This is a genomic window from Flavobacterium ponti (genome assembly GCF_042652765.1).
GTDB lineage: Bacteria > Bacteroidota > Bacteroidia > Flavobacteriales > Flavobacteriaceae > Flavobacterium > Flavobacterium ponti.
Genome location: NZ_JBHSGW010000001.1, coordinates 1 through 57,671, shown reverse-complemented (window position 1 = coordinate 57,671; position 57,671 = coordinate 1). Strand labels below are relative to the sequence as shown.

Here is a 57,671-nt window from a genome sequence, read left to right as displayed (position 1 = left end):
TTTTAGTAAATTCGTATTTATTAACAATTAGTAGCTAATCACTAATTACTAATCACTAATTACTAAATATTTGCATTTACACGACATACTTACTGCAATTCCTTGGGGACTTTTATTGGCATTTTCAATTGGTCCAGGTTTTTTTGTGTTGTTGGAAACTTCCATAACTAAAGGATTTAGAGCTGCTTTTACATTGGATTTAGGAATTGTTTTTGGAGATATTATTTTTATTTTAATAGCTTATTTAAGTACCAATAAACTTTTAGAACAATTAAAAGATAATCCAACTTTGTTTATTATTGGTGGATTAATTATGTTGGCTTATGGATTGATTTCTTTTATTTTATTGAAAAAGAAATATGTGAAGCAACAAGATCAAGAAGTAGATAATGATAACATTCCAAAGAATAATTATTTTGCTTTATTCTTCAAAGGTTTTTTGTTGAATTTCATCAATATTGGAGTATTAGGTTTTTGGTTGATGATTATCATAACTTATGGACCACAAATGGAAATGCAAACCGAAAGAATTTCATGGTTTTTTGCAGCTATTTTAGTTTTTTATTTATTGTTTGATGTAGCTAAAATTATTTTAGCTAAACAATTAAAAAACAGATTAACACCACAAAATATTTATAAAATAAAACGCGTTATTAGTATAGTAATTTTGATATTTGGTTTGTTTTTTATGTTGCAAGGTTTTTTTCCAAAAGAAAAAGAAATTTTAAAAGAAAGATTCTTACCAAAAACAGAAATTGAGTATAAATAATCTTAAAGTTATGACTAAATTAATTGTCTATTTCACACTTTTATTTTCAATTAATTTAATTGCTCAAGATACGATTACAAAACCTCATCATAGTGTTATTTCACTAGATAAAGTAAAAGTAGTTTATAGAGGAATTGATAATTTAATAACATTAGCTGTTCCTAATGCGAAAGAATATTGGGTTTCTGGTACAGGAGTTTCTAAATTAGATGAACCAGGTAAATATTTAATTAGACCAGGAAGTGGAACTGAATTAAAAATTGTTGTCGTTATCAAATTACAAGATGATTCAATTGTTAATGAAGAGCATGTTTATCAAATAAAAAGAATTCCTATTTTATCTTCAAAATTAAATGGAAGTAATTGTAATAATTGTATTGTTCAGTTAAATAGAAAAGATATTGAATCAGCTGTTATTTCTGGAGAATTTGACGATGTTAGTTTAGATTGGAATGTAGAAATTTTAAGTTTTGATTTAATAATTTCAGATAAAAAAGTAATTCAAAACGATGGAAATAAATTTAATAAAGATTCCATACAAGCCTTAAAAAAATCTAAAAATGAAACTGATTTTATAATAGCTAATATTAGATTTATAGTTAAAGGTTTTAATGGAATGGTATGTAAAATAAATTCTATTTCTGGGGAAATTGTAGATTAAAATAAAAAAATAAAAAACCTCCAAGTTTCCTTGAAGGTTTTAGAGGCATTGTCCGGATTCGAACCGGAGTAAACGGTTTTGCAGACCGGTGCCTAGCCGCTCGGCCACAACGCCAATTTTGAATTGCAAATTTACATATATTTTGGACTAACACAAGAAAATTTAGCAAATTTTAATTTTTAAAAAAATCTCATTTCGTTTTTTAATTTACTTTTGTGGCTTAATTTATTGATTAAGAACAACAATGAAAAAACTAAACTACCTAAAACCTCTTTTTAACTTCTTCTTTATTGGATTGATAATTACAACTTTAAGTAGAATTATTTTATTTTTTGTATTCAAAGATAGAGTAACATTAATTGAAGATTATTGGAGAATTTTTACCATTGGTCTTCGTTTTGATTTGATAATGTTGAGTTATTTAGCATTTTTACCTGCTGTTTTAATTAGTCTTTTACCAGATTCTGTATTAAAATATTTTAATGGTTTTCTAAATATTTACTTCATTTTATTTTTGTTTTTATTCTTTTTTATGGAATTATCAACACTTAATTTTATTAATGAATATGATACAAGACCTAATCGTTTATTTTTAGATTACTTAATTTATCCAAAAGAGGTTTTAGGTACTTTAGTTAAGAGCTATTTGCCTTCGATGATAGTTACAATAATTTTAGTAATTGTGGCTTTATTTTTTGCGTTTAAATTCGGAAAAAAATTATTTTACACGGTTGCAGCTTCTTATAAAACAAAGCTTATAGTATTTCCTGTTTTAGTTTTTTTACTTTTTTTTGGAGCTCGTTCTAGCTTAACTACTCTTCGTCCTATTAATGCTAGTAATGCTATCTTTTCTTCTGATCAAATGACTAATTCACTTGGGTTAAATTCACTTTATACAGTTGCTTTTGCGGCTTATTCTTTAAAAAATGAAGGAAATACAGATAAGTATGGTACAATGGACGAGTTTGAAGCTTATAATAGAGTAAAAAAATACATGGATGTAACCGAATTTATTGATGAAGAGATTCCGTTTTTACACATTCAAAAACCAGATTCTATTGCTAAAAAATATAATGTTGTTATTTTTCTTCAAGAAAGTTTAGGAGCTGAATTTGTAGGTTGTTTAGGTGGTTTACCTTTAACTCCAGAATTTGATAAATTGTCTAAAGAAGGATTGTTGTTTACCAAATTATATAGTTCAGGAACAAGAAGTATTAGAGGAATTGAATCGGTTGTTACGGGTTTTTTACCAAATCCAGCTGAAAGTGTGGTTAAATTAAGTAACTCGCAACAAGGTTTTTTTACGTTAGCTGAGGCTTTTGGAAAACAAAACTATGATACAAGTTTCATTTATGGAGGTTTATCTAATTTTGATAATATGGCTTCTTTTTTTAACGGAAATGGTTTCAATAATATCATTGACGAAACTGATTTAGATGGTGATGGAAATAAATATGCTTTTAAAGGAGTTTGGGGTTATTCAGATGAAGATTTAGCTGTGAAAGCGAATGAATATTTTACTTCTTTAGGTGATAAACCTTTCTTTTCATTGATGTTTTCAACATCTAATCACAAACCTTATGAATTTCCTGATGGAAGAATTGAATTGTATGATAAAAAGAAAAACACAGTAAATAATGCCATGAAATATGCTGATTATTCCATTGGAAAATTCTTTGAATTAGCTAAAAAAGAAGCGTATTTTAAAAACACTATTTTTGTTGTTATTGCGGATCATAATACAAGAACTTTTGGTAAAGCTTTAGTTCCGATTCATAAATTTCATATTCCAGCTTTGATTATTGCTCCAAATATTAAAAACGGAATGACTTATGATAAAATGGCAAGTCAAATTGATATTCCATCAACAGTTTTAGCTTTATCAGGAATTACTACGCAATCTCCAATGCCTGGAAGAAATTTAATGACTTTACCCGAAAACACAAAAGGTAGAACCATAATGATGTTTAATGAAACTTATGCTTTTAAAGTAGCTAATGATGTAATTATTATCAACCCAAATGCTGAACCATTGCAGTTTAAAGTGGAAAAAGATTCTATTTTTACACCAGTAACATTAGATAATGAATTGGCAAAAGATGCTTTGGCACATATAGTTGCTTCAAAGAATTTATATGAAAAGAGAAAATTTAAAATGAAGTAAAAAGTTTAAAAGATTTTACTAAAATTTAATTCACATGGTTAGAACTAATTTCTAAATTCTTCCATTTCAATAGTTACTTTAGATACATCACCACCAATTGGAGGATTAATTTTAGAAACAGCAATCTTTATTCTAGAAATAGATGGAATTTCTTTAAAAGTTCTTACAATAACTCTGTGTGCTACATGTTCGAGCAATTTAGAACGAATAGCCATTTCCTCAACAACTATTTTGTTTAAATGAACATAATCCACAGTATCGTCTAAATCGTCGCTTAGAGCTGATTTTCTGAGGTCAGTTTTAACTTCTAAATCTACAACGTAGTCACTACCTATTTTACCTTCTTCAACTAAACAACCGTGATAAGAAAATGTTCGGATGTTTTTTAATTTAATAGTTCCCATTTTAGTCTATTTCATTACTTGTACAAGGACAATTACTTAATCCTTGGAAAATATCATAGCCCAAAGTTACCATATGTGTTCCAGAATTGAAAGAAGAAAGTGCATTAGTTGTATATTGATACGAATAAGCAAAGTAAAAGTTATTCTTTTTTAATCCACCCATGGGACCAATATTTAAAGGTTGGAATAATTGATCATTTAAAAAACGATATGATATTCCTGCCCAATAATAATCTTCATAATCCATAAAACGAATTTTCAGATTCACATCTGTGCTAGAACGTTTATCACTTTGGTAAAATTGATAAAAAACAGATGGTTCATATTCAATGTCACTGTTATTATTAGATTTTATTTTATAACCTGTGTAAGCAGAAAAGTTTCTTAAAATATTAGGTTCTTTAATCAGGAATTTATCGGTGTCTTTGTCTAATAAATTAGCAACATTGGCAGCAAAATAAAAACCTTGTTGTCTGTATAGAAACCCTAAATCTATGTTGTAATTGTTTAAATCTCTGTTGTTTGTAACAATTGGGTCATAAGACGGATCAAATTGTGTAGCATCAATATAAAACTGGTTCATTACAAATGACATTCCAAAAGAAACATATCTGTTTTCATAATAATCCAATATCAAGTGATGTGCAAAAGATACTTTTCCTCCTTTTTGAAAGGTGTTTCCGTTTTTATCATTGTATATAAAACCACCTATTCCAGAGCGTTGACCTAAACGACCATCAACAGCTAAAGATTGATTATCTGGAGCATTTTTTAGTCCAACCCATTGCGTTAAACCATTAATCCTAATTTTAATATTATCACCAATTCCAGCATAAGCAGGAGAAATAACATATGGATTATCCCCTAAATATTGTGTGTAAGTTGGTATGGTTAACTCTTGTGCATAAGTATTAACCATTACTAAACTAACTATAATTTTAAAAATATTTTTCATTTTATATTATCTATAAAGGGTGAAGTTTCCAGTAAATGTTCTTCCAGTTCCATCATTAATAGTTACTAAATACCAATAATCTCCAGAAGGTAAATCAGTTGAATCGTATGTTCCGTTCCATGTTTCTCCTAATTTTAATCGGATAATTTCTCTACCATATCTATCAAAAATTAAACTTTCAATATTAGGATAATTATCCACATTTTTAGGTGACCAATAATCATTAAATCCATTTCCATCTGGAGTAAAGAAGTTAGGAATTTCTATTGGATAGAAAACTGTAGGAATTACAAAATTAGCTTCACAACCATTTGAATCATAAACAGATACATATTGATTTCCTGATTGATTAAATATAAATACATTGTTTGAACCTGTGTTTGTTCCATTGAATACATAAGTATAAGGAGGAACACCACCAGAAGCTACAGCTGTTATTTGGTTTAATCCTGTTTCTGTAACTATTAAAGCTACAGCATCTATTTGATCTACTGTGAATTGATCTGTTGTGGCTACACAACCGTTAATGTGTTCTAAAGTAACTGTATATGTTCCAGGAGCTACATCTATGAATGTATTACTTAATTGATAATTATTTCCACCATCAATTGAATATGAAACATCATTTTGATAGATTGCATTAACAGTTATTGTTACAGTATTTGTTGATTGGTTGTTTAAACAATCATATACTACAGCAACACTCGGATTTAAATCAACAGCAGGATCTAAAGTTTGTTCAATTGAAGTCTCACAACCATTAGCATCTTTAATATAAACTGTATAAGTTGTTCCACCAGTTAAATTGAAATAATCTACAATGTTACTTGAATCAACAGCTTGATAATTTGTTATGTTGTTTAAACTAGCCATATATGGACCAACTCCACCACTAACCGATACTTGAACATACCCAACATTATCACCTAAACAAATATCTTGACCAAAATCAGAAATTATTGCATTTAGAGCAGTTGGTTCTGTAATTGTAATTATTGGTGTTTCAATTTCACAATTGTTACCATCTTTTATTTTTACAGTATATGTACCAGCTGCTAAATTGTTGAATGTATTAGAAGCTCCATAAGTAAATGCTGGAGAAATCGCATATTGATATGTTCCGTTTCCACCATTTCCATTTACTGTTATACTTCCGGTTGTTGCAGCATTACATAATACATCAACATGAGTATGAGTTTCCGTTACTGGAATCCAGTTTGTAATAGTTACATCAATTGTTTTAATACAACCGTTATTATGTTTTACATATATTGTATGTGTTCCATTGATTAAGTTAGTATATACATTGTTAGTTTGATAACTAGTTTGATTGTCTAATGAGTATTCAACTTGACCCACATTTGCAGCTTCAACACTAACTGTTACTGTATTATTTTGAAGGGCTGTTGGTATTGTACAATCATAATCAACACTTGCAGTTGGAGTTAATGTTACAGGGTTTCCTGCAGGAATATCAACCTGTGTTCTACAACCATTATCATCTTTGATATAAACTGTATGAGCAATAGTGCTATCTAAGTTATTAAATGCTAATTGATTTAGCACATAGGTTGCGTTTTGAGTATCATCATCTAAAACTGTATAATATGGTGCAGTTCCACCAACTATAACAATTGTTGCGCTTCCATTATCACTTCCTTCACACAATTCAGGTAAATTAATATCCAATGTTGCTACTAAAGGATCTGGTTCTGTCATTGTAACATTTATTGTTTCAAAACAACCATTTGCATCTTGAACCACCACTGTATAAGTACCAACAGCTAAATTAGTAAATGTATTGGTATTAAAGAATTGATCTAATTGATTTGTAATTGCATATTGATATGGAGGAGTACCTCCAGTTGGATTAAATGTTATACTTCCATTAGAGTCTCCATTACAAAGAGGAGGATTAATAATTGGATTATTAATAGTCAATGAATTTGTAGGTTGGGTAATTATTACAGTATTTGATTGTTGAGAGCATCCACCATCACTATTCACTGTTACTATATAACTTCCTGCACCCAATTGATTAAATACATTACTAGTTTGAGGTCCAGTAATAACTGCCATTGTTGTAGCATTTAACAATGTGTATGTATAATTTCCTAAACCTCCAGTGGCATTTGCTGTGATAGAAGCATTAGTATCACCATTACATTGAATAGCAGTATTTGATGCATTTATTGTTATCGTTAATGGAGAAATAGGAGCTATAGTTACTGAATTTGTAATTATTGATGTACAATTGTTGGCATCTGTAACATAATATTGATAAGTTCCTGGTCCAACAGTAAATGTATTTGTTGAGTTAAAAGTTGTTCCATTTGAACTATACATATATGGAGGTGTTCCACCAGAAGCATTAACAACTAATACTGCATTATTTGGATTATTAACATCACAATATAATGTACTTTGAACACTTAAAGTTGCCTCAATTTGAGTAGGTTCAGTTATTGTAAACGGCAAAGTTGTAAAACTACAATCCCAACCATCATCAATTGTTACAGTATATGTTCCAGCTCCTAAATTATCAAAAACATTTCCTATTTGTGGACCTGAAGTTATACCGTTTGCATCAGTCAGAGTATATTGATAACTACCTTGCCCACCAGTTGCCGTTATTGTTACACTTGCATTTGTATCATTATAGCATAATAAATTTGTATTTGTAACTATATAAGTTCCATCAATTGGTGTTGGAGCATCAAGAATTATAGTTTGTGATAATTCACATAAGTTTAAATCTCTTACAGTTACTTCATATGTTCCGGCATCCAAGTTTGTAAATGTGTTATTGGCTCCAAAAGGTTGAATTGTTGAACTTGTAGTTATATTTACTAATTGATATTCAAAAACTCCATTACCACCATTAGCTTGTGCAGTGATAGTTCCTAAACCTGGAATGTTACAAGTAACGTCAGATGTTTGTTGAACATTTAAAGTTAATGGATTTGGAGGAGAATATATATTTATTACATTAGAAAAAGTTTCACAGAAAGGTGCATCAGTTGCTATAATTTGGACAGAATAGTTTCCACCACCAAGACCTGTTAATGTCAATGGATTAGCTGAGGTATTACTATTTCCTGAAGATATTAATGCATTTGTATCATCATAGATGTTGTATTGATAATTTCCAGTATAACCAGTTACAGTTATATCAAATTCACCATTGGTTCCTCCATAACAAGTAACAGCATTTGAATTATCTGCTACAACTGTCAATACTCCTAAAGGATCAATAACATATGGTGCACTTAGTGTACTACAACCAGTTACTGTATCAACTATTTCAAAAGTATAAGAACCTGATGTCATAAGAGAAAAAGTAGCTGTATTACTCGATGTTGGTCCAACAATGGCTCCGTTTGGTAATAGTTGATAAGTAAATGTTCCAGAACCACCAGTAACAGTAATTAAAACTTCTTCTTCATTTCCACAAGTTAATGCCAAATTTTGTGTTACTGCAACATTCGTTATTGTTGGTAAAGGGTTGATTGTTATTGATTCATTAGTATTACAACCATTATAATCTTGAACTGTTATTGTTATGTTTTGAACAGTTCCATTATCTACAATATCAAAGGTATTATTAGTTTGATAATTTATTCCGTCAATACTGTATAAGTATGGAGCCGTTCCTGTTCCAAGTCCTACATTTGCAATAATTGTAACAACACTAGCATTATTATTGCTATTACAAACAAAATTGCCACCCGTTAGCGTTAGAGTTAGTGCATTTGGTTCAGTGATATTTATTATCTGTGAACTTTCACAGTTTTTAGAAGAAGTTACGGTTACTGTATAGTTTCCAGCAGCTAAATTTGTAAAAACAGGAGTGTTTTGCGTAATAGTTGTTGTACCATCAAATAAACTATATGTATAAGGTGTGTCAATATTTGTAGAGTCTAAAGTAATAGAAATTGTTCCATCTGAAGCACCATTACAACTTACATTTTCATGAGTTGTAGTAAATGAAACAGCAGTAGGTTGTTCTAATGTTAAAGGAATAGTAATATCACAACCTAAAGTTGTGTCAGTAATAATTACATTATAATCACCAAAACCTAAACCATTAAATAGCCCAGTTGTAGTTGGTCCAGCTACATTTGTTCCTGCTGTTGTTTGTAATTCAAAAGAATAATTTCCACTACCATTTGTTGCAGTAGCTTGAATTTCTCCATCATCATTATCACAACTTGGTTGAACGGTTACAATAGCATTTCCATTTATGATTTGGTCAATTGTAATGCTTTGTGAATCAGTACATCCATTAGCATCAGTAATGATTACTGTATGAGTTCCTGATAATAAGTTAGAAACAGTAAAGTTAGTTGCATTTTCAGTATATGAAGATCCTCCGTCAACTGAGACTGTATAAGGTGCAATACCATTGGTTCTTACTACATTTATTGCAAAACTTCCTTCATTAGCGCAAGCATCATCAACAGATAATGATATAGTTGGATCTAAATCTACTGCAACAGTAACAGTGTTTGTTGCTACAATACAGTTATTAGCATCTTTTATATAAACAATATATGTACCTGGAGTTAAAATCTGAATTGTATTTGCAATAGTTCCAGCGAATGTTGTAATAGTTGGTGCAGGATCACTACTTAATAGAGCTTGGTATTGATAAGGTTGTGTTCCAAATTGACCACTCGCTGTTATTAAACCTGCATTGTTACAATTGATATTACTAATAAAAGTAGCCGTTCCTGCTAATTGATTAGTAGATTGTGTTATTGTGAAGTTTGGAGTTGCTGAAGTACATCCATTTGCACTTCCTGTTCCATTTTCTGTTAATAGAATATAATAAGTACCTGGAACTAATACTCCAAAATTTTGAACAAATACAGCTCCACCAGTTGTAGGACTATTTCCAACTATTCCTGTACTAACATTTGATTGCGCATTAAATATTTCATAAGATACTGAAGTTGTGTTGACATCATAATTATCAAAAGTGAATGATAAAGTACCATTTCCACTTCCAGTACATGTAACATTTTGTACAACATTTATAACTGTTGTAAGATTTGAAGGACTTGGAATTGGACCATTAGCAGTTTCAAAATAGTAACAATCCGTAATTAAATCATGAACTACAAATGTGTAAGTTACACCTGGTACCAATCCAGTAAAAGTTGCTGTTTCTGGTGTTCCTGCATCAGCTGATTGGTAATTAGTAGTATATGGAAGAGTATTAGTTTCTAAAATACCAAATTCATAAGAACCACTACTTACTAGTGAAGAAACTGTTACCATGGCTGTTCCTCCAAGAGTACAATCTGCTGTTGCTGTAGAAATATCAATATCTAAATCATCTGGTGGTGAAGCAATAATGATATTACTTTGAGAAACAGAACATCCATTTGAATCAATTACCTCAGCTGTATAAATACCAAAACTTAATACAATAAATGTATGATCTTCATTTGATGTTGTTGAATAATTATCTGCATATCCAAAATTACTACTTAAATAATAAGTATATGGCTGTGTTCCACCTGTTACATTTTCAAAAATTACTTCTCCATAAGATGTTCCACCTGGATTATTACATGTAATTTCTGTTATAGAAATATCAAAAGTTATTGGGTCTGGTTCTGTTAATGTAATTGTGGCTGCAGCAGTACATTGTTTACTATCAATAACTATTACATTGTATATACCAGCAGTCAAACCAGTAAATGTATTTGAATATTGAAATGTTCCACCATTAATATTATATTGAAAAGGAGGTGTTCCTTGACTTGGATTAATATTAACAACAAAAGCTCCGTTTGTATCTCCATTACATAAATTTTGTTGTGTTTGAGCAACATTAATAATTTGTGGTGGAGTAATTGGATTTATTGTTATTGTGTTAGTAGTATAAGTACAACCAGCAGCATCTGTTATTAAAAACTGATAAGTTCCTGCAGTTGAAGTAGAAATTGTAAATGAAGTACCAACAACAGAAGTTGAAGTACCAAATCCACCGTTATTAAAGTTTACCTGATATTGATAAGGAGTGGTTCCACCATTTAAATTAACAGTAATTTCTGCATTTGGACTTGTACTACAATCTAGGTTTTTTGTTAAAATTGCTTGAGCTAATAAAGCTGGAGTTATTGTTTGAGTAACAGTTGAAGTACAACCATAACTATCTCTAACTATAAAAGTATAGGTTCCAGGTGTTAAACCATCAAAAGTGTTATTTGATTGAAATGCACCACCATTTACATTATATTGATATGGAGGGTTACCACTAGTTGCTGTTAAAATAACTGTTGAACTAGCAGTTGCATTATAGCAAATAGTAGATGTTGGACTAATAGATAAATTAGGTGTTAGAGGTGTGGTTAATGTAGCTGTATTTGTTACACTACAACCATTTCCATCAGTAACTGTAATCGTATAATTTCCAGTTTGTGTTAAGTTACTGAAAACACCGTTGTTTTGTGGACCAACAGTTGTTGCATTTGGTTGAGTTAAAGTATATGAATATGAACCCCAACCACCTGAAGCTGATGCATTAATTGTTCCGTTTGCTATACAAGTAATAGGGTTTATAGTTGTATTTAATGCTAAAGCACTACTTGGACCAGCTACTGCCACACTAACTGTAGATTCACAATTTGTATTTGTATCTGTAACTGTGATAGAATAGTTTCCTGCTCCTAAATTGTTTAAAGCAATTGTATTATTTGTTTGATTTGTTATTGGTGTTCCTCCATTTATAGTATATGAATAAGAAGTATTAAAACCACTTACATTATATAAAATTGAGCCATTTGTATCACCAAAACACGCAACATTATTTACTAAATTTCCAGTTACATTGATGAAGCTAATTGGATTAATCGTGAAATTTTCTTGATATAAACATCCATTAGAATCTGTTACATTAAAGGTATAAGTACCAACTGGTAGATTGTCAAAAACTGCCGTATTTCCAGTAGTTGATGTTGAAGGAATTGTTGATGGAGATGTTATTTGAACTACAAAAGGAGCTGTTCCTCCAATTATAGTTGCAGTTGTATTACTTGTTAGATTTGGACATGTTACAGCAGAAGAAGTAAAACTAATATCTGTTGGTGGTGTTGGTTGTGTAAACGTAATTGGAGAAGTAGCATATATGCAATTATTAGCATCTCTAATTGTAATAACATATGTTCCAGCATTTAAATTACTGAAGACATTTGAATTTTGAAAAGTAACTCCGTTGATGCTATATTGATAAGGAGCTGTTCCACCAGAAACATTTATGGCCTGAATTGTTCCAGTATTTACACAAGTTAATTGTTGAACTAAATCTGATTGACCTATCAAAGGAGTAGGTTCGATTATTGTTACATTAATTGTATATTCACATAGTCTATTTCCTTTTGTAAATTGTACTAAAATTGTATAAGTACCTGGAGCTAAATTATTAAAGACATTTGAGGATTGAAATGTTGTACCATTATCAATACTAAAACTAACATTATATCCATTTGTAGGACCTGTTTGAACAGTAATAGTTCCATTATTTAAACCGTTACATGTTACATTTGTATGTGTTTCACTTAATGTTACTGGAGGTTCTAAGTTTATCGTTACTATATTTGATAAAGAAGTACAGTTATTGCTATCAATAACCAAAAATTGATAATCTCCTTGTTCACCATTTTGAACATCAAAAATTACACTTGTTTGATATTGATAATTGGCTGGGTTAACCAAAACACCATTATAGCTATATATAGCATAGTTATATGGTGGTTGTCCTCCATTCGGATTAACCTGAATATTACCTTGATTACAACCTATATGTTGTGAAACAGTAGCAACTAATTCTAAATCTGATAAATCTTCAATGGTTACTTGTTCAGTATAAATACAACCATCATCTGTAGTTGCAGTAACTGTATACGTTCCAGGATTTAAATTATAAAATGTATAGTCATTATCTATTGATGGACCATAAGTTGATATAATTGTTGCACCCTGTGATATTTTATAATAATATTGAGGATCCACTCCATTAATTTGAACTCTTATGCTACCAAAACCATCATTACATATTTTATCAGTAACTATTACATCAACATCTAATATTTGATTTAAGATATTGATATTTGGATATTCAAAAAGACAACCTCCATTTACTCCTGTTTGTTGTGCGTAAACCGTATAAACCCCAGCAGTTGTTATGTTAAAAGTATTTGAACTCTGAAAAGGTCCAGTTGGTGATAAACTGAATTCGTAAGTAGAAGGTATATTATTAATGGTGATAGAACCTTGTGTAGTACAGATGATGTTTGAAGTTACTATATCTGGATTTAAAACATTTTGAAATACATCAAAATAAAATTGTCTAAAACATCCATTTTGATAAGTAAATATAACCTGGTATTCACCTGCTGTTGTAACATTAAAATCTGGACCTGTTCCAACAGTATTCCAAGTACAACCTGGATTTGTATTAGCACAATTGTTGATTCCAATAGGTGGGCAACTTCCAGGAACTAATAATTGCCATTCAATACTTACTGCATCATTTACACCAGATTGAATGAATACATTATCATTAGCACCACATAAAAATATTTTTGGTAATTCTGATCCATCGTTTGGACATATTTCTACAACATTTGCATAAGGAGTTACAGGATTTGTATTAATAGCATTATTAAAATCTACAACAGTAATTGTTTGATATATAGATACACATGGTGGAGGAATAGATAAATAAACAGTATAAACTCCTGTTGCGTTTACAGTTATTGTTTGCGTATTTCCTATATTATTTCCATTGGAATCTTCCCATTGATATGTATCATAACCATCAGCGGCAGTTAAAGTAACAGTATTTCCACACAAAATTTCTGTAGCTGTGAAAACACAATCATCAATGTTTGCAATAAAGTTTGTAGTTCCAGGTGTCGGATAATTACAATTATCATATCCATTAAAACTTGGATTATCTGTAATAACTTGTGTATTAAGTTGACCATTATAAGATACAAATGCTTGATTATTAATCATATTTGTACAAGCATCTTTGAAATCCTCACAATTGGAAGGAATTTTTACTTTAATTCTTATTGTATATGAAGGGTCACCTATTTCAACAAGATTATTGGGTATTGTAAAAGTAAATTGATTAGTTACTGGGTTAAAAACGTAAGTAACTCCTGGAGGCAAGATTACATCTCCAGGTTGAATTGTTCCGTTAGGAGGAAACATTGCATTTGTCGGTAATACATCTGTAATAATAAAGTTTTGTGCATTATCATTTCCAGTATTTTGAAATGTTAAGGTATAAAAAATCTCTTGACCTAAAACTAAAGCTTGATTGTTAACATTATTTCCAGCAGTATCTTCAACCTCTTTTAATAAAGGAATTTGTGGCTCAATAATTTCAACATCAAAAGAAGCAAAAAACACATCATACTTATCTCCTGTAGTTACAGCTCTTAGGGTGACACCATTTTCATTATTAGGTATCACAGAGTTTGCAGGGTTATTTATTCTATTTAAGTGTGCATCCCAGCCTAAAGTATTTAAACTATTAGGGTTTCTGGCATTATTGATTGCTCCATTTAATGTTATGGATGAATTAAAAAAATTATCATATATTGGAGCTGCTGGTGGAGGATTATTAAAAAGATTTGTGTATCCAGCAACAGAATTTGCTTTAATTTGTAACCTATCTCCTGTAATTCTATTGTCTCCTTCTAAAGTTGAAATTCCAAGTTTTGCTCTTACTGGAAAAGGAGGTGGTAATGTAGAAAATCCTGAAACAGGAATATCTAAATTTCCCGCATTTGAGGCTACAACAGCATATCCATCGAAAGTTGATATTTTTTTACCAGGAAGATTAATATTTTCGTAGACTATTACTAGTGTCCAACCTCCAGCAATTCCCCCAGGAATAGGAAAGGATGTTGAGTTACTACCATTTTGACTTACTCTAATATTTCCAACAAAATAGGTTCCATTAGGATTAGCTAAAGATGATACTAAAGTTGTTACATCTGCAAAACATCCATAAGGTCCATGTGTAACATTTGTTTGATCTGGATCTGAAAAGCCATCATACAAAACTTCATCAGCTGTAATATTCACATAATTTCCTCCGGGTACTCTAAATTTAACTTGATTCCAATCAGTTGCTCTTCCAGAAGAAGGATCATTTCCGGTATTATATCTATAGGTTGCAGACCAATATAATCCAGCATGTACAATGTTAGAACAAGTAGCGTCTGGAATAGTTAAAGTAGCACTACTTGAATTGAATGTTTGATTAGAACCATCAATATCAATATATTGCATGTTTGCATCGTCATTATAAGTAGATGAACTACCTGTAGTGTTGTATGCAGTATTTGGAGTATTACTAGTTGTACTTCTATTAACAATATTATTAGAAATCATTGTTAAGTCTCCTCTTACAGTAGTTTGAAATCTAACATCAAAAGGATTTTTAATTTGAGCGGATGAAGTTATTGTTCCTAAAAGTAGGATCAGAACAACAACAATTTTGTTGAGTAAATTAGTATTTCTCATAGGTTATAGTATTGGTAAAATCCACATAGTTTCGGGGTACTTATTGTTGAATTTTGTTTGATATGCTTTTTTGGCTGCATCATAGCTATCAAATCGTTCTATGTAAACATAGTTCCATTGATTTCCAGATGTTTTAAATGAACCACTTTTAGTAAGTCCTTTTTTCTTAAGATCACTAATGTATTTTGTGGCTTTATTTTTTTCTTTATAAATAGTAGCAATGACATAATATCCTTTTTTAATTCCAGTGTTTTTTTCTGGAAGCAATAGGTAATTTATATTGTCATTTTCTGCATTTAGTACAAATTCTTCTAATTTTTTAACTGTAGTTGAATTTGTTTCTACAATTGTTTGATTGTAAATATTTTGTTTAAATCTGTCAATTTCTTCTTGCTCAAGGGTTTGATTTTTTAATCGTTCTGCTTCAGCTTGTTTATCTACTTTAGGTTTTTTTGAATAAGCCGTAAATTCTTCATTGCTATCTAAAGTAAGAGCTAAAAATAATTCATGTGTTGCTCCTAGATTGGTAATTTCTTTTCCTAATCCTTTTTCATAATTATATCCAATGGCAATTTTTTGTGAAATATTAATTCCTAATCCACCTGAAACACCATAATAATCACTATATGAAGCTTGTGCCCAACCAGCTCGTGGGACATTGTATAATAATCCAGCCGAATATTCTAAATCTTCCATAGCAATATATTTTCCTCTTGCTAAAAATGTTAAACTGCTGTTTTCAAATAAGTTGCTAGCATTTTCCAAAGAGTACATGTACGACAAATGACTTGATATAGTTTTTTCTCCAAATTTTGTTTGCATTTCGCTAGATTTAAAATTGTAATCCACTAAATTATCTCCATAAACACCAAAATTTAATTTTCCTATTTGAATAGATAACCCTGGATTTAACATCAACACACTTGTATTGTCATATTGTTCTAAGTATGGATCAGCTTCACCTGTAATAATTTTTCCACGGTTTAATCCTGAATTAAAAAAAACTACATTAAAACCTAGAGACAGTATTGTTTCATCATTTAAACGAACTCCTTTTGCATAATTGGCAATTCCACCAAAACTCTTCCAAACACCTACTTCTTGTTGATAGAGACTTAATCCATATCCACTATTTTCATAGTTATTTCCTGCATAACTTACCATATAGGTTTTTGGTGACTCATCATAATCAAACCATTGATTTCTATGATAGGCAACATACTCAGATTTATAACTATTAAATATTGAAAGTGTTGGATTAACCAAGTTTCTATTAAAACGCATAAATGTCTGTGATGGAATCACAAACTCATCACTGGTATCAGTTTGAGCATTTGTAATTACACAGCTAAAGACAAGCCCTATAATAAAAAGAAGTTGGTGTCTATTCATTCTTATTGTATTACTGATATCGTACCCTTATGTACAGTTGAATTATTTTTTAAAATTTTATAATAAAAAATCTTATTGTTCTTTGCTATAGGTTCAAATGGCCAATTGTTTTGATAATCATTTGTTCTAAAAACGATTTGCTGGTTAGAAGAAAAAATTACAATTTCTACATCGTTTTGATAAGCATATTCTTCCGTTATTATCCATGTATCGTTTTTCCCATCGTTGTTTGGAGTTATTGTATTTGGAATGTTTGCACTAAAAGTTTTTGGTTGTAATAAAACAGTAAAATCTCTTGTAATTTCACATCCATCAATTTGTGCAATTAATTGAATACTAGTTTCTTGGTTGATGTTTATTTCGTTAGTTGAACTTTCTAAAGTATTATCAATGTACCATTCATAAGAATCTGATCCTGAAGCAGTTATAGTTATTTCTTCGTCTTCATTGATAAATATTTCTTCATCATAATTTGTAACTAAAATACTTTCATCAATAGTTTCAACACCTATTAAACTTGAACTTAATTCACACCCAAAAAAAGATATTTTTAAATAATAATTTCCTTCTTCAATAGCATCATATGTTGTATTTGTTCCTAAAATAGTTGCTTGATCTTCTTTAAACCATTGATAAGTAAAAATTGGATTTGTAATAGACGAAGTAATAGTGACTTCTGTATTTGTATTACAAAGAATACCATCAGTTGTTAAGTCAATAGTTTCATCAATTTTTAATTTAACATCTAAATTGTTTGATGAAATAGTTTGTCCGTCAATAAACTTTGCTTCTGCATAATAAGTATTGTTTTCAAGATAGTTTGATATTGTTAAACTACTAGAATTAGCACCAATTATTTCAACATTATTTTTAAACCATTTGTAAGTAACACCTATATTTGAAGGAACTGTTGTTGTTCCCAAACTTGAAATTGCATTGAAAGAATCAATAGTTAAAGTTTCTGAAGCATTTTCACAATCAACATAACCATTACTATGAATAATAGTCAAATTATAAGATGTTGGAGCTGAAACCAAAGTTGAAACTTCTTTTTCAAAAATACAGCCTGAATTTTGTTTTACAATTACTTTATAAGTTCCTGTTTGATTTATTGATAATGTACTAGCTGTTTGTCCAGCAAGTAAAATATTATTTCTGTACCATTTGTAGGTTGGACTTACAGCATTTGTTGTACAAGTTATAGTTTTGGTCTGACCTGGTAACAAATTAATTTCTGCACCAGAATCTAAAGAAAGAGTAAATGAATTTTCAGTTAATACTAATGTATTTGATGTTATATTACAAGCAGTATTTGATGCTATTAATGTATAACTTCCTTCTTGAGTTGCTGTATAAGTTGGGTTAGTTGCTCCACCAATTAAAACACTATTTCTATACCATTGATACGTATAACCAGAACCCGCAATCATACTAGAGAGTAATAAACCACTAGAAGGACATATTGAAGTGGAGTTTCCTTGAGAACTTATAGTTAAAGTTTCAGATTGAATTATAGAAATGCTAACAGTATTTGATTTTGAAAGATTTGAAGGAACAAATGAGCATGAACCATAATCCACTCTAACATAATAATTCCCTGGTTGAGTTATTGGTAAGCTTGATGAGTTTTGACCATTTATTAAGGTGTTATTTCTAAACCATAAATAAGTTAATTGTGAAAAATTTAATGGACTATTTGAACCACTATCAATTGATAAACTAAAGTTTGAAGTACTACAAATAGCTTGAGAAGAAACATTATTATTAATGGTAAAAGGTTGATTGTAAACAGCATAATTAGCATCAAATGAAACACTTGAGGGACTTGTACTTACTGGTGCAGAGCTTTTAATACGTATTCTGTAACCTGTTCCGTTTACATTTGTAGGAAAAGAAAAAGAAACATTCACTGGTGAGGTACTCAGCGTTGTTGTTGTTAAAACAGTTGGAGAAGCAAAACTTCCAGAAGCATTTGATAACTCAACAGTAAAAACATTTCCTGAACCTAAATTAGAGGCTGGAGAAAATGAAAAACTAAGGTTGAAATTGTTAAAAGTTGTTGAAGCACATACTTGAGAAAACCCTAAAGTAGGTGTGTTTATTGTAATTTGTGCTGATGCAAAAATACAACTTATTAACAAGGCTGTTGTTAAAAAAACTCTTTTGTTCAACAAAGCTAACGGGGCTATTAACTTTTGTAACATATTGATTTTTAATTTAATATAAGTTTCCTAATATTGTATCTACAAATATATAAATTTTTGTTAACAAACAAATCCTTTTTATCAACAAAAGGTGTTAATAACCGTTAAAATCGATTAAAACACCCATTTATGCGGTGAAACCACACTTTCTAAGATGAAAAACCGTAACAAACTGAGATTATCTCTAATTTCAATTTTTAGCCTTGATAATTTTAGCTATTTTTGCTAAAAATATACTGAAAATGTCAGAACAAAAATCATTAAATTTCATAGAACAAATTATAAACGAAGATTTAAAAAACGGTTTATCAAATGATAAATTACGTTTTCGTTTTCCACCAGAACCAAATGGATATTTACACATTGGTCACGCTAGTTCTATTTGCTTAAACTTTGGACTTGGATTAGATTATAAAGCTCCTGTAAACCTTCGTTTTGATGATACAAACCCTGCAAAAGAGGAGCAAGAATTTGTTGACGCTATCAAAAGAGATGTGGAATGGCTTGGTTATCAATGGGATAAAGAATGTTATGCTTCTGATTATTTTCAACAATTATATGATTGGACAATACAAATAATTAAAAACGGAAAAGCTTATGTTGATAGTCAATCTTCTGAAGATATGGCTAAACAAAAAGGAACTCCAACTCAATTTGGAACAGATTCTCCTTATAGAAATCGATCGGTTGAAGAAAATTTAGACTTATTTGAACGTATGAAAAACGGTGAATTTCCTGAAGGAACTCATGTTTTACGGGCAAAAATTAGCATGAATGCAACAAATATGTTGATGCGTGATCCAATTATTTATAGAATTTTACACAAAAATCATCACAGAACAGGAAATAAATGGTGTATTTATCCAATGTATGATTGGGCTCATGGTGAAAGTGATTATATCGAACAAGTTTCACATTCGTTCTGTACCTTAGAATTTTTACCTCACAGAGAATTATATGACTGGTTCTTAAATCAGATTTATGATGAATCTAAAGTAAGGCCAAAACAACGTGAATTTGCTAGAAGAAATTTATCGCACACAGTTGTTAGTAAACGTAAACTTGCTCAATTAGTAAATGAAGGTCATGTTAAAGGTTGGGATGATCCAAGAATGTCAACTATTTCTGGAATGAGAAGACGTGGTTATACAGCTGCTGCCATAAGAAATTTTGCAAATGCAATTGGAATTGCTAAACGTGATAACCTTATAGATGTTTCATTATTAGAGTTTTATGTTCGTGAAGATTTGAATAAAATTGCTCCAAGAGTAATGGCTGTTTTGAACCCTGTGAAGTTGGTAATAACCAATTATCCAGATGATAAAGAAGAATGGTTAGAAGCAGAAAATAATCCGGAAGAAGAAGTTTTAACTTATAGAAAGGTTCCATTTTCAAAAGAATTATACATTGAAAGAGAAGACTTTCAAGAGGAAGCTCATAAGAAGTTTTTCCGTTTAACTTTAGGAACAGAAGTTCGTCTTAAAAACGCATATATCATTAAAGGTGAATCAGTTGTAAAAGATGCAGACGGAAATATTACTGAAATTCACTGTACCTATGATGAAGATTCCAAATCAGGAAGTGGAACAGAAGCAAGCCAAAGAAAAGTAAAAGGAACCATTCATTGGGTTTCTACAAATCATGCAGTTGAAGCAGAAGTTAGAGTGTACGATAGATTATTTACACATGAAAATCCTGATGGAGACAAAGAAGTTGATTTTAAAGAGTTTATCAATCCAAATTCATTAGAAATTATTACAGGTTATGTTGAGCCATCATTAGTAAATGCCAAAGAATTAGAACATTACCAATTTCAACGTTTAGGATATTTCTGTGTAGATAGAGATTCTTCAGCTGAAAAATTAGTTTTCAACAAAACAGTTGGATTAAGAGATACTTGGGCAAAAATTAGTAATCAGTAACATTTTCGCGAAAGCGGAAATCTTTTCATTCTTAAACTATTTTTCTGTTATTCTGAACTTAATTCAGAATCTTACAAAATTCAAAACCATAAATAATTCCAAATTCTTGTCATTCTGAATTTATTTCAGAATCTTGAGTTTGGAATTTTTATTTATAAGATTTTATTATTTTGAATTACTGTTTTAATAGTTTTTAACAATAATAATTTAAATCTATTAATTTTTGATTTTTAATAGTTAAAATTTTTTAAAAATGACTTTCATAATTTGGTTTTAAGCGGTTTTAAAAAGTTATTAATATACTTTTATAGTTGTTGAAGAAATGTTTTAACAGTGCTTTTTATTTACGTTTTCACACTAAAAATCACTCAAATTTTGAATTCTAGTTAAATTCTTATCATTTTAAAGAAATTTACGTTTTCAAAATAAAAAAAGACCACTTTTTTTAAAAAGCAGCCTTTTTTATAATTTTATAATTTAAGATTAGAATTTCTAAAATTTATTCCTCTCCTTCAGAAGTTTCATCTTTCTGATTTTTTCTTTTTGTTGAATTTGCTTTTTTCATGGCTTCACCAACTTGATTACTTGCCGTAAAACTTGCAACCATGTTATTCAACATTTCACTTCCTGCTTGTGGTGAATTTGGTAATAAGATTAAATTACTATTGGTATCAGCACCAATTGCTTGTAAAGTGTCATAATGTTGAGTTACAACAATCAATGCAGAAGCTTCTTGCGAATTAATTCCAACTCTGTTTAATACATCTACAGATTCAACTAATCCACGCGCAATCTCTCTACGTTGGTCAGCAATACCTTGTCCTTGAAGTCTTTTACTTTCCGCTTCAGCTTTTGCTTTAGCTACAATTCTAATTCTTCCTGCTTCCGCTTCATATTCTGCAGCAGTTTTTTCACGGTCAGCAGCATTAATTCTGTTCATCGCATTCTTAACTTGAATATCTGGATCAATATCAGTAATTAAAGTATTGATAATATCGTAACCATAAGTACTCATGGCATCATTCAATTCACGTTTTACGGCAATCGCAACATCATCTTTTCTTTCAAAAACGTCATCTAAAATTAATTTAGGAACTTCAGCACGCACCACATCAAATACATAAGAAGTAATTTGATCGTGAGGATATTCTAATTTGTAAAAAGCTTCATACACTTTTTCTTGTAACACTTTAAATTGCACAGAAACTTTTAGTTTTACGAATACGTTGTCTTTAGTCTTCGTTTCAATAATAACATCTAATTGTTGAATACGAAGATTAACTCTTCCGGCAACTCTATCAATAATTGGAATTTTTAATTGTAATCCTGAATTTCTAATGCTATTAAAACGACCGAAACGTTCAATAATCGCAGAAGTTTGTTGTTTTACAGTAAAAAAAGAAGAAAACAAGACGATTAATCCTAAAAATAGGAAAATGTAAATAAATGGCATAGTTTGTTTTTTAAATTGGTTATGTTAATTATACGCTTAATGTTGTGAAAAGTTACAAAAAAAAATCCCGATAATTTCGGGATTTACTTTTTTATAATGTTTCTATCGCTTTTTCAATACGTTTGATACTTTCTTCTTTTCCAATCATCTCAATGATATCAAACAAATGTGGTCCTTTTAAGGCTCCAACCAAACTCAATCGCAAAGGTTGCATCACTTTTCCCATTCCAATTTCGTTGGTTGTCATCCATTCTTTTAATAAAGTTTCAATGTTTTGAGAAGTAAAGTCTTCAATGTTATTCAACTCAACAATCACTTTTTGCATTAATTCTGGAGTTTCTTCTTTCCAATTTTTTGATGCTTTTTCATCATAAGATGTTGGTGCTTCAAAGAAATAATCCGATAAATCCCAAAGTTCATTCACGAAATTCGCTCTTTCTTTTACTAATCCAACAACTCGTTCCAAATCTAAATCTGTGTTAACTCCACGTTCTTCAAGGTCTTTTGAAAAACTTATCGCTAATGCCTTATCACTTTTACCTATTAAATATTGATGATTAAACCATTTATTTTTCTCTGGATCAAACTTCGCACCTGCTTTGTGAATTCTATTCAAATCAAAGGCTTCAACCAATTCTTCCAATGAAAATAATTCTTTATCTGTTCCATCATTCCAACCTAATAAGGCCAAAAAGTTAATTACAGCTTCTGGAAAAAACCCTTGTTCTCTATAACCCATTGAAGTTCCTTCTGCCGTTTTCCAAGCTAATGGAAATACTGGAAATCCTAATTTGTCACCATCACGTTTGCTTAATTTTCCGTTTCCAACGGGTTTTAAAATCAAAGGTAAATGTGCAAATTCTGGTGTTTCCCAACCAAAAGCTCTATACAATAAACTATGTAAAGGCAAACTTGGTAACCATTCTTCACCACGAATTACATGAGAAGTTTCCATCAAATGATCATCCACAATATTGGCTAAATGATACGTTGGCATTCCATCACTTTTGAATAAAACTTTATCATCTAGTAAATTCGTATCAAACTTAATATCACCACGAATAATATCTTTTAATTCTAAAATTTCATTCACTGGAGTTTTAAAACGAATTACAAAAGCTTCTCCATTCGCAATTCTTTGAACTGTTTCTTCTTTTGAAATTACTAATGAAGTATCTAATTTTTCACGATTATGCCAATTGTAAATAAATGTTTTTCCTTCAGCTTCATGTTGTTTTCTATGTGCATCTAATGATTCAGCAGTGTCAAAAGCATAATAAGCCCAACCGTTTTCAACTAATTCATCAGCATATTTTTTATAAATATCCTTGCGTTCACTTTGACGATATGGGCCAAATTTTTCATTTTTTCCAACGGTTTCATCAGGAGAAATTCCCAACCATTCTAAAGCTTCTAAAATATATTCTTCAGCACCTTCAACAAATCGAGTTTGATCTGTGTCTTCTACTCTTAAATAGAATGTTCCATTATTTTTTTTCGCAAATAAATAATTAAATAAAGCGGTTCTTACACCACCAATATGCAATCCTCCTGTTGGACTTGGAGCAAATCGTACTCTAACTGGTTTTGACATTTTTTTCTAATTTGTCGCAAAGATACAATTTGAATTTAGAAGTAAGAATTTAGATTTTAGAAATTCTGACACTTATCAACAGATTACGAAGTTAAAGTTTTGCCAATCGCTAATTACTTTTGACTTATTACGTTATATATTGTATTTTTATCGGTTATAAACAGACTATTAACAATTTGGAAACAAAATCTATCATTTTTGAAAAATTAGAAGCCTTTATCAAGAGGTTTTACACCAATGAACTCATAAAAGGAATTATTCTTTTTGTAGGTTTAGGATTGCTGTATTTTCTATTTACCATTTTAGTGGAATATTTTCTTTGGTTACCAACATCTGGAAGAACTATTTTATTCTGGTTGTTCGTTGCTGTTCAAGTTTTCTTACTAGTTCGATTTATTTTATTTCCATTGTTCAAATTATTCAAACTTCAAAAAGGAATTAATTACGAACAAGCTTCTGTAATTATCGGAAATCACTTTAGTGAAGTCAACGATAAATTGACCAATTTTCTACAATTATCAAATCAAACTGAAAATTCAGAATTACTTTTAGCTTCTATCAATCAAAAAGCTGAAACCTTAAGTCCAATTCCTTTCTCAAATGCAATTAATTTTAATAAGAACAAGAAATTTTTGCCTTATGCAATTGTTCCTATTTTATTATTGGCATTGTTTTTTGTGTCTGGAAATTCTAAAATTATTTCTCAAGGTTTGGACCGAGTTGTGAATTATAATACCAAATATGTTCCACCAGCTCCTTTTCAGTTTGTGGTTTTGAATAAAGATTTGGTTACCCAACAAAACAAAGATTTTACTTTAAAAGTTAAGACTGTTGGAACTATTATTCCTGAAAATGTTTCGCTTATAATTGGTGAAGAAGAATATTTATTGGAAAACACGAATCCTGGAGAGTTTCAATTCAAGTTTGATAATGTAATTTCGGATGTGAATTTCAGTTTAAAAGCTAATTCAATTAATTCGAAAGATTATAATTTAAAAGTTGTAAATGTTCCTACTATCAATAATTTTGAAATGATTTTATCGTATCCAAGTTATTTAAAACGTAAGTCTGAAACTATAAAAGGAACAGGAAATGCAATTGTACCTGAAGGAACAAGCATTCGTTGGAAATTAACAACATTAGCAACAACAGATATAGCTTTTATTTCAGATAATAAAAAATCAGTTTACACTTCAACTAATGGTGAATTTAGTTTCTCTAAAAATATTAGTCAAAATATTGAATATCAATTAGTAACATCAAATGATAAGATAAAAAACTTTGAAACTTTAGATTACCAAATTAATATTGTAAAAGACCAGTTTCCATTTATTTCAGCCAACAAAGCTCCAGATAGTTTGAAAATTAATAAAGAATATATTATTGGTCAATTATCTGATGATTATGGTTTGAGTAAATTACAAGTGGTGTATTATCCAAAGGACAAACCACAACAAGTTAAACGTGGAACATTGCCTGTAAAAAATCAAACGGTTGATCAGTTTGTATATTCTTTTCCAAATGGTTTAAATGTTGAAAAAGGAGTTATTTATGATTATTATTTTGAAGTTTTTGATAATGATGCTGTGAATAATTATAAATCGAGTAAATCTTCTGTTTTTAGTCATAATGAATTAACTGATGACCAAAAACAAGATGAATTATTAAAAGACCAAAACGATAATATTAACAGCTTAGAAAAATCTTTAAATAATCAAGAAAAGCAATTAAAAGAATTAGACAAACTCCAAAAAATGAAAAAGGAGAAAGCTAATCTTGATTTCAAGGATCAAAAGAAAATTGAAGATTTCATTAAGAAACAAAAATCTCAAGATGATATGATGAAAGAATTCTCTAAAAAACTTTCAGAAAATCTAGAGAATTTTAATCCAAAAGAAGAAGATAAATTAAAAGAAGAATTATTACGTCGTTTAGATGAAAGTCAAAAACAATCAGAAAAAAACGAAAAACTTTTAAATGAATTAGAAGAACTTCAAAAGAAATTGCAAGACGATGAACTATTTGAAAAAGCTGATAAATTAAAAAAAGATTCAAAAAACCAAGCTAAGAATTTAGAACAATTGGTTGAGCTAACTAAACGTTTTTATGTAGAAAAGAAAGCTGAACAAATTGCTGACAAATTAAATAAGTTAGCAGATAAAGAAGATAAATTAGCTAATGAAAATAAAAATAATCTTGAAGAACAGAAAAAAATTGGTGACGAATTTGAAAAAATTAAGGAAGAATTAGAACAATTGGATAAAGACAATAAGGATTTGAAAAAACCTATGGACATTCCAAATGATAAATACGAACAAGAAGATATACAAGATGATTTAAAAAAGTCAGAAGAAAATTTACAAAAGAATGATAAACCTAAAGCTTCTAAATCTCAAAAATCTGCCTCAAAGAAAATGAAAGAAATGAGTCAGAAAATGAGTGCTTCTATGGAAGGTGGTGAATCGCAACAATTAGAAGAAGATGCAAAAGCATTACGTCAGATTTTAGATAATCTTTTAGCATTTTCTTATGATGAAGAAGCATTAATTCAACCTACAAAATCTTCTCAATCTCGTTCTTTAGCTTTAAATAAAATATTAAAAAAGCAACAAGAATTAAAAACACAATTTCAGCATGTAGATGACAGTATCTTTGCAGTTTCAATGAGAAATCCCATGATTACAGAATTTGTTTTAAATGAAGTTGGTGAAATTCATTATAATTTAGACAAGTCGTTAGAAACTTTAGCTGACAATAATGTTGCTCGTGGAGCTTCTTTGCAGCAATATGTTTTATCAAGTGCAAACAAATTAGCTGATTTTTTAAGTAATGTTCAAAGTGATATGAATATGCAAATGTCTGGTTCTGGAAAAGGAAAAGGTATGCCTAAACCAGGTCAAGGTCAAGGTTCTGAAAAACAATTGTCGGACATTATTAAAAAACAAGAAGGTCTTGCTGATAAAGTAAAGGAAGGAATGAAACCAGGTGATAAACCTGGAAAAAAGCCTGGACAGAAACCTGGTGAAGGAAAAGATGGTAAGAAGCAAGATGGAAAAGGTCAAGGTGAAAATGGTGAAGGTGAAGGCACAGAAGGTAATGCAGGTAAAGTTTTAGAAATTTTAAAAGAACAGCAACAATTACGTGATGCCCTTCAAAAATCTTTAGAACAACAAGGTGTTAATGGAAACAATGTTTTAAATCAAATGAAAGATATTGAAAAGCAATTAATCAATAAAGGTTTTAAGAATGAAACACTTCAAAAGATGCTAAATTTAAAACATGAGTTGCTTAAATTGGAAAATGCTATCCAACAACAAGGTCAAGATGAGAAGCGAAAATCTAACACAACAGATGATAAATTTTCAAATAACGCTTCTACTCTACCTAAGGAATTACAAGAATATATTAAAAGCATTGAAATATTAAACAGACAAAGTTTACCTTTGCAAAAAAATTATGACCAAAAAGTCAAAGAATATTTTAATAAGTAATGATTACATTTAACTACGAAAATGATTTTGTAATAGAAAACGAAGATGTTTATCAAAATTGGATTTCTAAAATTATAACATCTGAAGGCTTTTCAGAAGGAGAAGTTAATTACATTTTTTGCGATGATGACTATCTTCTAAATATCAATATAGAATATCTAAATCATGACACTTACACAGATATAATTAGCTTTGATTACACAGTCGGAAATTTAGTACAAGGAGATATTTTTATTTCAACAGAAAGAGTTGCTGAAAACGCTTTAAACTACAATGTTTCTTTTGATGATGAATTAAAACGTGTTCTTTCACATGGTATTTTACATTACTGTGGATTTAAAGATAAAACTGATGAAGACGCAAAGATAATGCGTCAAAAAGAAGATGAAAAAATTGCTTTGTTCCACGTGGAACAACAATAAACATCTTATAATATTAATTTAAATGTTTCACGTGGAACAATGAGTATATTTCAAGATAAATATGATGTAATTGTAGTTGGTGCTGGTCATGCTGGTTCTGAAGCTGCTGCTTCAGCTGCTAATATGGGTTGCTCTACTCTACTCGTTACGATGAATCTTCAAAACATTGCACAGATGTCTTGTAATCCTGCTATGGGTGGAATTGCAAAAGGTCAAATTGTAAGAGAGATTGATGCACTTGGTGGTTATTCTGGAATTGTGTCTGATAAAACAGCCATTCAATTCAAGATGTTGAATAAATCAAAAGGACCTGCGATGTGGTCTCCAAGAGTTCAAAGTGATAGAATGCGTTTTGCAGAAGAATGGAGATTGATGTTAGAAGGAACTCCTAATTTGGATTTTTACCAAGAAATGGTTTCCGGATTGTTGATTGAAAACAACAAGATTGTCGGAATCAAAACTTCACTCGGTTTGGAGATTAAATCAAAAACAGTTGTTTTGACAAACGGAACTTTTTTAAATGGTTTAATTCATATTGGTGACAAACAATTTGGTGGTGGTCGTGCTGGTGAAAGTGCTTCGTTTGGAATCACAGAAGATTTGGTTAAAATAGGTTTTGAAGCTGGAAGAATGAAAACTGGAACTCCTCCAAGAGTTGATGGTCGTTCTTTAGATTATTCAAAAATGACCGAACAACCAGGAGATGCAAAACCACATAAATTTTCATATTTACAAAGTATAAAACCATTAGTGCATCAAAAATCATGTCACATGACATATACTTCAAATCAAGTTCACGATTATCTTCGTGAAGGTTTTGGTAGAAGTCCTATGTTCAATGGAAGAATAAAAAGTATTGGGCCAAGATATTGTCCATCTATTGAAGACAAGATTAATCGTTTTGCAGATAAAGATAGACATCAATTATTTGTTGAACCAGAAGGTTGGAATACAGTTGAAGTTTATGTAAATGGATTCTCTACTTCTCTTCCTGAAGATATTCAATTCAAAGCTTTGCGTTCGGTAGAAGGTTTTGAGAAAGTAAAATTCTTTAGACCAGGTTATGCGATTGAATATGATTACTTCCCTCCTACGCAATTAAAACACACTTTAGAAACTAAGTTAGTTGAAGGGTTATATTTTGCTGGACAAATAAATGGAACAACAGGTTATGAAGAAGCAGCTTCTCAAGGATTAATGGCTGGTATTAATGCTGCTCTAAAAGTACAGGAAAAAGAAGAGTTTATACTTAAACGTAATGAAGCTTACATTGGAGTTCTTATCGATGATTTAATTACAAAAGGAACAGAAGAGCCTTATCGTATGTTTACTTCTCGAGCAGAATATAGAACATTATTGCGTCAAGATAATGCAGATTTTAGATTGACACCAAAAGGACATGAATTAGGTTTGGCTTCTGAAGAACGTTTAATCCGTATGGAAGAAAAGTTTTCAAAGTCAGATGCAATGGTTCAATTTTTTAGAGAGACTAGTGTAAAACCAGAAGAAGCAAATCCGATTTTAGAATCTAAAGAATCTAGTCCGATGACACAACCAGATAAAATGTTTAAAGTTTTCTCTAGACCACAAATTGATTTAGAAGATATTCTTAAATTTAATAAAGTTTCTGAATATATAGATGCAAGCGATTTAGATGATGAAATTATCGAACAAGCCGAAATCGACGTAAAATATTCAGGTTATATAGAAAAAGAAAGATTACATGCTGATAAATTAAACCGATTAGAAGATGCAATTATTCCAGATAATTTTGACTTCAATAAAATAAAATCTATTTCTATGGAAGCCAAACAAAAGTTTAATAAAATTCGTCCAAAGACAATTGCACAGGCATCAAGAATTAGCGGGGTTTCACCAAGTGATATTTCTGTATTATTAATTTATATGGGACGTTAAAACTAAAGAACAAAGAAAAAAGTATATAGTCTTTTTTCTTTGTTCTTTTTTCTATTCTCTCAAAATGTTTCACGTGAAACAAACTTTGTTAACTACTATATTTACTACCTTTGTTTCAGTTTTTATACTAAAATATGAATTTTTCTCCAAATAACGTTTTTATTAAAGTTCAAGATCATTCAGTTTCAAAAGAATCGTTTGATTTGCTTTTTGATGAAGAACTACAACTTTTAAAGACATTTCCACAACCAACTTTAGATAAGCTTCCATCCTATTATGAAAGCGATGATTATATTTCGCATACAGATTCTAAAAGAACTCTATTTGAAAAATTGTATCATTTAGTTAAGACAAATGCTTTAAAAAATAAAGTAGCTTTAATAACAAAACAAAATCCATCAAAAGGGAATCTGTTAGATATTGGAGCAGGAACGGGAGATTTTTTAAATCATGCAAAAAATTCTGGTTGGAATTGTGTTGGAATCGAACCCAATGAAAAAGCTAAGAATATTGCAATTTCAAAAGGAGTTAATTTTACAAATTCTTTAGAAGAACTAGAAAATGATTCGTTTGATGTTATTACAATGTGGCATGTTTTGGAACACATTCCAGATTTAGAAAATCATATAAAAACTTTAAAAAGATTAATAAAACCAAACGGTACAATTATAATTGCGGTTCCAAATTATAAATCTTTTGATGCAAGACATTATGACTCTTTTTGGGCTGCTTATGATGTTCCTAGACATTTATGGCATTTTTCAAAAACAAGTATTCAAAAATTATTTAAAAAAGAAAATTTAGAATTGAATAAAGTAAAACCTATGTGGTTCGATAGTTTTTATGTTTGTCTTTTATCTGAAAAATATAAAACAGGCAAAATGAATTTCATTAAAGGTTTTCTTTTCGGTTTTTTATCTAATTGTTCAGGAATTCTTAAAAAAGAGTATTCATCGCATATTTACATATTAAAAAATACATAAAACATGCTTTTTACTTCATTTAAGCGTTTTTTAAACAAAAAACATATGTTGTGTTGGATGAAAAACAAATTGCTTTTAAAAACAAGTTAAATACATTGTTTTGTATAGCTTGAATTTATTTAAAAGAAAATGTTAATAGAAATTTTCTATATATTTAAAATTAACGTTTGCTTTACTATTTTCATTTGTTTACTTTTACCAAAAATTAGAAATAACGAACATGAAAAAATTATTATTTATTGCACTAACTTTTGCAATATTATCTTGTAATAAGCAAGAAGGATCAGAAGGTATTAAAACAGCTTATGTTGACACAGAAAAATTAATGAAAGAACATCAGCATGCAATTGATATCGAAAATAAATATAAAGTTAAGTCTGAAGAAATGGGACGTGAACTTGAAACAGAAGCTAAACAATTTCAAGCAGATTATGAAAGTGCTTTAAGACAAGCTCAAGCAAAAGGACCACAATGGGCTCAACAAAAAGCTGCTGAACTGCAAGAAAGAGAGCAAAGATTGAATATGAAACAACAATCTATGTACAAAGAAATTCAAGATGCTAGTAATGAAGAATTAGATTCACTTGTAAAAGATATTAAACTGTATATTAAAGATTATGGAAAAAAGAATAACTACGACTATGTTTATGGAACTGGTTTAACTTCTCCAAGTATTTTATATGCTAAAGATTCATATGACATTACAGATGAGCTAGTTAAGTTACTTAATGAAAAATATAAACCAACTGAAGATACTAAAACAGCTGAAAAAGAAGAAGTTAAAAAGTAATCTTAAAACACAATATTTAAAACCCCATTATATTCTTAATGGGGTTTTTTATTTTCTTTTTTTTACTAATTTTATCTTATCAAAATATAAGCCAATGAATTCATTATCAGCCGTTGCAAATTATACACTAAAGTTTATTAATCAAACAAATAAGTCTGTTTTTCTTACAGGAAAAGCAGGAACAGGTAAAACTACTCTTCTCAAAGAAATAATTAAAACAACACATAAAAACACAGCTGTTGTCGCTCCTACTGGTATTGCTGCTTTAAATGCTGGAGGTGTTACAATACATTCTTTATTTCAACTTCCTTTTGGTGGTTTTATTCCAGATACTATCGCTCCTCACATTAAAGATGCTGTAAAATTTGAATCTAAAAGTACTCTTTCTAGACATTTTAAAATGAGTGCTCAAAAGCGAAATGTTATTAGAAATATTGAATTACTTGTTATCGATGAAGTAAGTATGCTGCGAGCTGATCTTCTTGATGCTATTGATTTTATGATGCAATCTGTTAGAAGAAATAAAAATCCTTTTGGTGGAGCACAAGTATTGTTTATAGGAGATTTACTACAATTACCTCCAATTATCAAACCTGAAGAATGGCAAATTCTCAATAAATATTATCAAGGTAAATTTTTCTTTCATTCTCAGGTAGTGCAACAAAATCCTCCTTTATATATTGAATTGGATAAAATTTATCGTCAAACAGATAGTGAATTCATCGATGTATTAAATAATTTACGTAATAATACTATAACTAAAGCTGATTTAAGTGTTCTAAATCAATTTGTTAACCCTAATTTTGATTTTAAGAAAAACAAAGGTTTTATTACTTTAACTACACATAATAAAAAAGCTGATTCAATAAATACTGAAGCTTTAAATGAATTAGAAGGTAAAATTTTTAACTTCAAAGCTCAAATTATAGACGATTTTCCTGATAAAATTTATCCACTAGAAGAAACATTAGAACTAAAAGTTGGTGCACAAATTATGTTTATCAAAAATGATCTTTCTTTTGAGAAAAATTACTTCAATGGAAAAATGGGAATTATTAAATATCTTTCAAAAGATGAGATAATTGTAGATTTTCCAGAAGAAAATAAAAGTATTGAAGTAGAACGTTATGAATGGCAAAATATACGGTACAAAGTAAATGAAACTACTAAAGAAATTGAAGAAGAAGTACTAGGAACGTTTACGCACTTCCCTATCAAATTAGCTTGGGCAATAACAGTTCATAAAAGTCAAGGTCTTACATTTGATAAAGCAGCTTTAGATGTTTCACGTGTATTTCAACCAGGACAAGCTTATGTCGCTCTTTCACGTTTAAGATCACTAAAAGGGTTGGTTTTATTGGCTCCTATTCAAATGAATGGACTTTCTAATGATAGTGATGTTATGCTTTATGCTGAACAAAAAGCAACAGATGAATACATTCAAAAATCATTAGAACAGGAAACTAAAAATTACTTATTTAACTATTTAAAAGCAACTTTTGATTGGCAAGATTTAGCTCAAGAATGGAGAAATCATCGGTTTAGTTACAAAGAAGAAGCTCCAAAATCACCTAAGTCAAAATATGCAAAATGGGCTGAAAATCAATCTAATAAAATTGATAATTTAGTTATTCCTGCTCAAAATTTCATAAAACAATTGAATAATATATTTTCAAAGCAAGAATTTGATATTCAGTTTATAAATGAACGATTTCAAGCAGCTTATGCTTATTTTTATAAAGATTTAGACAATTTTGTTCATGAATTACTGCTTAAAATTGATGAAATTAAGAGAATTAAGAAAGTAAAAACTTTTTATGATGAATTAAATGATTTGGAAGATTCCCAAACAAAAACTATTCTGCGTTTAATGAAAGCCAAGTTGTTGATTGAAATGGTCGCTTCTGGCAAAGAAATTTCAAAAGAAAATCTTATTTCAGATGAAATTTTAAGCTATAAAACTAGCAAATTAAAACAAATACGCGATTTAAATACGGTAAAACCAGGAGTTTTTGATATTGATCCAGATGTTTCTTATTATGAACCAAAAACAAAAAAACCGAAAGAAAGTAAAAAACCTACAATCGAAATTACATTAGATTTTTGGAAAGAAAAGATTTCAGTTTCTCAAATTGCTTCTAAACGAAAATTAACAGAAACTACTATTTACAGTCATTTTGCAAAGTTAATACAACAAGAATACATTGCTATAGAAGATGTTCTTCCAGAAGAAAAAATTAAAAAATTAAAAGTATTGTTCAAATATTTCAAAGGAGAAAGTTTATCAGAACTTAAAGAAACCGTTGGTGATAAATTTTCTTGGGAAGAGCTTAAATTATACAAAGCAAGTTTGAAATAAAAACTTTAAATATTATGTTTAATCATCTGTAAATAAATATTTTAATTATTTTTTATGAATCAAACGAGTTAGTTTTATAGATAAATCAGTTAATATTATTTTTCCATTTCCATTTCGTTCAATATGATAAATTGCATCTGAAATTTCCTTAAATATTTCGTCAATATTTCCTCCATTTACAAAAGGAGCAAATTTTTTCAATTCAAAACCATCTAAACCTTCGTCTAAATAGACTAAATCTTTTGCAGTATAATTCTCTAGCATGGCTTGCCTAAAAAATTCTATACAGTAATGTAAAAATTGTTTTTGCACTTCCCTACCGTAACTTGCTACTTCTTCACTCCAACTTATTAATTCTATTATGGAAGCAGCATTTCCTTTAGCTTTAAAGGCTGAGCGAACCCATTTTACAAACCATTCTTCATATAATTTATCATCCTTTTCATTATTGGCAAGTTTTAAGGCTTTGTTAATATCTCCTTGAGCCAAATGAGCATATCTTTTAGCAAGAACATCAGTTGTTCCTTTGGTTTTGAGTAGAGTCTCAATTTCTTGTTGTTCAGGCTTATTAAATTCAATAATTTGACAGCGAGAAGTTATAGTGGAAATAATTTCTTCTACACTTTCTGTAATTAGTAAAAAGATTGTTTTTTGAGGTGGTTCTTCTAAAATTTTAAGTATTTTATTAGAAGTTGCTGTGTTCATTTTATCTGCCATCCAAATTATCATGACCTTATAACCTCCTTCATATGATTTTAAAGAAAGCTTTTTGACAATCTCTAAAGCTTCATCTACACCTATTTGACCTTGTTTTTTCTCAACTCCCAAATGAGCATACCAATCTTGAAGACTCCCAAATGGATGTAGATTGACGAATTCTTTCCATTCTTTTAAGAAATTATCACTAACAGGATGACTTTTTACATTTTCAGTGGTTGTAACAGGGAAAACATAGTGAATATCAGGATGTGATAGTTGATCTACCTTAATTTGGCATTTTTCAGAATCAAAGTTTTCAACATTTTTTTCATTACATAATATATATTTTGCATAAGAAATCGCTATTTGTAAAAGACCAATTCCTTCAGGACCAACAAATAACTGAGCATGAGCTAACCTACTGCTATCAACACTTGAAGTTAAGTAATCTACAGTTTTTTTATTTCCAATTACATTTTTAAACATTTTTTAGGCTCTAAATTTTACATCTTGTTGAAAACACAATAAAAATTGTTAATAAGTCGTTTTATATTGTTGAAAAACCAACTACTTTTCTTAATAGTTTAGTAAAAGATTTATAAACAGTTCTTTTATCATCAATTTGTTTACACTTACTAACAAAAAAAGTAAATGTACACAAAAATAATTGTTAATGAATCGTTAGTATAATAATTGTAAAAACTAGTATTATGTTAAGCAAAATTTCAAAATTAGGACTATTGTTTGCAATTCTTTTTGCAACCTCTTATTCTTATGGTCAACTTCCAGTTCCTTTTAAAGTTAGATATCAATCTTACGTGAAAGGTGATATGACTGTTATTGCGAATAATATTGTTAATAGAAAAGATTATGGAAATAATCCTAACATGCCTTACATGAATGCAACTAGAACAGCCAAACTTAATGATGAGTTTGAAATGTTTTACATTGACATTGATAGTGACATGTCTACATTCAGTTCTAGTGCTGCAACATTAAATCTTGAAAATGAACAAAACAAAAAAATAGTTTATGCAGGTTTATACTGGTCTGCTACTTATAAATATAATAGCGGAGTTAAAAATAAACGAAACAAATTTAAAGCATTTGATAAAAATAGAGAAGCATTTGATCAAATTAAGTTAAAACTTCCTGGGGAAAGTAAATATGTAGATGTAAAAGGAGAAATTATCTTCGATGGTTTAGATAAAAAAGGTTTTGATGAAAGTGCTCCTTATGCTGTTTATGCAGATATCACAGAATTAGTAAAAGGATTAGGAAGTCCTTCTGGAGAATATACTGTAGCAAATGTTAAAGCTACTCAAGGAGTAGTTGAAGGTGGTGTTTCTGGTGGTTGGACTATGTTCTTTGTTTACGAAGACGATAATGAAAGTGCTAAATTCATAACTTCTTATGATGGGTTTGCTGGTGTAACAGATAAATCTACAGAAATTTTATTTTCAGGATTTAAAACGTTACCTGAAGGAAATGTTTTTGCAAAATTAGCATGTGCTGGTTTAGAAGGTGATAATAACTTAGCAGGAGATCAATTACAAATTAAGTCTGAATTAAGTGAAATTTTTACATTATTGAGCGGACCACTAAAATTAGAAAATAATTTTTTCAATAGTAACATCATTATTAATGATCAATATTTTACGGATAGAAATCCAAATAGTAAAAACACTTTAGGATATGATACCAGTTTAATTACTATTGCAAATCCTGATAATTCAGTAATTCAAAATAACACTAATAATGTTACTTTAAAACTGAAAACAGTAGGTGATAGATATTTTATGTTCTTTAATGCTTTCAATGTGGAGGTTCAAGAGACTGACAAAGAACCAGTTATGATTGTTTCAAATGATTTGTCAGAAACAAATAATACAGTAGTTTCTACAAACCCAGTTAGTAGTGAAAAAGTTGTAGTAGAAAACACCAATGGAAATGACATAGCAAAATCAACTACTTCAATTAAAACTGATACAAAACCAAATGTAACTCCAACTAAAGAAACTATAGTTGCACAAACAACAAAATCAGAAGAAAAGATAACACAACCAGTTAAAAAAGAAACTCTTATAGTCGCTAAAACTGATACTACTCCAAATAAAAGCTCCAATAATGTTGTTTTAGCACCAAAAAAAGAAGTAGTTATTAACCATCCAAAAGTTAAAACAGAAAATGAAGAAGTAATAGCCTCTAATACAACTAGGATTGATCCTGTTTTAATTAGTGAAAAATTAAGTCAAGTTGCTCAAATGCAAAATGGACATAAGCCAAAAGTTACAGCAATTCCTGGACCTATGGTTGAAATTGCAAACCAACAAAGAGGATTTTATGTAATTGCAAATGTGTTTGCAGTTCATAAAAACGCTACCAGATTTGTTGCAAAACTTAGAAGTTTAGGTATTGATGCTAATTTCTTCATCAATCCAAAAAACAATTATAGATATGTGTTTGTTAGTAAAAATGATTCTTGGACAAATGCTTTAAATTTATATTATTCAAATGTAAATGGTAAGTATTATGGAGACACATGGATTATGTTAGTTAATACAAGTCCAGATCAAATAGTAAGTAATGATCAGAATGTAGATTATAATGACCCTTTTTGTCCCCAACAAAAAATGGTTGCCACGAGAACTAAAGATGAAGAACTCGTGTAAACGTTAAATTAGTATTAAAAAAAGACTCAATTGTGAGTCTTTTTTATTTTTGTAAATTGCGAAAAATTATCAAACAATAAAACAACAACAATATCTCAAATGAAAACAATCAATACTATTGACTTTAAAGGTAAAAAAGCCATAATTAGAGTAGATTTTAACGTGCCTTTAGATGAAAACTTTAAGGTTACTGATGCTACAAGAATTGAAGCTGCAAAACCAACCATTGATAAAATTTTAAAAGACGGTGGAAGTGTAATATTAATGTCTCATTTAGGAAGACCAAAAGGTAAAGAAGAAAAATATTCGCTAAAGCATATAATAGATAAAGTTTCAGAAGTTTTAGGCAAGGAAATTCTTTTTGCAGATGATTGTATTGGTGAAGAAGCACACTCAAAATCAAGTAATCTACAACCAAACCAGATACTTTTACTAGAAAATTTAAGATTTTATAGCGAAGAAGAAGCTGGTGATGAAGAGTTTGCAAAAAAATTGGCTTCTCTTGGAGATATTTATGTAAATGATGCTTTTGGAACAGCACACAGAGCTCATGCATCAACAACAATTATTGCAAACTACTTTCCAAATGATAAATACTTCGGATTTTTATTAGGTAAAGAAATTGAAAGTATCAATAAAGTTCTTAATGAATCTGTGAAACCAGTAACTGCTATTTTAGGAGGTTCTAAAGTGTCTTCAAAAATAACAATTATTGAAAATATTTTAGATAAAATAGATCACATGATTATTGGTGGTGGAATGACGTTTACTTTTATTAAAGCTTTAGGTGGAAATATTGGAAACTCTATCTGTGAGGATGATAAGATGGAATTAGCTTTGGAAATTTTAAAACAAGCAAAAGAAAAAGGAGTACAAATTCATTTACCAGTTGATGCAGTTATTGCCGATTCATTTTCAAACGATGCAAAAACACAAATTATTGATGTAACAAAAATTCCAGAAGGCTGGCAAGGTTTAGATGCTGGACCAAAATCTTTAGAACTTTTTGAAGAAGTTATTTTAAAATCAAAAACGATTCTTTGGAATGGACCAGTTGGAGTTTTTGAAATGCCAAGCTTTGCTAATGGAACCATTAAAGTAGGAGAATACATTGTAGCAGCAACTAAAAATGGAGCTTTTTCACTTGTTGGTGGAGGAGATTCTGTTTCAGCCGTTAAACAATTTGGTTTTGAAGACCAAGTAAGCTACGTGTCTACAGGTGGTGGAGCAATGTTGGAAATGCTTGAGGGAAAAAATTTACCTGGAATTCAAGCAATTATACAATAATAATACTATTTTTGACTTTTTTGAGTTATTATAGATTAACAAACTATTAAATTACAAATTCCTGTATGATGAAAATCAGAAACATTTTATTCCTATTAGTCCCATTTATTACCTTTGCTCAAGAGAGTATTGAAACTAGTTTAATTGAAGAAGTTGCTCCAAAATTAACCTATTTAGATTCTTTAAAAGCTTCTTTTGTAAATCACAGCACAAGTACTTGTATTGATAGTAGATGGATGGAAGAATTATCTAATCAGGAACTTTTTGATGATATGTATGCTGATATTTCTGACTTGGATATTGATGAAGCAGTTGCTTATGAAATGTCTACTGAAGTACTAAAAAAAAGACTTAAAAAAATGGACGACAAATCTCCATTTAATATTGAATACAATACTTCTCTTGAAAATGTAATTAAATCATTCTTAAAAAATAGAAAAACAAGTTTTGAAAGATTAATGGCTATATCTGAATATTATTTTCCAATGTTTGAAGAACACTTAGCAAAATATGATGTGCCATTAGAAATAAAATATTTAGCCATTGTTGAATCAGCTTTGAATCCGAGAGCAAAAAGTAGAGTAGGAGCTTCAGGACTTTGGCAATTTATGTATCCAACAGGAAAGCAATTTAACTTAGAAGTGAATTCTTATGTGGATGAAAGATATGATCCTTTAAAAGCAACTGAAGCAGCTTGCCAATATTTATCAAGTTTATATAAAATTTTTGGAGATTGGAGTTTGGTTTTAGCTTCATACAATGCTGGTCCAGGAAATGTTTCAAAAGCAATAAGACGTTCTGGAGGAAGTCAAAACTATTGGAATATTAGAAAAAATCTTCCTAGAGAAACGGCTAATTATGTTCCTGCTTTTTTAGCAACAATGTATATTTATGAACATAAAAAAGAATTAGGAATTGTTCCAAAGAAAGCTCAAATTACTTATTTCGAAACCGATACTATCATGGTTAAAAGAGAAATGAGTTTCAAACAAATTTCTGAATTATTTGATGTTCCACAAGAACAAGTTGAGTTTTTAAACCCAATTTATAAGTTAAACATTATTCCATACATTGAAGATAAACCACATTATTTAAGATTACCAAAAGACAAAATTGGATTATTTGTTTCCAATGAAGAAGCTGTTTATGCTTACATTGATTTTGAAAAAAATGGTGGTGAAAAAGCAAGAGAAGAAGCACTTGCCGAAAGCTCAACTCCAGAAGAAACTAAAGTTGTTGCTTACCAAGAAACTAAAACCAAAAGCAAGTTAGCTTATCATACAGTAAAACGTGGAGAAAGTTTAGGTCTAATTGCACAAAAATATGATGTAACGGTTACTGAATTAAAAAGATGGAACAATTTAAGATCTTCATTAATTAATGCAGGAAAAAAATTAAAAATTTATAATTCTAAAGAAGAAAGTACTAAATCTTATACTTCAAAATCAAACGCAACTACCTATGTAGTAAGGAGTGGAGACTCATTATATACCATTGCAAAAAAATTTCCTGGAGTTTCTGCAGATGATTTGAAAGAATGGAACGGTATTAGTGGTAATAATATTAAACCTGGAATGAAATTAAAAATAAACGGGTAAAATTTTATTAAATCAACTTCAAATGAAAAAAATTATTGTACTGTTTTTTGCTTCTTTTTTATTGTTTTCATGCAAAGAAGAAGTTTCAAATAACAAAGGACTTTCTGAATCATCAGGAAACATTAATAACGTTTCTATTTTTATTGATGAACCTCTTTGGAACGGTGAAATTGGTGATTCTTTACGAAAAAAACTAGCAGCTCCAGTTGATGGTTTGCCACAAGAAGAACCTCTTTTCAACATCAATCAATATCCAACAAAAATTTTTGATGGTTTTGTAAAAAAAGGAAGAAATATTATTGTGGTTCAAAAATCAGACAAAAATGGTTTTGCAGCTCGAAAAGATTTATACGCTTATCCTCAAAATGTTTTTTTTATTACTGGAACAACTTCTGAAGACTTAATTGCTAAAATTGAAGCAAAAACTCCACAGATTATTAGTACGATAAGAAATGGAGAAATTGTTGAAAATCAAAGACGAATGAAAAAATCATTGGTCAACGATAAGAAAATTCAAGACATGTTTGGTTTAACTATGAACATCGGTTACGGTTATAACTATGACATGGAAAAAGATAAATTTATTTGGTTGCGAAAAGAATTTACTTCAGGCTATAATAGTCTTTTAATTTATGAAGCTCCAATTTCTCGTGTAGAAAAAGACGGAAATATTGTTCAAAACATCATTAATTTAAGAGATTCAATAGGAAAAGCAAACATTCATGGAACACTCGATAATACATGGATGATTACAGAAGAGGCTTATGCTCCTTATTTGTTTCAAACAAAATTAGACAACAAGTTTACTTATTTAACAAAAGGAACTTGGGAATTAAAAAACGATTTCATGGCTGGACCATTTGTCAACTATGCAGTAAAAGATACCAAGAATAATCGTTACCTCATTATTGAAGGATTTACCTATTTGCCTGCAAAAGCCAAAAGAGATCATGTGTTTGAATTAGAAGCAATTATCAATTCGGCTAAAATCAAATAATAAATTTAGATTTCACAATTTATAAATGAAGAGCAAATTAATTGATTCCTAAAATTAGTTTCTGCTCTTTTTTTAATGCAATATTTCAAATATGCTTACATTCAAAATAAAGCGTTTTAACGAACTTTCTCTTCAAGAACTATATCAATTGTTGCAATTGCGAAGTGAAGTCTTTGTAGTGGAACAAAATTGCGTTTATCAAGACATTGATGGCAAAGATGAGAATGCAATTCATGTTTTAGGTTTTAATAATGACGAAATTGTAGCTTACACCAGATTGTTTGATAAAGGATATTATTTTGAGGAAGCTTCAATTGGTAGAGTAGTGGTAAGCCAAAAAGTAAGAGCTAAAAAATGGGGACACGACTTAATGAAAGTTTCCATTGAAGCTATTGAAAGAGAATTTAAAACCTCAGCAATTACAATTTCAGCTCAAGAATATTTAAAAAAATTTTACGAAACACATCGGTTTGAACAAACCAGTGAGATGTATTTAGAAGACGATATTCCTCATATTCAGATGAAGAGGAAATGATTTTGAACAATCGATTTCTATTCTTTTATTGGGATTTTAAATTGATGACTCCAAAACCTATCGTCTTGATTTCTACAACTTATAAAAAGTTTTAATGTATCATTTTTGATGGTTTGTTTACTAATATTAATTTCCCAAATACTTTCTGTATTCTCAATTGTAGCTCCTTTTATATTTCGAAGACCAGGAGCAGAAAGACTTAATTTTCTTGAGTCAATATTTTCTGTATTTAATATTAATTTTGCTTTTTCATTCCATCTCAAGAAATTCATTCCACTTTCAATTCTCAACATTATTTTTTGATTTTCAATTTGGTAAACAAATTCATTATTTTGAATAGTTTTCCAACCAACTAATATTAAAATAGAAATAAATAAGAGTAATATTTTATAATGTTTTTTCAAAGCTTATTCAATCTTAGTAATCACCAATTCAACTCTTCTATCTTGATCAGTACTTCCACCTAGAGGTTGCGTGTTTCCATAACCGTTATAAATCAACCTTTTTTCATTTACTCTTCTTGAAATAAGATATTTATAAACTGCTTTGGCTCTATTTACAGATAATTCACGTTTTTTAGTGTCTTTATCAACGGCTTCTTTTTGGTAAGAAGGTGTGCAACAAATATGGCCTTGTACTTCAAGTTCTATTTTTGGAAAACGATGCATTCTAATGGCAATTTTGTCTAGTTCTTTTTTGGCTGAAGTAGTCAATCGACTGCTTCCTCTATCAAAGAAAACTTTGTCAAGGGTAATTTTATCACCAACAATTACATCTTTTCTTAAAACAGTGTAGTTTTCGGGTTTTGTTCTTTTTACAATGGGTGGTTTAAAGTTTACCAACACATCTACACGTCTATTTTTAGAACGAACTTCTGGAACATTACTCTCTAAATCTTCATCAATCATAATGCTTCCTTTTCCTTGAATGGAAACAATAATTTTACTTTTTATGCCATTGAGCAATAAGGTGTCTTTAATAGTATTAGCTCTTTTGGTTGATAAATCAAAATTGTAAGCATCCTTTCCTCTATCATCACAATATCCAGAAATTTGAATAGACTCAACAATAGATGTATCAATGGTTTTAATAAATTTTTGAAGCTCTTTTTGTTGGTCTTTTCTTAAATCAAATTTATCAAAATCAAAATAAATGGACTGTAAAATTTCATCCTCTTGTGCAAATGAAGTCATGAAAATTAATAAGAAAAGGTATTTTAGAGAACGCATTATTTTTTTAATATTTTATTATACTCAGCTGTGTTTTTTAAAATGTTTTTAGCCTTAATGATTTCAGCACTATGTTTTGTTTCGTAATCATACAAACCTTCTTTGTATTGAAAACGCGTAATAATTTCATCGTTTAAAAGCATGATGATTTCTTCTTTGTTTTTGTCTAATTCTTTTTCGTTGCTTTTTTCAATGGCTGCTTTTAGCAAATTGTATTCTGCTTGAATATTTTTATCTATATTTTCCTTTTTAGCTACTTCAAGAGTATTTTCTAAAGCTCTTTCGGTTTCTGTATTCATCTTGTATTCTTGTTTTTTGACGAATTGTTTAAATCCATCATAATCAGAATTAGAGAACATAGCATTTGGATTGTTTTGATTTTTATAATAAAATTCTGTTGCATAGTTAAATATTGCATCATTTGCTGTCAAAGCTTTTGAAATAGTAGAAGGTTTTGTTTCTGCAACTTCAAGATCTGGCATAATTCCACCACCATCATAAACGGTTCTTCCTTTTTTGGTTTTGAAAGCATTGTAATTTTTTTCGTCAGTACGAATAGCTTTTCCGTTTTCATCTTTATGCGAATAATCTAAAGCTTGAATACATCTACCAGAAGGAGTGTAATATTTAGAAATAGTAACCTTTACTTGTGTTCCGTAAGATAAATTTAAAGGTCTTTGTACTAAACCTTTTCCAAAACTTCTGTTTCCAACTACAACTGCTCTGTCTAAATCTTGTAAAGCACCAGCTACAATTTCTGAAGCTGAAGCACTTCTTCCATTTACAATTATCGCTAAAGGAATTTCTAAATCTATAGGTTCATTTCTTGTTTTGTAATCACTATTGTGTTTTTCAACTTTAGATTTTGTAGTTACAATAGTTTCGTTTTTTGGCACAAATAAATTACAAATATTTACAGCTTCACCCAACAAACCACCAGGATTTCCTCTTAAATCCAAAACAATTTTTGTAGCTCCTTGTTTTTTTAAATCCAATAAAGCTGCTTTAGTTTCAGAAGAAGCTTTTTCGGTAAACTTAGACAAAACGATATACCCAATGTTGTCTTCCAATAATTTGTAATAAGGAACAGCTCTTAAATCTACTTCATCTAAAATTATTTCTCCATTAGTTTTTTTACCTTGTCGGAAATAAACAATGTTTACTTTTGTATTTTTGGCTCCTTTCAATAATTGTGAAGCATCTTCTTTAAAGTCTTTGAGTAAAACATCATCAATTTGAATGATTTCATCACCAGCTTTTAAACCAGCTTTATCAGCAGGAAATCCTTTGTAAACTTCTTTTAAAATTACTTTGTCTTCTTTGCGAGTAATCATCGCACCAATTCCAGTATATTCACCAGTATTGTTGATTTTAAATTTGATTACGTCTTGTTCGTTGAAGAAAACTGTGTAAGGATCTAATTCTTTCAACATGCTTTTAATTCCTTTATCCATCAAATCACCTGGATTGGTTTCATCCACATAATTTTGATTCACTGTCTTGAATAAATTGGTGAAAATTTCAATTTGTTTAGCCAATTCAAAGAAATCACCTTTGAAACTAACACCAACAAATAAAAACGAAATAGCTATAATAGGAATAATGATTCTTTTTCTAAAAAGAGATTTCATAACAATAGAATTAAGTAAAATGAACTACGAATGTAATTATAATTGAGCAAAAAGTAAACCAAAGTTAGGTTTTACTTAACATTTTCAACAAATTTTTGAAAAAGCTGGATAGTTTTCTCGTTAATTTCCTGATAAGTTAAACGCTCTTTTGATTGATAAAAAAACATGAAAGCATAAGGTTTTTCAATGCTATCAACTAAAATGTGTTTATTTAAACGATAACATTCACGCAAAACACGCTTGAAATAATTTCGGTCAACAGCATGTTTAAAATACTTCTTTGAAACCGAAACACCCATTTTTATTAATTCTTTTTCTTCAGATGGATTTTCCACAAAAACCAATCGCAATGGATATTTTGAAACTGATTTTCCTTCACTAAAGAGTAAATCTATAGTGCTTTTGCTTTTCAGTTTTTCAGTTTTTGAATATGTAAATGCCATAAAGCAAAGGTATAAAAAAAGCTGTCGTAAAAAAGACAGCTTTTTTTCAATTTTAGTTGAGGTTATTTATTTTCATAAACATTATCATCTCTATTCACATCAGCCATTAATCCACTTGGGTCAATAACAATTGCTTTTATAGCAGATTTTGATTTAGGAATTTCAAAAGTATAAGTTGGATAAGCCCAATCCCAAGCCGCTAAAACAGTTCTTTTAATGTCTGTGTATGGATTTTCTTTCTCAAAACGCATCAAAGTATTCGGAATATAAAAAGTTTCATTAGAACCATCTTTATAAACCACAAGAATATCTAAAGGCATTGGCATTCTTCCTTTTCGCTCTAAAGTAACACCTGTTCTTTGTACACCATCAGTTGCACTTTCCACATTTTGAATAGCATAATCAATAGTATTTGTAGTTTGTGTCCAATCTACTAAGTACCAATCTAAATTAGCTCCAGAAACTCTTTCAGCACTTCTTTTAATGTCATTTGGTGTTGGATGTGTTAACTTATAATCGTAATAATAACGTTTTAAAGTTTTCATTAAGTTTTCAGTTCCAATAATATAACCTAATTGAGCTAAAAAAACTTCTCCTTTGCTATAAGCTCCAATGCTATAAGACATGTTGTAATCATATCTATCAGCATGTGTAGAAAGTGGTTGTTCTTTTCCAGAATTAGCTAAATATATATAATTTTTATAAGCACTTTCAAAAACGTTATCTTCTTTTTCTTTTGGAGGCATAATTTCATTCATGGCTAAATCAGAAATAAAAGACGTAAATCCTTCATCCATCCATTCGTGCTTAGATTCGTTTGAAGCTAGTACAAATTGAAACCAAGAATGTGCAAATTCGTGAGCTGTTACACCAACTAAACTTCCAAAACTTCTATTTCCGGTGATTAAGGTACACATTCCATATTCCATTCCACCATCTCCACCTTGAATTACTGAATATTGTTTGTAAGGATAAGGACCAACATTTTTATTATAAAACGCTAATAATTCAGCTGTTTTTGGTTGCATTTTTTTCCAATTTTCATTGTATTCTTTATTGTCTTTGTATAAAAAGTGCAATTCCACATTATTTTCACCAATTAACATATCGTGAATATAATCTTTATCAGCAGCCCAAGTGAAATCGTGTACATTAGGAGCAACAAAATGCCAAGTCAACTCTTTAGTTTTTCTTGGATATTTTACTTCAACACCTTTATCTTGGTAACCGTGACCAATTTCATTCTTGTTTTGTAAGTAACCAGTTCCACCAACAGTATAATCTTTATCAATTGTTAGTTTTACATCAAAATCTCCCCAAACTCCATGAAATTCTCTTCCAATGTATGGATCAGCATGCCAGCCTTCAAAGTCATATTCAGCCATTTTTGGATACCATTGTGTCATAGACAAAGCCACTCCTTCTTCAGAGTTTCTTCCTGACCGACGAACTTGTAAAGGCACTTGACCTTCAAATGTTAGTGAAAAAGTTGTTTTTGATTTTGGCAAAATAGCGTCTACTAAAGTAACTTCTAAAATTGTTCCAACTACTTTTGTAGATACAACTTTTCCATCCTGTTTTAAATTTGAAATATTTAAATAACCAATTTCATCAGGCTTTAAGGTTTTAATTCGGCTTTCAGTTACTTCTTTATCAGAAACTTTAAACTTCTTTACCATTCGTTTATCTGGATCGGAAATTGTTTGCAAACGAATATCCATTGCACTTCCTGGTTGAAAAGCATTAGGATATAAATGATAATAAACTTTACGTAAGGTATCAGCTGAATTATTTGTATAAACTAATTCTTGTGTTCCTTTGTATTGATAATTTTTTACATCCATTTTCACATCCATTTTATAGTCAACATGTTGTTGCCAATAACCTGGATTTGGATTGTTTTGAGCAAATCCAATAAATGAAATAAGTGCAATTAAAACTGTTTTTTTCATAATTTAGTATTTAAAAAATAAACCACAAAGTCATATAAATATGGGCTTTGTGGTTTACTATTTACTTAAAAAAAGTATTACATTTTTGAAGCCATAAGTAATGCATTGTAAGCATTTACTATTCTTCCTGATTTTGAAATTTCAGCAAAATTAGCATCGTGCTGATCTTCATCAACTAATATAGCATTTTTTAAAGGTGTTCCACTTGCCATAATAATTTGTTTTACTTGAGCAGCAGATAATTTTGGATAATAAGAACGAATTAAAGCAGCAACTCCAGCAACATTTGGTGAAGCCATAGATGTTCCTTGTAAATATCTGTAGTGATTGTTTGGTGTAGTTGCATAAATTTGCATACCAGGAGCAAAAATATCTACATTATTTTTTCCATAATTAGAGAAAGGAGCAACCATGTTTGGACCATAAGTAGCATTTAAAGCTCCAATGATTAAAACATTATCTGAAATTTCAGGAGCACCATCATAAGAATCGCTAGGGTACTTGTTGTGAACATCTAAATTTTTAGAATCATTACCAGCAGCAAAAATTACTAAAACATCTTTTTTAGCAGCATATTTTAAGGCATCTTGAACCCATTCTTTGTGAGGTGAAAAATATTTTCCAAAAGAACCATTAATTACTTTTGCTCCATTGTCAACAGCATAACGAATTCCTAATGCAATATCTTTATCATACTCATCTCCGTTTGGTACAGCTCTTACAGCCATAATTTCCACCATGTTAGCAACACCATCTCCACCAAGACCATTATCTCTAACCTGAGCAACAATACCTGCAACGTGAGTTCCGTGTAAAGCTTCTTCTGCGTCTGGACCAACTACATTGTTGTTACCATAATTAGTATCTTTAATGTCATTTGGATTATCTCCAACAATTGAACGACCGTCAAAATCTACATTATAATTGTAGTTAAGTTGATCATTTACTTGTTTTACACCACCTTTTAATCTTTCATCAAAAGCGGCTTTATCTTGACGAGCTAAGATGTTAGAAAACATTGCTTTATATTGTAATAATTTCTCGTCTGTAGTAGTCATCGCTTTAACTTCAGCTAAAGTGAAATTAGGATTTTTTAAATGCTCTTCTAAAGCTTTTTCAGCATTTAAAATCATATCTATTTGAGCTTTTTGCTGACCTAAACCTTCTAACTCTTCATCTAAAGCAGCTTTAGCTTTAGCATAATCAGGAGCACTTGGTCCTTGTTTTACAATACGAGTCATTTCTAATTGCTCATTAACAGCATTTCCTAAAAAGTTCCATCCATGAATATCATCAACATATCCATTTTTGTCATCATCAATTCCATTTCCAGCAATCTCTTTTGGATTAGTCCAAATAACTGCTTTTAAATCTTCATGATTGATATCAACACCAGAATCCACAATTCCAACGATAACTTTTTTTCCTTTTTTTCCTTTTAGCAATTCAGCATAAGCTTTATCAACGCTCATTCCAGGAACAGAGTCTTTTACTAAATCTAGATGACTCCAACGTTTTAAATCGTTTTCAGTTAATTTTGTAGTTTTTGTTTGAATAGCATCAATGTTTTCAACAGGAGTCGATACTATCTTTGAAGCACCACCACAACTTGCTAGAACAATAGCAAGTGCTGCTGATACATAAAAAGGTTTAAATGTTCTCATTATTTCAATTTATTTATTTTTATTAGACAATTATTTTTTAAAAAAGTTACATTTATAAGTTAAAAACATCTTCACAGGTTAAAACTTCATCTAAACGAATACCTTTTTCTGTTTTTTGAACGGTTATAATTTCATTGTGAGCATCATGCTCCAGTATTAATTTAAATTTTTTTTCAGCTGCCATTTCAAGAAAAAATTCTTTTTCTCCTAATGTTAATAAAGGTCTTGTATCATAACCCATAACATATGGCAAAGGAATATGACCAGCTGTTGGCAATAAATCTGCCATAAAACAATATGTTTCCCCTTTATAATTTATCATAGGAATCATTTGCTTTTCTGTATGTCCATCTGCAAAGAATATTCCAAAACCTAATTCTGATTCTTCTAATAATGCATTTTCAGGTTTTTTTATAAAATGCAAATGACCACTTTCTTGCATTGGAATTATATTTTCATGTAAAAAAGAAGCTTTTTCTCTATTATTTGGTTTGGTTGCCCATTCCCAATGATTTTCATTTGTCCAATATTTCGCATTTTTAAAAGCTACTTCGAAACCGGTTCTGTCTTTATTCCAAACTACACTTCCTCCACAGTGGTCAAAATGTAAATGTGTCATAAATACATCTGTTATATCATCACGATGAAAACCGTATTTTGCTAATGATTTATCAATAGAATGATTACCCCAAAGAGAATAATAGCCAAAAAATTTATCAGATTGTTTATCACCCATTCCAGTATCAATCAAAATTAATCGTTTGCCATCTTCAATTAATAAACAACGAGCAGCAATATCAATTAAATTATTGGAATCAGCTGGGTTGGTTCTGTTCCAAAGAGTTTTAGGTACTACACCAAACATAGCACCACCATCGAGCTTGAAATTTCCTGCTTCTATATGATAAAGTTTCATGAAAAAAAATTTGAGTGCTAAGTTACAAAAATTATAAACTTTGAATTGTGAATTGTATCATAAATGTTGCTTATCATAATATAAGTTATAAAAATGTTACAAATTATTGTAAAAAGTATTTAATGGCTTATCTTTGCAGTTAATTTAGACAAAATCAAAATAACAAATGATTAAAGTTTCTGATACAGCAAGCAAAAAAATTATCGACATGATGAAAGACGATGGTTTTGACGCTACTCAAGATTTTGTTAGAGTAGGTGTTAAAAGCGGTGGCTGCTCTGGATTATCATACGAATTAAAGTTTGATAAGCAACTTGGAGAAAATGATAAAGTCTTTGAAGATAATAATGTAAGAATTGCAGTTGAAAAAAAGAGTTTTCTTTATTTAGCTGGAACAATTTTAGAATATTCTGGAGGATTAAACGGCAAAGGTTTTGTGTTTAACAATCCTAATGCCCAAAGAACATGTGGTTGTGGAGAAAGTTTTTCACTATAAATCATTAAAAATATAAAATGTCAAAATATACAGAAGACGACTTAAAAGTCGAATTAGAAAATAAAGAATACGAATACGGATTTTACACCGAATTAGACTCGGAAACTTTTCCTATTGGTCTTAACGAAGATATCGTTCGAGCAATTTCTATGAAAAAAGAAGAGCCAGAATGGATGACAGAGTGGAGATTAGAAGCCTTTAGAGCTTGGGAACAAATGACAGAACCTGAATGGGCAAATGTGCATTACCAAAAACCTGATTTTCAAGCTATTTCTTATTATTCTGCTCCCAAGAAAGCAGACCCCAATAAAACATTAGATGATGTTGACCCTGAATTATTAGCCATGTACAAAAAGCTAGGAATTTCAGTTGATGAACAAAAAATGATGAATAATGTTGCGATGGATATCGTTATCGATAGTGTTTCTGTTGCTACAACATTCAAGAAAACTTTAGGTGAAAAAGGAATTATTTTCATGAGTATTTCTGAAGCCATCAAAGAACATCCAGAATTAGTAAAGAAATATTTAGGAACAGTTGTTCCACAAAAAGATAATTTTTATGCCGCTTTAAATTCAGCTGTTTTTTCTGACGGAAGTTTCTGTTATATTCCTAAAGGAGTAAAATGTCCAATGGAACTTTCAACCTATTTCAGAATCAATCAAGCAGGAACAGGTCAGTTTGAGAGAACACTTGTAATTGCAGATGAAGGAAGTTATGTTTCATACTTAGAAGGTTGTACAGCTCCAAGTCGTGATGAAAATCAATTACACGCGGCTGTTGTTGAATTAATTGCTTTAGATGATGCCGAAATAAAATATTCAACCGTTCAAAACTGGTTTCCTGGAAACAAAGAAGGAAAAGGTGGAGTTTATAATTTTGTAACCAAAAGAGGTTTGTGCGAGAAAAACGCAAAAATTTCTTGGACACAAGTAGAAACAGGTTCAGCTGTAACATGGAAATACCCTTCATGTGTATTAAAAGGAGATAACTCAATTGGAGAATTTTATTCGATTGCTGTGACCAATAATTTCCAACAAGCAGATACAGGAACAAAAATGGTTCATTTAGGTAAGAATACTAAATCTACTATCATTTCAAAAGGTATTTCTGCAGGAAAATCGAACAATAGTTATAGAGGGTTAGTACAAATTTCGTCAAGAGCTGAAAATGCACGTAACTTCTCTCAATGTGATAGTCTTTTGATGGGAAATGAATGTGGAGCACACACTTTTCCATACATTGAAAGTAAAAATACTTCATCAATAATTGAACATGAAGCAACAACTTCAAAAATTGGAGAAGACCAAGTTTTCTATTGCAACCAACGTGGAATTCCAACAGAAAAAGCTATTGCCTTAATCGTAAATGGTTTCAGTAAAGAAGTTTTAAATAAGTTACCAATGGAGTTTGCTGTAGAAGCTCAAAAATTATTAGAAATTTCATTAGAAGGTTCTGTGGGATAATGAGTAAATCTGTAATAATAGTTGGTTCATCTAGGAAAAATGGAAATACAACAAAAATTGTAGATGAATTGGCTAAACAATATGATATTGATATAATAAACTTAAGCAATTATAATTTTTCATATTATGATTACGAGAGCAATAATAGAAATGATGATTTTTTTCAACTGATAAAAGGAATAATTGACAAATATGACACTTTAATTTTTGCAACACCAGTTTACTGGTATAGTATGAGTGGAATTATGAAAGTGTTTTTTGATAGATTTTCGGATTTATTACAAATAGAAAAAGAAACAGGCAGAAAGTTAAGAGGTAAAAACATGGCAGTTTTAAGTAATTCGAATGAAAACAAATTGGATTATGATTTTTATTTACCTTTTAAAAAATCAGCCGAATATTTAGGAATGAATTATATAGGAGATCGGCATATTAATGCAGACCTTATTAAAAAAACACAAAATTTAGAAATAGCTTTTATAAAATAATTACAAATGTTAAGTATAAAAAATTTACACGCTTCAGTTGAAGACAAAGAAATATTAAAAGGACTAAATCTTGAAATAAAAGCAGGAGAAGTTCACGCAATCATGGGTCCAAATGGAGCAGGAAAAAGTACGTTTGCTTCAATCGTTGCTGGAAATGAAAATTATGAAGTTTCTGAAGGTTCAATTGAATTAGAAGGAGAAGATATTTCAGAATTAGCTACAGAGGAAAGAGCTCACAAAGGAATTTTCTTGTCATTTCAATATCCAGTAGAGATTCCAGGAGTTTCAGTAACTAACTTCATGAGAACTGCTATCAACGAATCGCGCAAAGCAAAAGGATTAGAAGATATGCCAGCTAATGAAATGTTGAAATTAATTCGCGAAAAATCTGAATTATTAGAAATCGACCGTAAGTTTTTATCTCGTTCATTAAATGAAGGTTTTTCTGGTGGTGAAAAGAAACGTAACGAAATTTTCCAAATGGCAATGTTGGAACCAAAATTAGCTATCTTGGATGAAACAGACTCTGGATTAGATATTGATGCTTTGAGAATCGTTGCAAATGGAGTGAATAAATTAAAAAGTAAAGACAATGCTGTTGTAGTAATTACACACTACCAAAGATTGTTAGAATATATCGTTCCTGATTTTGTTCACGTGTTAATGGATGGAAAAATTGTAAAGTCTGGTGGAAAAGAGCTAGCTTTAGAATTAGAAGAAAAAGGTTACGATTGGATTAAAGCTGAATTAGTATAAAATGGATTTAAAAGAAAAATTAGTTTCGTCTTTCATGGCTTTTGAAGAAAAAATAGACACTTCTTCAGAGCTTCACGATTTGCGAACAAATGCTATAAAAAATTTTGAAAACAAAGGCTTTCCTTCAAAAAAAGAGGAAGCTTGGAAATATACTTCCTTGAACGCGATTCTTAAAAATGATTTTTCAGTTTTTCCAAAAAAAGATAATGCTGTAGAATTTGCTGAGGTAAAAAAATATTTTTTACACGAAGTCGATACCTACAAAGTTGTTTTTATTGACGGAAAGTTCAGTTCGTTTTTATCAGCTACTACACATGAAGGAATTGATGTTTGTTTGATGTCATCAGCCTTAACAAAACCTAAATATAAGTTAGTTATTGATGAGTATTTCAATAAAATTGCCAGTAAAGATGAAACTTTAACATCATTAAATACTGCTTTTGCTCAAGAAGGTGCTTACATTAACATTCCAAAAAATAAAATCGCAGATAAGCCTATTGAAATCATTTATTTCTCAACAGGAGTAGAAGATGCTTTAATGGTGCAACCAAGAAATTTAGTTATTGTTGGTGAAAACGCTCATGTTCAAATTATTGAAAGACATCAAAGCTTAAATAGTAATCCAGTATTAACCAATTCGGTTACTGAAATTTTTGCTCAAAAAAGAGCCATTGTGGATTATTATAAAATTCAAAATGACAATTTAACTGCAAATTTAATCGATAATACATACATTTCTCAGAAACAAGAAAGTCGCGCTTCTGTACATACATTCTCATTTGGTGGAAACTTGACAAGAAATAATTTGAATTTCTATCATTTTGGAGAACATATTGATAGTACTTTAAAAGGAATTACGATTATTGGTGAAAAACAACATGTAGATCATTATACTTTAGTTCAACATTCTACACCAAATTGTGAAAGTCATCAAAATTATAAAACAATTATTGGTGATAGTGCTACTGGAGTTTTCAATGGAAAAATCTATGTGGAAAAAGAAGCCCAAAAAACAAATGCATTCCAACAAAACAATAATATTCTAGTTAGTGAAAAGGCTACTATAAACGCTAAACCTCAATTAGAAATTTTTGCAGATGATGTAAAATGTTCACATGGTTGTACAATTGGCCAACTGGATGAAAGTGCTATGTTTTATATGCAACAAAGAGGAATTCCTAAAAAAGAGGCACGTGCATTATTAATGTTCGCATTTTGTAATGAAGCGATTGAAAGTATCAAAATTCCGGAACTTAAACATAGAATTACTAAAATTATTGCTTCAAAATTGGAAGTTAAACTAGGTTTTGATTTGTAATATAATTAATCAAACAAAAAGCCATCTTTTTTAAAATGGCTTTTTGTTTTTATACATCTTTTATTTTTAAAAAAGTTAATAAAAGTTAATTTGAAGCTTTTTTTTTAACACTTTATCGTGTGTTATAATTTTACAACAAAATAATTTTTTTGTTATATTTCAGTAAATATATGTTAAAAACGCAACTAAAATGGAATTATCTTAGTGATTTCCAATAAAAAAGGCATTCTTTAATTACTTACTTCATTTTTTTTTATATTTTTACTTTCTTAAAAATATATTAAAATGCGTTTATATTTACTTTTCACATTATTATTTACATCTTTTATGTTTGGTCAGCTTAGTGATAAACACTGGCTTCCACCATTACACTCTAGAAGTACAACAACTATAGGACAACATGTAGTATATCTTTCTACACCTGAAATTACTCCTTTTCAAGTAGACGTTACAAATGGTAACGGTGTAGCAGTTGGTACGTATACCATTTCCGCTGGAAACCCTGCACAATTTACAGTTGGTAATGCACAACCTTCAGATATGTTTGTTGCTCAAGCAGGCTTGCATACAGTTTCTGGAAATGATGGTCTTATATTAACAGGTACTAGTGAGTTTTATGTAACTTTTAAACTTGATGCTGGTGCACATGGTGAAATGTTTGTTTCTAAAGGTAGAGCTGGTTTAGGTACTGATTTCAGATTAGGAAGTTCTCCACAAGGATCCAGTGACACTTTTAGAAACTTTGTAGCCAGTTTTATGGCAACAGAAAATGGAACTACAGTTACTGTTTCGGACTATGATGCAGGTGTTACATTTACAACACCAACTGGAACTACTAGTGCTGGAACTCAAACATTTAGTTTGCAAGCAGGACAATCGGTTGTTTTATCTGGTTACAGTAATGTTAATGAAAATTGGACTGGATTTATAGGAGCTCGTGTAACATCTACTAGACCAATAGCCGTTAACACAGGGAACATAACTAGTAATCCAGCAACTGGAGGAAATGATATTTGTTTAGATCAAATTGTTCCTGTAGAAAGAGTAGGAATGGAATATGTTGTTGTTAAAGGTAATGGTACTAATTTAACCGAATTACCTATTGTTGTAGCAACGCAAAATAATACTCAAGTATTTGTTAATGGAAATCCTATTCCTTTAACGACAATAAATGCTGGAGATTATTATATAGTTCCTTTTGCTTATTTTCAAGGAGCATTTAATCAAAACATGTATATTGAAACAGATAAACCCGTTTATCTTTATCAGATTCTAGCAGGTGATACAAATACCCATACAACGGGTATGAATTTTATTCCTCCGTTAAGTTGTAGTTATCCAAAAGTCGTTGATTTGATACCTAGTATTAATACTATTGGTTCTGGAGTTAATTTTAACACTGGAGGAGGTAGTACTAATGTTATTATAATTACTGTTGCAGGTTCAGTTATATCTCTTAATGGAGTAGTAACAACAGCAATTCCACAACCTGTTTTGGGTAATGCAAACTGGGAAACCTATAGAATTTCTGGTTTATCTGGAAATGTAAAAGTAGAATCTACTGGTTCAACTGCAGTTGGGGTTTTGGGACTTTCAGGAACAATGGGAGTAGCAAGTTTCTATTCTGGTTTTGGATCAGTTAATATAACTTATCAAGCAGGTGTTGGCATTGAAGAGAATGATATGACAATTGCAAATGGCTTAGCTATTTGTCCTGGGGATGTAAGGGTTTTAGATACTAATTTAAGTCCAAATGACTTTACTTTTGAATGGACAGTTGATATTGGAGACGGTAATGGTCCTCAAGTAATAGTTGGAGCTACTGGTCCTGATTATACTGTAGATAGTCCAGGTATATATTGTGTTACTACATCTAATGGATTTGTAGGAAGTGCTTGTGAGCAAACAGATTGTGTCGTAGTTGAATATTTCCCTGACTTTACAATTAATGATAATCCAGATGATTTACTTAGTTGTGATAATGAATTCGATTTAAGTGTAAATTCTGCAACCATATTAAATGGATTAGATCCTTTTCAATATAACTTAGTGTTTTTTGCTACATTAGCAGATGCCGTTGATCCAGATGGATTGCCTATTTCAAATATTCAAATAACTACTGCTCCTGTTACAACATTTTATGTCAGAGTAACTGATTTATTTACTAATTGTACTAAAATTACAGAATTTGATGCGATTGTTACACCTTGTCAAATTAATCAACCACCAGATATGATTGTGTGTGATGATATTTCTAATAATGGAACAGAAACGTTTGATTTAACCTCACAAGACGCAGCAATTTTAGGAGCTTTATTGCCAACTGACTTTACAATAACTTACCATTTAACACAAGCTGGTGCTGATGCAGGAAATGCTCTAGCAACTCCACCTACAGCTTATGTTGGTGGACCTAATCAAGTGATTTATGTGCGTATGGAAAGTAATATTGATCCAACTCAATATAGCACAACCACATTTAATCTAATAGTAAATCCATTACCTTCTGCATCAATAGGAACAAGTACAATTTGCGAAGGAACTGCAGGTACAGTTACTATTACAGGAACACCAAATGCTACTGTTCAATATTTGGATAATGTAGGAGCAACTCAAACTGTTGTTTTAGACGCTTCAGGTTCTGCTATTGTTACAACTCCTATTTTAACCGCTGATGCTACTTATTCTTTAGTGGATGTAACTTCAGTTGAAAACTGTACGCGTTCAGTAAATGGAACGGCTACAGTAACTGTATTGCCATTACCAATAGCAAGTATTTCAGCAAACACAATTTGTGAAGGGACAACAGGTACAGTAACTATTACTGGTACACCAAATGCTACAATACATTATACAGTTGATGGTGGAGCTTCGCAAACAATTGTTTTAGACGCAACAGGTCAGGCAGTTATTACTTCAGCTGTTTTAACAGTAGACTCAGAATATTGTTTAGTTGATGTAACATCAAATACTACACCAGCATGTACTCAAGCGGTAACGTCTTGTGCTACAATTACTGTAATTCCTTTGCCAACAGCTACTATATCAGCTAATACCACATGTAATGGATCAACAGGACAAGTAACAATTTCTGGTACAGCAAATGCTACTGTTAATTATACTATTGATGGTGGAACTACTCAAACAATAGTTTTAGATGCATTGGGTCAAGCAGTAATTACTTCACCTGTTTTAACAGTAGATTCAGAATATTGTTTAGTTGATGTAACCTCAAATACTACACCAGCATGTACACAGTCAATAACTTCTTGTGCGACGATAACTGTTTTATCTCTACCCACGGCTACTATTTCGGCAAACACAACATGTGAGGGATTAACAGGAGAGGTAACTATAACAGGTACGTCAAATTCTACTGTAAATTATACGGTTGATGGAGGATCTATTCAGACAGTAGTTTTAGATGCATCGGGTCAGGCAGTAATTACTTCACCGGTTTTATTGGGTGATTCAGAGTATTGTTTGGTTG

The 57,671-nt window shown here is 30.1% G+C and carries 36 protein-coding genes and 1 tRNA gene; 21 read left to right on the top strand and 16 right to left on the bottom strand.

Going from position 1 to position 57,671, the window contains the following annotated elements; all coding sequences use genetic code 11:
* Nucleotides 1–70 precede the first annotated feature (70 nt).
* On the top strand, nucleotides 71–769 hold the full coding sequence (locus ACFO3U_RS00185; protein WP_379737287.1) for a LysE family translocator: 699 nt from the start codon (nucleotides 71–73) through the stop codon (nucleotides 767–769).
* A 10-nt stretch (nucleotides 770–779) separates the two neighbouring features.
* Nucleotides 780–1,430 (top strand): GldM family protein, encoded by a 651-nt coding sequence (locus tag ACFO3U_RS00180; protein ID WP_379737285.1) that lies wholly within the window; start codon nucleotides 780–782, stop codon nucleotides 1,428–1,430.
* Nucleotides 1,431–1,473: 43 nt separating this feature from the next.
* Here ACFO3U_RS00180 and ACFO3U_RS00175 read toward each other — a convergent pair.
* Nucleotides 1,474–1,544, bottom strand: a tRNA-Cys gene (locus ACFO3U_RS00175).
* 130 nt (nucleotides 1,545–1,674) lie between these two features.
* On the opposite strand from ACFO3U_RS00175, the gene ACFO3U_RS00170 reads away from it, so the two are divergent.
* Nucleotides 1,675–3,594, top strand: a complete 1,920-nt coding sequence (locus ACFO3U_RS00170; RefSeq protein ID WP_379737283.1) for an LTA synthase family protein — start codon at nucleotides 1,675–1,677, stop codon at nucleotides 3,592–3,594.
* Between the two features lie 44 nt (nucleotides 3,595–3,638).
* Here ACFO3U_RS00170 and folB read toward each other — a convergent pair whose 3' ends face one another.
* From folB to ACFO3U_RS00145, 5 genes are read right to left on the bottom strand one after another with little or no spacing between them, the layout of a single operon-like run.
* Nucleotides 3,639–3,998, bottom strand: coding sequence for a dihydroneopterin aldolase (gene folB, locus ACFO3U_RS00165; RefSeq protein WP_338376142.1), 360 nt, complete (start codon nucleotides 3,996–3,998; stop codon nucleotides 3,639–3,641).
* Between the two features lies 1 nt (nucleotide 3,999).
* Entirely contained in the window at nucleotides 4,000–4,953 is a 954-nt protein-coding gene (locus ACFO3U_RS00160; RefSeq protein WP_379737281.1) for a PorP/SprF family type IX secretion system membrane protein, read from the bottom strand.
* A 6-nt stretch (nucleotides 4,954–4,959) separates the two neighbouring features.
* Nucleotides 4,960–15,507 carry a T9SS type B sorting domain-containing protein gene (locus tag ACFO3U_RS00155; protein WP_379737280.1) on the bottom strand — a complete coding sequence of 3,516 codons (10,548 nt, stop codon included), beginning with the start codon at nucleotides 15,505–15,507 and terminating at the stop codon, nucleotides 4,960–4,962.
* A 3-nt stretch (nucleotides 15,508–15,510) separates the two neighbouring features.
* Nucleotides 15,511–16,899 carry a PorP/SprF family type IX secretion system membrane protein gene (locus ACFO3U_RS00150; RefSeq protein ID WP_379737279.1) on the bottom strand — a complete coding sequence of 463 codons (1,389 nt, stop codon included), beginning with the start codon at nucleotides 16,897–16,899 and terminating at the stop codon, nucleotides 15,511–15,513.
* Between the two features lie 2 nt (nucleotides 16,900–16,901).
* Nucleotides 16,902–19,103 carry a T9SS type B sorting domain-containing protein gene (locus ACFO3U_RS00145; RefSeq protein ID WP_379737277.1) on the bottom strand — a complete coding sequence of 734 codons (2,202 nt, stop codon included), beginning with the start codon at nucleotides 19,101–19,103 and terminating at the stop codon, nucleotides 16,902–16,904.
* 242 nt (nucleotides 19,104–19,345) lie between these two features.
* On the opposite strand from ACFO3U_RS00145, the gene ACFO3U_RS00140 reads away from it, so the two are divergent.
* Nucleotides 19,346–21,025 carry a glutamine--tRNA ligase/YqeY domain fusion protein gene (locus ACFO3U_RS00140; protein WP_379737275.1) on the top strand — a complete coding sequence of 560 codons (1,680 nt, stop codon included), beginning with the start codon at nucleotides 19,346–19,348 and terminating at the stop codon, nucleotides 21,023–21,025.
* A 499-nt stretch (nucleotides 21,026–21,524) separates the two neighbouring features.
* On the opposite strand, the gene ACFO3U_RS00135 is transcribed toward ACFO3U_RS00140, so the two are convergent.
* Both ACFO3U_RS00135 and gltX read right to left on the bottom strand, forming a co-directional pair.
* Nucleotides 21,525–22,478, bottom strand: coding sequence for an SPFH domain-containing protein (locus ACFO3U_RS00135; protein ID WP_379737274.1), 954 nt, complete (start codon nucleotides 22,476–22,478; stop codon nucleotides 21,525–21,527).
* Nucleotides 22,479–22,569: 91 nt separating this feature from the next.
* Nucleotides 22,570–24,072 (bottom strand): glutamate--tRNA ligase, encoded by a 1,503-nt coding sequence (gene gltX, locus ACFO3U_RS00130; RefSeq protein WP_379737272.1) that lies wholly within the window; start codon nucleotides 24,070–24,072, stop codon nucleotides 22,570–22,572.
* A gap of 176 nt (nucleotides 24,073–24,248) precedes the next feature.
* On the opposite strand from gltX, the gene ACFO3U_RS00125 reads away from it, so the two are divergent.
* The 6 genes from ACFO3U_RS00125 to ACFO3U_RS00100 all read left to right on the top strand — a co-directional run bounded on the left by ACFO3U_RS00125 (nucleotide 24,249) and on the right by ACFO3U_RS00100 (nucleotide 34,034).
* Complete coding sequence (locus tag ACFO3U_RS00125; protein ID WP_379737270.1) at nucleotides 24,249–27,563, top strand: hypothetical protein; 3,315 nt, start codon at nucleotides 24,249–24,251, stop codon at nucleotides 27,561–27,563.
* Nucleotides 27,563–27,985, top strand: a complete 423-nt coding sequence (gene ybeY / locus ACFO3U_RS00120; protein WP_379737268.1) for an rRNA maturation RNase YbeY — start codon at nucleotides 27,563–27,565, stop codon at nucleotides 27,983–27,985. Before ACFO3U_RS00125 ends, ybeY begins: the two co-directional genes overlap by 1 nt.
* A 45-nt stretch (nucleotides 27,986–28,030) precedes the next feature.
* Entirely contained in the window at nucleotides 28,031–29,902 is a 1,872-nt protein-coding gene (gene mnmG, locus ACFO3U_RS00115; RefSeq protein ID WP_379738143.1) for a tRNA uridine-5-carboxymethylaminomethyl(34) synthesis enzyme MnmG, read from the top strand.
* Nucleotides 29,903–30,036: 134 nt separating this feature from the next.
* Nucleotides 30,037–30,885, top strand: a complete 849-nt coding sequence (locus tag ACFO3U_RS00110; RefSeq protein WP_379737266.1) for a class I SAM-dependent methyltransferase — start codon at nucleotides 30,037–30,039, stop codon at nucleotides 30,883–30,885.
* A gap of 220 nt (nucleotides 30,886–31,105) precedes the next feature.
* The gene (locus ACFO3U_RS00105; protein ID WP_379737264.1) at nucleotides 31,106–31,675 is read left to right on the top strand and encodes an OmpH/Skp family outer membrane protein; all 570 of its coding nucleotides are present in this window, start codon (nucleotides 31,106–31,108) and stop codon (nucleotides 31,673–31,675) included.
* Nucleotides 31,676–31,769: 94 nt separating this feature from the next.
* Entirely contained in the window at nucleotides 31,770–34,034 is a 2,265-nt protein-coding gene (locus ACFO3U_RS00100; protein WP_379737262.1) for a helix-turn-helix domain-containing protein, read from the top strand.
* 45 nt (nucleotides 34,035–34,079) lie between these two features.
* Here the strand turns inward: ACFO3U_RS00100 and ACFO3U_RS00095 are convergent, their stop codons facing one another.
* Nucleotides 34,080–35,219: a DNA polymerase III subunit gene (locus ACFO3U_RS00095; RefSeq protein ID WP_379737260.1), complete on the bottom strand. Its 1,140-nt coding sequence runs from the start codon at nucleotides 35,217–35,219 to the stop codon at nucleotides 34,080–34,082.
* A 224-nt stretch (nucleotides 35,220–35,443) separates the two neighbouring features.
* On the opposite strand from ACFO3U_RS00095, the gene ACFO3U_RS00090 reads away from it, so the two are divergent.
* From ACFO3U_RS00090 to ACFO3U_RS00070, 5 genes are all read left to right on the top strand, one after another.
* Complete coding sequence (locus ACFO3U_RS00090; protein ID WP_379737258.1) at nucleotides 35,444–37,405, top strand: hypothetical protein; 1,962 nt, start codon at nucleotides 35,444–35,446, stop codon at nucleotides 37,403–37,405.
* 99 nt (nucleotides 37,406–37,504) lie between these two features.
* Nucleotides 37,505–38,692, top strand: coding sequence for a phosphoglycerate kinase (locus ACFO3U_RS00085; RefSeq protein WP_379737256.1), 1,188 nt, complete (start codon nucleotides 37,505–37,507; stop codon nucleotides 38,690–38,692).
* Between the two features lie 65 nt (nucleotides 38,693–38,757).
* Nucleotides 38,758–40,290 (top strand): lytic transglycosylase domain-containing protein, encoded by a 1,533-nt coding sequence (locus ACFO3U_RS00080; protein WP_379737254.1) that lies wholly within the window; start codon nucleotides 38,758–38,760, stop codon nucleotides 40,288–40,290.
* Between the two features lie 22 nt (nucleotides 40,291–40,312).
* A complete protein-coding gene (locus tag ACFO3U_RS00075) occupies nucleotides 40,313–41,287 on the top strand; it encodes a DUF4837 family protein (protein WP_379737252.1) in 975 nt (324 codons plus the stop codon).
* 91 nt (nucleotides 41,288–41,378) lie between these two features.
* Complete coding sequence (locus ACFO3U_RS00070) at nucleotides 41,379–41,822, top strand: GNAT family N-acetyltransferase (protein WP_379737250.1); 444 nt, start codon at nucleotides 41,379–41,381, stop codon at nucleotides 41,820–41,822.
* A gap of 17 nt (nucleotides 41,823–41,839) precedes the next feature.
* Here the strand turns inward: ACFO3U_RS00070 and ACFO3U_RS00065 are convergent, their stop codons facing one another.
* The 7 genes from ACFO3U_RS00065 to ACFO3U_RS00035 form a co-directional block, all read right to left on the bottom strand.
* Nucleotides 41,840–42,226 (bottom strand): hypothetical protein, encoded by a 387-nt coding sequence (locus ACFO3U_RS00065; protein WP_338376161.1) that lies wholly within the window; start codon nucleotides 42,224–42,226, stop codon nucleotides 41,840–41,842.
* Between the two features lie 3 nt (nucleotides 42,227–42,229).
* Nucleotides 42,230–43,051 (bottom strand): OmpA family protein, encoded by an 822-nt coding sequence (locus ACFO3U_RS00060; protein ID WP_379737248.1) that lies wholly within the window; start codon nucleotides 43,049–43,051, stop codon nucleotides 42,230–42,232.
* Nucleotides 43,051–44,682, bottom strand: coding sequence for a S41 family peptidase (locus tag ACFO3U_RS00055; RefSeq protein WP_379737246.1), 1,632 nt, complete (start codon nucleotides 44,680–44,682; stop codon nucleotides 43,051–43,053). The genes ACFO3U_RS00060 and ACFO3U_RS00055 overlap by 1 nt, the downstream gene beginning before the upstream one ends.
* Nucleotides 44,683–44,753: 71 nt before the next feature.
* Nucleotides 44,754–45,125 carry a ribonuclease P protein component gene (gene rnpA / locus ACFO3U_RS00050; protein WP_379737244.1) on the bottom strand — a complete coding sequence of 124 codons (372 nt, stop codon included), beginning with the start codon at nucleotides 45,123–45,125 and terminating at the stop codon, nucleotides 44,754–44,756.
* A gap of 62 nt (nucleotides 45,126–45,187) precedes the next feature.
* Nucleotides 45,188–47,077, bottom strand: coding sequence for a M1 family metallopeptidase (locus tag ACFO3U_RS00045; RefSeq protein WP_379737242.1), 1,890 nt, complete (start codon nucleotides 47,075–47,077; stop codon nucleotides 45,188–45,190).
* Nucleotides 47,078–47,154: 77 nt separating this feature from the next.
* On the bottom strand, nucleotides 47,155–48,741 hold the full coding sequence (locus tag ACFO3U_RS00040; RefSeq protein ID WP_379737240.1) for a S8 family peptidase: 1,587 nt from the start codon (nucleotides 48,739–48,741) through the stop codon (nucleotides 47,155–47,157).
* A 52-nt stretch (nucleotides 48,742–48,793) separates the two neighbouring features.
* Complete coding sequence (locus ACFO3U_RS00035) at nucleotides 48,794–49,657, bottom strand: MBL fold metallo-hydrolase (RefSeq protein ID WP_379737238.1); 864 nt, start codon at nucleotides 49,655–49,657, stop codon at nucleotides 48,794–48,796.
* 166 nt (nucleotides 49,658–49,823) lie between these two features.
* Here ACFO3U_RS00035 and ACFO3U_RS00030 point away from each other — a divergent pair, with 166 nt between their 5' ends.
* From ACFO3U_RS00030 to ACFO3U_RS00005, 6 genes are all read left to right on the top strand, one after another.
* On the top strand, nucleotides 49,824–50,153 hold the full coding sequence (locus ACFO3U_RS00030; protein WP_379737236.1) for a HesB/IscA family protein: 330 nt from the start codon (nucleotides 49,824–49,826) through the stop codon (nucleotides 50,151–50,153).
* A 17-nt stretch (nucleotides 50,154–50,170) separates the two neighbouring features.
* Nucleotides 50,171–51,619: a Fe-S cluster assembly protein SufB gene (gene sufB, locus ACFO3U_RS00025; RefSeq protein WP_379737234.1), complete on the top strand. Its 1,449-nt coding sequence runs from the start codon at nucleotides 50,171–50,173 to the stop codon at nucleotides 51,617–51,619.
* Complete coding sequence (locus ACFO3U_RS00020) at nucleotides 51,619–52,107, top strand: flavodoxin family protein (RefSeq protein WP_379737233.1); 489 nt, start codon at nucleotides 51,619–51,621, stop codon at nucleotides 52,105–52,107. Before sufB ends, ACFO3U_RS00020 begins: the two co-directional genes overlap by 1 nt.
* A 6-nt stretch (nucleotides 52,108–52,113) precedes the next feature.
* Nucleotides 52,114–52,863: a Fe-S cluster assembly ATPase SufC gene (sufC, locus tag ACFO3U_RS00015; protein ID WP_379737231.1), complete on the top strand. Its 750-nt coding sequence runs from the start codon at nucleotides 52,114–52,116 to the stop codon at nucleotides 52,861–52,863.
* 1 nt (nucleotide 52,864) lies between these two features.
* A complete protein-coding gene (sufD, locus tag ACFO3U_RS00010) occupies nucleotides 52,865–54,181 on the top strand; it encodes a Fe-S cluster assembly protein SufD (protein WP_379737229.1) in 1,317 nt (438 codons plus the stop codon).
* A 285-nt stretch (nucleotides 54,182–54,466) separates the two neighbouring features.
* Nucleotides 54,467–57,671 (top strand): IgGFc-binding protein (locus ACFO3U_RS00005; RefSeq protein ID WP_379737227.1); only part of this gene is annotated, 3,205 nt, incomplete at its 3' end.

Coding starts and splice junctions, on each gene's coding strand:
- ACFO3U_RS00180 (WP_379737285.1), top strand. CDS start 780: ATGACTAAATTAATTGTCTATTTCACACTTTTATTTTCAATTAATTTA.
- ACFO3U_RS00170 (WP_379737283.1), top strand. CDS start 1,675: ATGAAAAAACTAAACTACCTAAAACCTCTTTTTAACTTCTTCTTTATT.
- folB (WP_338376142.1), bottom strand. CDS start 3,998: ATGGGAACTATTAAATTAAAAAACATCCGAACATTTTCTTATCACGGT.
- ACFO3U_RS00160 (WP_379737281.1), bottom strand. CDS start 4,953: ATGAAAAATATTTTTAAAATTATAGTTAGTTTAGTAATGGTTAATACT.
- ACFO3U_RS00155 (WP_379737280.1), bottom strand. CDS start 15,507: ATGAGAAATACTAATTTACTCAACAAAATTGTTGTTGTTCTGATCCTA.
- ACFO3U_RS00150 (WP_379737279.1), bottom strand. CDS start 16,899: ATGAATAGACACCAACTTCTTTTTATTATAGGGCTTGTCTTTAGCTGT.
- ACFO3U_RS00145 (WP_379737277.1), bottom strand. CDS start 19,103: ATGTTACAAAAGTTAATAGCCCCGTTAGCTTTGTTGAACAAAAGAGTT.
- ACFO3U_RS00140 (WP_379737275.1), top strand. CDS start 19,346: ATGTCAGAACAAAAATCATTAAATTTCATAGAACAAATTATAAACGAA.
- ACFO3U_RS00135 (WP_379737274.1), bottom strand. CDS start 22,478: ATGCCATTTATTTACATTTTCCTATTTTTAGGATTAATCGTCTTGTTT.
- gltX (WP_379737272.1), bottom strand. CDS start 24,072: ATGTCAAAACCAGTTAGAGTACGATTTGCTCCAAGTCCAACAGGAGGA.
- ybeY (WP_379737268.1), top strand. CDS start 27,563: ATGATTACATTTAACTACGAAAATGATTTTGTAATAGAAAACGAAGAT.
- ACFO3U_RS00110 (WP_379737266.1), top strand. CDS start 30,037: ATGAATTTTTCTCCAAATAACGTTTTTATTAAAGTTCAAGATCATTCA.
- ACFO3U_RS00105 (WP_379737264.1), top strand. CDS start 31,106: ATGAAAAAATTATTATTTATTGCACTAACTTTTGCAATATTATCTTGT.
- ACFO3U_RS00100 (WP_379737262.1), top strand. CDS start 31,770: ATGAATTCATTATCAGCCGTTGCAAATTATACACTAAAGTTTATTAAT.
- ACFO3U_RS00095 (WP_379737260.1), bottom strand. CDS start 35,219: ATGTTTAAAAATGTAATTGGAAATAAAAAAACTGTAGATTACTTAACT.
- ACFO3U_RS00090 (WP_379737258.1), top strand. CDS start 35,444: ATGTTAAGCAAAATTTCAAAATTAGGACTATTGTTTGCAATTCTTTTT.
- ACFO3U_RS00085 (WP_379737256.1), top strand. CDS start 37,505: ATGAAAACAATCAATACTATTGACTTTAAAGGTAAAAAAGCCATAATT.
- ACFO3U_RS00080 (WP_379737254.1), top strand. CDS start 38,758: ATGATGAAAATCAGAAACATTTTATTCCTATTAGTCCCATTTATTACC.
- ACFO3U_RS00075 (WP_379737252.1), top strand. CDS start 40,313: ATGAAAAAAATTATTGTACTGTTTTTTGCTTCTTTTTTATTGTTTTCA.
- ACFO3U_RS00070 (WP_379737250.1), top strand. CDS start 41,379: ATGCTTACATTCAAAATAAAGCGTTTTAACGAACTTTCTCTTCAAGAA.
- ACFO3U_RS00060 (WP_379737248.1), bottom strand. CDS start 43,051: ATGCGTTCTCTAAAATACCTTTTCTTATTAATTTTCATGACTTCATTT.
- ACFO3U_RS00055 (WP_379737246.1), bottom strand. CDS start 44,682: ATGAAATCTCTTTTTAGAAAAAGAATCATTATTCCTATTATAGCTATT.
- rnpA (WP_379737244.1), bottom strand. CDS start 45,125: ATGGCATTTACATATTCAAAAACTGAAAAACTGAAAAGCAAAAGCACT.
- ACFO3U_RS00045 (WP_379737242.1), bottom strand. CDS start 47,077: ATGAAAAAAACAGTTTTAATTGCACTTATTTCATTTATTGGATTTGCT.
- ACFO3U_RS00040 (WP_379737240.1), bottom strand. CDS start 48,741: ATGAGAACATTTAAACCTTTTTATGTATCAGCAGCACTTGCTATTGTT.
- ACFO3U_RS00035 (WP_379737238.1), bottom strand. CDS start 49,657: ATGAAACTTTATCATATAGAAGCAGGAAATTTCAAGCTCGATGGTGGT.
- ACFO3U_RS00030 (WP_379737236.1), top strand. CDS start 49,824: ATGATTAAAGTTTCTGATACAGCAAGCAAAAAAATTATCGACATGATG.
- sufB (WP_379737234.1), top strand. CDS start 50,171: ATGTCAAAATATACAGAAGACGACTTAAAAGTCGAATTAGAAAATAAA.
- ACFO3U_RS00020 (WP_379737233.1), top strand. CDS start 51,619: ATGAGTAAATCTGTAATAATAGTTGGTTCATCTAGGAAAAATGGAAAT.
- sufC (WP_379737231.1), top strand. CDS start 52,114: ATGTTAAGTATAAAAAATTTACACGCTTCAGTTGAAGACAAAGAAATA.
- sufD (WP_379737229.1), top strand. CDS start 52,865: ATGGATTTAAAAGAAAAATTAGTTTCGTCTTTCATGGCTTTTGAAGAA.